The 47516-nt window shown below is 68.3% G+C and carries 37 protein-coding genes, 1 tRNA gene and 2 pseudogenes; 25 read left to right on the top strand and 15 right to left on the bottom strand.

The features are described from left to right. The first annotated feature begins 129 nt into the window (after positions 1 to 129). Both KDL01_RS10195 and KDL01_RS10190 read left to right on the top strand, forming a co-directional pair. Positions 130 to 203: transfer RNA gene (locus KDL01_RS10195), tRNA-Ala, on the top strand. 429 nt (positions 204 to 632) lie between these two features. Then, positions 633 to 1760, top strand: a complete 1128-nt coding sequence (locus KDL01_RS10190) for a hypothetical protein (RefSeq protein ID WP_212528152.1) — start codon at positions 633 to 635, stop codon at positions 1758 to 1760. Positions 1761 to 2229: 469 nt separating this feature from the next. On the opposite strand, the gene KDL01_RS10185 is transcribed toward KDL01_RS10190, so the two are convergent. Both KDL01_RS10185 and KDL01_RS10180 read right to left on the bottom strand, forming a co-directional pair. Then, positions 2230 to 3135, bottom strand: a complete 906-nt coding sequence (locus KDL01_RS10185) for a hypothetical protein (protein ID WP_212528151.1) — start codon at positions 3133 to 3135, stop codon at positions 2230 to 2232. Positions 3136 to 3393: 258 nt separating this feature from the next. Next, positions 3394 to 3681 carry a hypothetical protein gene (locus KDL01_RS10180; protein WP_212528150.1) on the bottom strand — a complete coding sequence of 96 codons (288 nt, stop codon included), beginning with the start codon at positions 3679 to 3681 and terminating at the stop codon, positions 3394 to 3396. Positions 3682 to 3937: 256 nt separating this feature from the next. Between KDL01_RS10180 and KDL01_RS10175 the strand changes: the two genes are divergently transcribed. Next, a complete protein-coding gene (locus KDL01_RS10175) occupies positions 3938 to 4570 on the top strand; it encodes a hypothetical protein (RefSeq protein ID WP_212528149.1) in 633 nt (210 codons plus the stop codon). Positions 4571 to 4716: 146 nt separating this feature from the next. Here the strand turns inward: KDL01_RS10175 and KDL01_RS10170 are convergent, their stop codons facing one another. Then, positions 4717 to 5490, bottom strand: a complete 774-nt coding sequence (locus tag KDL01_RS10170) for an SMI1/KNR4 family protein (protein WP_212528148.1) — start codon at positions 5488 to 5490, stop codon at positions 4717 to 4719. Positions 5491 to 5717: 227 nt separating this feature from the next. Here KDL01_RS10170 and KDL01_RS10165 point away from each other — a divergent pair, with 227 nt between their 5' ends. Continuing rightward, positions 5718 to 6509, top strand: coding sequence for an IS110 family transposase (locus KDL01_RS10165; protein ID WP_212528147.1), 792 nt, complete (start codon positions 5718 to 5720; stop codon positions 6507 to 6509). Positions 6510 to 6704: 195 nt separating this feature from the next. Here KDL01_RS10165 and KDL01_RS10160 read toward each other — a convergent pair whose 3' ends face one another. Both KDL01_RS10160 and KDL01_RS10155 read right to left on the bottom strand, forming a co-directional pair. Then, entirely contained in the window at positions 6705 to 7775 is a 1071-nt protein-coding gene (locus KDL01_RS10160) for a hypothetical protein (protein ID WP_212528146.1), read from the bottom strand. A 143-nt stretch (positions 7776 to 7918) separates the two neighbouring features. Continuing rightward, positions 7919 to 8356 carry a hypothetical protein gene (locus tag KDL01_RS10155; RefSeq protein ID WP_212528145.1) on the bottom strand — a complete coding sequence of 146 codons (438 nt, stop codon included), beginning with the start codon at positions 8354 to 8356 and terminating at the stop codon, positions 7919 to 7921. A 1479-nt stretch (positions 8357 to 9835) separates the two neighbouring features. Between KDL01_RS10155 and KDL01_RS10150 the strand changes: the two genes are divergently transcribed. From KDL01_RS10150 to KDL01_RS44490, 13 genes and pseudogenes are all read left to right on the top strand, one after another. Beyond that, positions 9836 to 10993, top strand: coding sequence for a hypothetical protein (locus tag KDL01_RS10150; RefSeq protein ID WP_212528144.1), 1158 nt, complete (start codon positions 9836 to 9838; stop codon positions 10991 to 10993). Between the two features lie 354 nt (positions 10994 to 11347). Then, positions 11348 to 12985: a ParB/RepB/Spo0J family partition protein gene (locus KDL01_RS10145; RefSeq protein WP_212528143.1), complete on the top strand. Its 1638-nt coding sequence runs from the start codon at positions 11348 to 11350 to the stop codon at positions 12983 to 12985. A gap of 189 nt (positions 12986 to 13174) precedes the next feature. Next, positions 13175 to 13543: a hypothetical protein gene (locus tag KDL01_RS10140; protein ID WP_212528142.1), complete on the top strand. Its 369-nt coding sequence runs from the start codon at positions 13175 to 13177 to the stop codon at positions 13541 to 13543. Positions 13544 to 13651: 108 nt separating this feature from the next. Beyond that, the gene (locus KDL01_RS10135) at positions 13652 to 14179 is read left to right on the top strand and encodes a hypothetical protein (RefSeq protein ID WP_212528141.1); all 528 of its coding nucleotides are present in this window, start codon (positions 13652 to 13654) and stop codon (positions 14177 to 14179) included. Between the two features lie 109 nt (positions 14180 to 14288). Then, positions 14289 to 14831: a hypothetical protein gene (locus KDL01_RS10130; RefSeq protein ID WP_212528140.1), complete on the top strand. Its 543-nt coding sequence runs from the start codon at positions 14289 to 14291 to the stop codon at positions 14829 to 14831. 270 nt (positions 14832 to 15101) lie between these two features. After that, positions 15102 to 15554, top strand: a complete 453-nt coding sequence (locus KDL01_RS10125) for a hypothetical protein (RefSeq protein ID WP_212528139.1) — start codon at positions 15102 to 15104, stop codon at positions 15552 to 15554. Between the two features lie 514 nt (positions 15555 to 16068). Next, complete coding sequence (ssb, locus tag KDL01_RS10120) at positions 16069 to 16482, top strand: single-stranded DNA-binding protein (RefSeq protein WP_212528138.1); 414 nt, start codon at positions 16069 to 16071, stop codon at positions 16480 to 16482. A 120-nt stretch (positions 16483 to 16602) separates the two neighbouring features. Further along, the gene (locus KDL01_RS10115) at positions 16603 to 17298 is read left to right on the top strand and encodes a hypothetical protein (protein WP_212528137.1); all 696 of its coding nucleotides are present in this window, start codon (positions 16603 to 16605) and stop codon (positions 17296 to 17298) included. Further along, positions 17295 to 18197, top strand: a complete 903-nt coding sequence (locus tag KDL01_RS10110) for a DUF2637 domain-containing protein (protein ID WP_212528136.1) — start codon at positions 17295 to 17297, stop codon at positions 18195 to 18197. Before KDL01_RS10115 ends, KDL01_RS10110 begins: the two co-directional genes overlap by 4 nt. 386 nt (positions 18198 to 18583) lie before the next feature. Next, positions 18584 to 18946: pseudogene (locus tag KDL01_RS45875) on the top strand (NADAR family protein); the annotation flags it as partial. Positions 18947 to 19049: 103 nt separating this feature from the next. Next, positions 19050 to 19193 carry an NADAR domain-containing protein gene (locus tag KDL01_RS45870; RefSeq protein ID WP_368861540.1) on the top strand — a complete coding sequence of 48 codons (144 nt, stop codon included), beginning with the start codon at positions 19050 to 19052 and terminating at the stop codon, positions 19191 to 19193. A gap of 380 nt (positions 19194 to 19573) precedes the next feature. Next, positions 19574 to 19945, top strand: a complete 372-nt coding sequence (locus KDL01_RS10100) for a hypothetical protein (RefSeq protein WP_212528135.1) — start codon at positions 19574 to 19576, stop codon at positions 19943 to 19945. A gap of 415 nt (positions 19946 to 20360) precedes the next feature. Continuing rightward, positions 20361 to 20495, top strand: coding sequence for a hypothetical protein (locus KDL01_RS44490; protein WP_281415330.1), 135 nt, complete (start codon positions 20361 to 20363; stop codon positions 20493 to 20495). 154 nt (positions 20496 to 20649) lie between these two features. Here KDL01_RS44490 and KDL01_RS46760 read toward each other — a convergent pair. Continuing rightward, positions 20650 to 20955, bottom strand: a pseudogene (locus KDL01_RS46760) (transposase); the annotation flags it as partial. 420 nt (positions 20956 to 21375) lie between these two features. On the opposite strand from KDL01_RS46760, the gene KDL01_RS10090 reads away from it, so the two are divergent. Beyond that, the gene (locus KDL01_RS10090) at positions 21376 to 21978 is read left to right on the top strand and encodes a hypothetical protein (protein WP_212528134.1); all 603 of its coding nucleotides are present in this window, start codon (positions 21376 to 21378) and stop codon (positions 21976 to 21978) included. 63 nt (positions 21979 to 22041) lie between these two features. Here the strand turns inward: KDL01_RS10090 and KDL01_RS10085 are convergent, their stop codons facing one another. The 7 genes from KDL01_RS10085 to KDL01_RS10055 form a co-directional block, all read right to left on the bottom strand. Continuing rightward, the gene (locus tag KDL01_RS10085; protein WP_212528133.1) at positions 22042 to 22599 is read right to left on the bottom strand and encodes a hypothetical protein; all 558 of its coding nucleotides are present in this window, start codon (positions 22597 to 22599) and stop codon (positions 22042 to 22044) included. Positions 22600 to 23850: 1251 nt separating this feature from the next. Further along, the gene (locus KDL01_RS10080; RefSeq protein ID WP_212528132.1) at positions 23851 to 25656 is read right to left on the bottom strand and encodes a hypothetical protein; all 1806 of its coding nucleotides are present in this window, start codon (positions 25654 to 25656) and stop codon (positions 23851 to 23853) included. 106 nt (positions 25657 to 25762) lie between these two features. After that, complete coding sequence (locus KDL01_RS10075) at positions 25763 to 26488, bottom strand: hypothetical protein (RefSeq protein WP_212528131.1); 726 nt, start codon at positions 26486 to 26488, stop codon at positions 25763 to 25765. Between the two features lie 42 nt (positions 26489 to 26530). Beyond that, positions 26531 to 27127 carry a hypothetical protein gene (locus KDL01_RS10070; RefSeq protein WP_212528130.1) on the bottom strand — a complete coding sequence of 199 codons (597 nt, stop codon included), beginning with the start codon at positions 27125 to 27127 and terminating at the stop codon, positions 26531 to 26533. A gap of 615 nt (positions 27128 to 27742) precedes the next feature. Next, positions 27743 to 28786, bottom strand: coding sequence for an IS3 family transposase (locus tag KDL01_RS10065; RefSeq protein WP_307846222.1), 1044 nt, complete (start codon positions 28784 to 28786; stop codon positions 27743 to 27745). 41 nt (positions 28787 to 28827) lie between these two features. Beyond that, positions 28828 to 29169 carry a transposase gene (locus tag KDL01_RS10060; RefSeq protein WP_212528129.1) on the bottom strand — a complete coding sequence of 114 codons (342 nt, stop codon included), beginning with the start codon at positions 29167 to 29169 and terminating at the stop codon, positions 28828 to 28830. Positions 29170 to 29491: 322 nt separating this feature from the next. Continuing rightward, positions 29492 to 29890, bottom strand: a complete 399-nt coding sequence (locus KDL01_RS10055; RefSeq protein WP_212528128.1) for a hypothetical protein — start codon at positions 29888 to 29890, stop codon at positions 29492 to 29494. A gap of 447 nt (positions 29891 to 30337) precedes the next feature. On the opposite strand from KDL01_RS10055, the gene KDL01_RS10050 reads away from it, so the two are divergent. The 7 genes from KDL01_RS10050 (at position 30338) to KDL01_RS10020 (ending at position 42123) form a co-directional block, all read left to right on the top strand. Then, complete coding sequence (locus KDL01_RS10050) at positions 30338 to 30517, top strand: hypothetical protein (protein ID WP_212528127.1); 180 nt, start codon at positions 30338 to 30340, stop codon at positions 30515 to 30517. 400 nt (positions 30518 to 30917) lie between these two features. Beyond that, positions 30918 to 33251, top strand: coding sequence for a hypothetical protein (locus tag KDL01_RS10045; RefSeq protein WP_212528126.1), 2334 nt, complete (start codon positions 30918 to 30920; stop codon positions 33249 to 33251). 257 nt (positions 33252 to 33508) lie between these two features. Further along, complete coding sequence (locus tag KDL01_RS10040) at positions 33509 to 36340, top strand: beta strand repeat-containing protein (protein ID WP_212528125.1); 2832 nt, start codon at positions 33509 to 33511, stop codon at positions 36338 to 36340. A 218-nt stretch (positions 36341 to 36558) separates the two neighbouring features. Continuing rightward, positions 36559 to 38283 carry a hypothetical protein gene (locus tag KDL01_RS10035; RefSeq protein WP_212528124.1) on the top strand — a complete coding sequence of 575 codons (1725 nt, stop codon included), beginning with the start codon at positions 36559 to 36561 and terminating at the stop codon, positions 38281 to 38283. A gap of 225 nt (positions 38284 to 38508) precedes the next feature. Further along, complete coding sequence (locus KDL01_RS10030) at positions 38509 to 38817, top strand: hypothetical protein (protein WP_212528123.1); 309 nt, start codon at positions 38509 to 38511, stop codon at positions 38815 to 38817. A gap of 66 nt (positions 38818 to 38883) precedes the next feature. Continuing rightward, a complete protein-coding gene (locus KDL01_RS10025; RefSeq protein WP_212528122.1) occupies positions 38884 to 41133 on the top strand; it encodes a multicopper oxidase family protein in 2250 nt (749 codons plus the stop codon). 108 nt (positions 41134 to 41241) lie between these two features. Continuing rightward, the gene (locus tag KDL01_RS10020; protein WP_212528121.1) at positions 41242 to 42123 is read left to right on the top strand and encodes a DUF4436 family protein; all 882 of its coding nucleotides are present in this window, start codon (positions 41242 to 41244) and stop codon (positions 42121 to 42123) included. A gap of 77 nt (positions 42124 to 42200) precedes the next feature. On the opposite strand, the gene KDL01_RS10015 is transcribed toward KDL01_RS10020, so the two are convergent. Both KDL01_RS10015 and KDL01_RS10010 read right to left on the bottom strand, forming a co-directional pair. Further along, complete coding sequence (locus tag KDL01_RS10015; RefSeq protein ID WP_212528120.1) at positions 42201 to 44831, bottom strand: PKD domain-containing protein; 2631 nt, start codon at positions 44829 to 44831, stop codon at positions 42201 to 42203. A 49-nt stretch (positions 44832 to 44880) separates the two neighbouring features. Next, positions 44881 to 47445, bottom strand: coding sequence for a hypothetical protein (locus KDL01_RS10010; protein WP_212528119.1), 2565 nt, complete (start codon positions 47443 to 47445; stop codon positions 44881 to 44883). Positions 47446 to 47516: the final 71 nt, after the last annotated feature.

The raw sequence follows: 47516 nt of genomic DNA, 5'->3' as shown, positions 1-47516 counted from the left end.
GCGCAGGCCGGCCTCTCACCCGGCCTGCGCCCCGGCCCGCCCCGCATATCGGTTTCAGCCCACCGCCACGCCTGTGATAATCTCGACCACGTCGCGAAGGCTCGTCCCCGCGACGCCACAACAGAAGAAGGGCCTGTAGCGCAGCCCGGTAGCGCACCTCGTTCGCATCGAGGGGGTCAGGGGTTCGAATCCCCTCAGGTCCACAACGCAAGTGCAGGTCAGAGGCCCTAGCCGATCTTTCGGCTAGGGCCTCTGACTATACACGTGGGCGAGAAGTGGGCAAGCCCCGTTTCGGCTGGGTGCGGATCGGCGCGCATAGCTGCGGGGTTCGGGCCACACCGTCCTGCGGCCGACAAGGTCGAGCGAGGGGTCGTCCGGATCCTCACCGCCACCAGGCGCCGGCGAGCGCGGTCCGCTGGCGCCGCAGGTACGGGGTCGATCTCTTGGCCGTCCTTGCTGTTGTCTCAGCAATCTACGTGCTTACATGCGTCCAACATGTCGCCTACGGCAGATGGACCTGCGCGACCATTGATGCGTCCAAACTCGGTGGCGGCAAGGCTTTCGAACTCGGACACTGGACCGTGGAAAGGGGTGCGAATGCGATGTCTGTAGAACCGTCCAGGTCCCCCTCTATGCGGATCGAAGCGCTGCAACTGTTCGCCCAGATTCCCGGAGCCGGCGGAGGCCACCTGAGGGACGCCGATCCCAGCGATTTCGGCGCGCGGGTCGCCACTGGCCTGACAGAGTCTCTCGGCGATGACCGGCTACTACATGGCCACTGGGTGCAAGACCTCTTCCGCGCCGTCGTCATCAGCCTCGACAGCATCGCCATGATCAAGGATGAGGACACGGGAGAGCTCTATTGCGAGCCCGACCGGCCATTGCGTTTGCCCGACTACCGTGTAGTAACCAAAGACGGCGAACACCTGCTGATCGAGGTGAAGAATGTTGGGCCGAAGGCTACGTTCAAGCCGCAAAAGATCCGTACCGAGATATTCGCCGAGCTTCAGGCGTACGCGCAGGTGACTGGGGCTCGCCTCGTGTTCGCGCACTACTGGTCCATGCTGAGCAAGTGGACTCTCGTCGACGCTAGCCGGTTCGTCCGCCGTGGTCGGCACCTTGAGATCACAGTCGAGGAGGCAGTGTGTGGGAGCGAGTTCGCGCTCCTCGGCGAGCGCCTGATCCTCACCCAGCCCGCAGCCTGCATGCGTATCGTGGCCGTGGTCCCCGGGGAGGAACCGACCGTCGACCCGGACTTCGTGGACTGGCCATACTTCACGCCGGGAGCGGTCGAGTTTCTGATCGACGGCGAGCAAGTCACAGACTCGCAGGAATACGAACTCATCAAAGCCATGATGTTGTACGGAGGGGCGATACTCGGGCCGAGCGATCTTGTCGTGGACGAGGAACAGAGGCCGATCGAGATGGTGTTGCGTATGGCCGAGCCCGGCGGGCACCCCACCGGCTCCTCGCTCGCGCAGATCTATACCAACCGGTATATCCGGGCAACCAAAGACGTTGTCGGTGGCTCTGTACTTCGGATGCGGGGAGAGCCGGACCCGACGCTTACGCGCCTGCTGACTGCGGCTGCGGACAGCAATCGCCCTGGAAGTCGGCTGAAGGTCATGATTGGCATACAGCGGCCGGCAAAGCTCCCCTCCTCCCCAGATGAGCGGCATTCCGATGCGGGCGGCGGCACAAGCGACACAGGCACGCAGCCTGATTCTGGGGATGGTCAGGGAATCCGACCACAGGTCTGAGCCGTTCAGCGACCAGCGCGAACTCCCGCATCAGCGGAGTCAATTGGCCAGCCCGCGGGCGCGCATACGCTGATGCGGTGACGGAATCCAGCAGCGACAACGTGGACCGATTGCAGCACCCGGCGCAGGCGGAGGTCACGACCTACCACGGGCCAGTGAGGGTCCAGACCTATGGGTCTGGTCATTTGGTGACGTTCGCCGGAGACGAGGACCGGACGTGCTCCACGCGGCAGCCACATGGATGGCTGAGCGGCCGTACGCCGTGCTGCTCAGGCTGAACTGGAAGGGCGGTCAGAACCGGTATCGTGACGTGCCCCAGGAGGAAGCCGGCGTGCCGAGCTGGCTGCCAGAAATGACGGTAGATGCGTCGGAGTACTGGCCGGCGAACCTTCGCCCTCCAAGGGCTGAACAGTCGGCACGGGACCACCGACTCCGGGAAAACGAGTGCTCAGGTCAGTGGTCAAGATGGTCAGAGCGCAGGCCGGTATCGGGTGTCGCCCGGGTCAATCAGCTCCTCCGAATCCCATTCCAACATCGAGGTGAAGTCGCTCGGTCCCCACGAGGCCTTGTCCTCGGCCTGCCGAGAGAACCGCGGGTATTCGTCCGCCCTGAGCTTCGGAACGGGCTTGCCATCCATGTACCTGCTCAGGGTGATCATGACGACCTTCGCGTAATTGCGCAGGTCGCTCTCCACGCGACCCCGGAAGTGCTCGTGCTGCAGGTGGTCGGCGTGCTTCTCCTCGAACACCCGCGGGGCATCCGCTACGGTGAGGACTAGCTGCACGAGCATCCGATAACGCGCCACGACCTCCCAGTCATCGAGCACCCTGGCCGTTACGTACGCGGCCTCGCGCAGAGAGCGAATTGCCTCCCGGGCAGCAAGTTGGCGGGCTGTCGCCCACGGATTCGCGAGCGCGGCAGGCCCCTGCGGCACGATGTTCAGCCCCCACAGGACATCGAACTGCACCATCGCCGCGCCGACTCGCTCCAACAGGGCTGCGGCTGCCGCCACCTGGCGTTCATGACGCCGTTGATCCGCCTCGGCATCACGCTCACGCTGGAAGCGTTCCTCCGCCGCAGCAAGCTCGCGCGAGAGCCGCTCGTCAGACTGGGCTGCCTGATCGGCCAGAGTCTTCTTCGCTTCGGCGCGCTGATCTTCCAACTCCTTCTTGGCATCGGCGCGATCAGTTGCCGCCTGCTCGCGGTCGGCGGTGGCCTGCTTCCGGTCCCTGCGAGCAAGGACGAGTGTGGCGATCAATCCCACCACGGCGATGATCGTGGCGCCTGCAGTCGCGTACGCGGTGATGACATCAGGCAGCGGCGTCGGCGCGGCCGGGGCGGTCGCCTGGCCGCTCAAGAGGAGAACCCAGAACACGACGAAAAGCTTATGGGACGGTAGGGTTGAGGATACCCTCCGCTCTCAACTGCTCTTGCCAGCGCGGTTGCCAACTTCGGTACTGCCCAATCGTCTCGTTTCGAGACATCAAGCCAACGGGCGAGCAGGTCATTGACTGCGTTTCCGACCCCCGGAAGTCAAACGAAGAGCACATGGCGACCTGTGTCTTTGTGGAGCCGCCTGTTGCCCGGCGGCGACGACCGTGCACCCAGTAGCGGCGTCAGTTCTGTTGTGCCGCTAAAGTCTGTCCAGTCGATCATGTGGCTTCTGAACAGATTGATCCGGTTGGCCGCACGTTGTATGCAGCAGTTTTCCGGACAGGCGCGCGGCAGTGTGCGAGCACGGCTGGGAATACATCACCTCGTGCGGGCCGAGGTCTAGTGAATGCCCGGCAGTGCCGGTCAGCCACGTCTTCAGCCAGGCGGCGAGGCTGGGCGAGTCGAGAAACCAGCAGTCGATGTAGGCGCCGCCACCGCGTCCGTTCGGCTCGAACAGCACCTGGCCCCGCTCGTCGAGACAGTCCATTGGCGTGCTCATTTGCGCAGGCCCAGTCCAGTATCGGGACTGCTCCGGCTGGCCATACAGCGAAGCGCCCGGGCGCTGATCTCGTGGTCAGTGGCAGGTGCCCGTTGACGAGGTTGCGGCCCTGTCCGAGCAGCGGCAGCAGCCCAGGCCCGTATCCGTCGTCAGCCACCTTGGTGTACAGGCGCGCGCACGTGCTCTGGTCCCCTTCTTCGCAGGAAGGGCTCAGCTGACGGTGGGTACGGATAGGCTCACGGATGTGGAGTCACCTCAAGTCAACGTCCGTGTCGGGTTCGCCAACGCTGACTACGGAAACATCTGTGCCGAGCTCAGACCGTCCGATGACCGCGAGGTCGTGGCTGCCTGGTGGACGCTTGCCGGCCTTCTCGCTGGCCGCTCCGGCTGGCACTTCGATGTCGCTAACTGGGGGCCCCATCGTACCGCTCGATGGGGCCTAGGTTTCTTCGGCGCGGCCCTCCTCAGTATCGAGGTGGACGAAGCGGCGGGGTTCGCCTGCTTCGACTATGAGGAGGACAGCACCTCCAACCACTCCAGCATCTCCGAGGTTGAGCAGTGGCTGGCGGGTCGTGAGGAACGGGCCAAGCAGCCGAACGCCGCTCAGGTTGAGCTGGCCCAGCACAACGGCTGGTGGGGCCTGAAGGCCCATCGCTACACCGTGGTGGTCAGCTGGTCTGACGGCTACTATTCCGCGACCGTCCTAGGCACCATGCTCGATGCCTCCTTCGGTGAGACGCTGCAGCAGGCCGTCAATCGCGCTGGCGAGATGCTGTGCGGCATGTATGGCGCGCCGACTGAGCTCGCCTCGGAGCTGTACCTGGTGGCAGAACTTGAGCGCAGCGCCACGGACCATCTCCGCGAGAGCGGCAAATGACCTATGGCAAACGATTGAGAGTAGCCGGAACTTCACCGCGCACTCTCCGGGGCTCCGTCTACAATCGTGTCAACGGCGCGGCCTGCCTAGTACGGCAGTCGGACTTCGCAGGCTGACGTGGTGCGAGTTGTTCGCGCGGCGCGGGGTTACCTGCGCCAGAGAAAATCGTCTGGCGCGCCGAGGTTGAGCCATGTCGTCAGCCAGTCCGCGAGCGTGAGGTCAAGGCTGTGCAGCTTTGGATCCTTGCCCGGATCCCAGCCCCACAGCGGGGCCGAAGGGTCCTTGAGGTCGATCAACGTCCAGAGGGAGCAGCCCTCGTCCAGAATCCACAGCATGCCCGACGGCATCGGATAGTAGAACTCATGATCCGGCGGGAGCTGCACGTTGAACTCCCGGAAGACATCGACGATGTCAGCGAAGTCCCCGCTCGATCCACGCCCGCCCGGTACACCCAGGACTCCGGTGCGAGGGCCGAACCCGCCGTTGGCTACCTCCGTGTAGAGCCGGCGTAGCAAGGCGGGCAACGCGTGTCCGATCGCCGCTTCCGCGGCCTCGACCATTCCGGCTGTCGCGGGCGGCTCCTTGAACCTGCCCTCGGCGGCCAGCGCGGAAAGCTTCTGGGCCAGCTCATCTTCGTCACGGCCGCCATCATCGAAGGCGCACGGGCGCTCTGTCCAGCCTCGATGCAGCTGGACGTGGCCACCACGCTTGCACGGCGGCTGACTTCGTCGGGTGAAACGCGCGGTCATGGTCGCGAGGGCGAGGCGTCGGCGGTAGTGGTACCAGCGGGCTCGGGCTTGGTGGCGTCGGCGCCATTCTGACCAGGCCAGATGGAATTCAATATCCTGGTTGATCGGTGTTCGCTGAGCGCTGGTCGCGGTGAGCAGGCTCTGGATCTCGGGAACGGTCAGCGCGGTCATGCCGCCCTACCTTATTGAGTGGATCCCGTGAGTTCGCGACTCTGGGATTGCGCGGGTGGGGTAGGGATGGCTTTCATGCTGGCTGCCCTCGATGGCTCCGATTGCTGATCCCCCTGCCCCGCCACTTCTTCCGGACCGCTGATTAGGCTCTGCGATCCATCGCTTGGTAAGGCGATGACGGGCGGGGGAAGGTGCGCGGCCGACCGTCGTGGGAAGGGAAGGGCACTGTGGCCGCTTACGCAGGATTCGACATCGCCAAGGAGTTCCACTGGCTGGCCGTGATCGACGAGCGCGGCCGCCTGCTCACCGGTCACCGTGTCGAGAACGACCCCGAGGCCATCGAGCAGGCCGTCAGCGAACTCAAGGCCATCGAGCAGGCGCACGGCCGGGTCACCGTGGGCCTCGACATCCTTGGTGGGATCGCCGGGTTGCTGACCGCGATGCTGCTGGCCGAGGGCCTGCGCTGCGTGCACGTGCCGGGTCTGGCGGTCAAGCGGGCCCGGCGTGGGACGCGTGGTGGGGAGAACAAATCCGACCCGCGCGACTCCAAGGTGATCGCCGAGCAGGTCATGTTCCGTGAGGACCTGCGTGAGGTCGCGCTGCCCGAGGACGCGGCCGTGGAAATGCGCGTTCTGGTCAGCTGCCGCACAACGCTGGTCAAGGAGGCCATGGCCCGCATCGCGCGGCTGCGCGAGCTGCTCCTGGGCGTGCACCCCGGACTGGAACGGGTCACCGATCCGACCCGAGTCTCGAGTCTTGTACTGCTCGCGCATTACGTGACCCCGGCCGAGATCCGACGGGCCGGACGACGAAGGCGCGCACCTGATCGCGCACCGCGTCCTCGTCCCACATCGCGCCCGAGAGCAGATGCTGGAACCGGTAGGGGCGGTCGTACCCGACCGCCTGCGCCAGTGCCCAGCAGTTCCCGGACACCCCCGGCATCAACAGCGCACGCATGTACGCCATCGCGTTCGAGCGCAGGTCACACCGGGAGAAGACGGGCGCGAGCAGCGAGGTGAGCTCCGCCAAGCGCGCCTCGAACCCTCCCGCTATAGTGGCCGAGCAGGCCGTTCCTTGATCAGATTGCGTCACGCCATGATGATCACGGAGCGGCCCGCACTCGTTCCGACCCCCGTGCGCTACGCGCTGAGCCGAGAATCCCTGCAGCTCAACAACACTGACTCTACGTCAGCCCGCGAAGTCCGACTGCCGTACTAGCTGCCGAGTAGTCCGACCCATATGTCGCGCGGACCGTCGAGCACCTTCGCCGACTGAAATCGGCGGGCCATGTCCGGGGATACCCGCATCTCGCCCTCGGACATCGGCACCGTGTCACTGAACCCGTTGAATCCGGACAGGTCGCGTTTCTTCGGGTAGAGCTGTTTCCACAGCCCTTCGGGCGGCGGCAGCAGTGCCGGGTCGGCCCGCCTCGCTGTCCACACCTGCGCGAAGATCTCCATCGCCTCGACAGTGAGGGTGTTGAGGCGGGCAAGGACCCCAGCCATAGTGTTGCCCGCGTGCTCGCGCAGCATCATGGAATCGATTCCTAGGCCGAGGGCGAGGTCCTCGATCTCCGTCAGCTGCGGGTTGCGCGTGAGCAGCAGCACGTACTCCGGCTCTGCACCTGGGCGTTGCTTCACCCGGTAGAAGTACCGCACCTGCATGCGGCGGCCTCGATGGACCAGCAGGTTGCGCATGCCGATCGTCCAGCGCAGCCAACCGTCCGGCCCGGCTGCCGCGCTGTGCTGGATGCGTTCCACTGCTTTGTCCTGGACAGTGCGTCCGGGGCTTGTTGGAGCCTGGAGCAGCTTGGCCTCGCCGCCGGCGGCCTTCCCGATCACGTTCCAGTCAGCGGTCACCAGGTCCGTGCTGAGGCCGAGGGTGCCTATGGCCACGGCTGCGAGGTTGTCGAGTACGCTGCCGCACGCCTGGAAGAACCCGTCGAGCGAGGTCTCGATGCGTACCGCGCGCTGCTCGTCCATTTCGCTGCGCTCGTGCGGTGCCTGCTCGCGGCCGGTGGCGAGGGCCGCGCGCATCCATCGCGCCTCGGCGAACCAGGCTTCGTTGAAAGTCTTCTCATGCCAGGCGGCACGGGTCAGGCATTGGCTGACCTGCTCGCAGACGGAGATCAGATAGTCGCCGGCGAGGATAGACCTGGCCTGGTCGAGGTGGCCGTGCCACCAACCGAAGCCTCCGCGAATCGGGTCGAGGTCGGAGAACAGTTCCTGGTAGAGGCGGACCGTCCCGGCCACTCCGTCGGCGCAGCGTGCGCGGTAATCAGGCATGCGTCGATTGTGCTGATAAGCGGGCGGCTGCGCCTGCGAATTCTCGCACCTGGTCATCGGGCTCTCTGATTTGGCCGTTCCGAGGCTACGTGCACTCGGCAACGCCACCCTCGCCGCGCTCATCATCTGGCTGGGCTCGTGAGCTATCCCCGCCAGTAGTAGACGCGATCCCGACGGGCGCTAGCAGCGCTTCTGCACAGCGCCGAGACGCGTTCGAGCACCGCGACCGCGGCCTCCGACGAGATCGCGTAGGAACCCTCGCTGCGGATCTCCTCGTCGACCCACACAGTGGCCAGTTCACGAAGCCCGCTTGGCTCCTCCACGGCAAGAGCATCGAGCAGGCGAACAGACAGAACGTAGACCGCGTAACCGTCGTTCGCCGGCAACTCCACCACCTGCGGCTGGCCGAGGTCCTTGAGTTCCCTGGTAGTGACGCCTGCCAGCCAGCTCTCCCACGTAAGGACGGCCGAGTCAGGATGGAAGTCGGCATTCCAGAACGCCACCGACTCGACGCCGGGACCCGGCCCCCGCCGCCACGCTGCCTCCTCCTCGCTCGAGGCCACGAAGAACGCGATATTCACAGGGCAATCATCGCGGTGAGCCCACGGCGAGTAAAGATCGGCAGTACAGGCTCTAGCCTAGCCGGAAGGCACTCGGTCGCGTGTCGGGATCTTGCTAGACCAGTCACGCACGTACCGTGCCTCAATGGATGTGTGGACACTTATTTTCTCGGCTGCGGCTGCTGTCGGCGCCGCTTGGGCCGTTGCCTGGGCATGGACCGACAGGCCCCAACACGGATGGCATATCTCCAAGGAGGAGATTGGCGAGGAACCAGAGCACCGTCTGATCTGTGAGAGACGGAAACTGCGGCTCTCCATTCGTGCCGCAGGAACGGCCGTGGTACACAACGTGCACGTCAGAGTCGCGGGAGATCTGCACCACGAGTCGGACCGGCTCTTCCGCGGATCAATGAGTGCTGGTTCCGAACCAATCTGTGTAGATGTATGGGCGCGGAAGCACGCAGATTCGGTAACGTATGTCGAGATCATCTGGATTCGGTTGCGCCCACATCGTGAATATGGAATGCGCGTTAATGTCGCCTCGATGGCCTGGGAAGAGTGGCGATGGAGTTGGGCTAGTTTGACACTCCGCCGCAGGCCAGACTGCAGCGGGTGGACGGTCAGGCCTGTGCGGGCAGAGGGCGAGTGGGTACCTCTTCGAAACCAGCCGCGCGCCTCTATTCCCGCGAGTCCCAAGTCACCCGCTGGCGTGTCCAACCGACTACGCCGCGCCGGATCGAGCGGCCTCACCACAGTACGGCGATTGGCCGTCCGGGCTCTGCTCGCATGCCGATCCCGCAGCCATGGCGACGCGCATGATGGATGACGTCGGGATCCGTGTGACGATAGGTGAGGTGCTTGAGGTCTTCGGCGGGCCGCAGTGCTCGTCCGTGGATCCACGCCCGAAACGCTCACCCGCGAGACGTGGGACGCGTTCGTAAGCGGCGTTGACCGGCGCCTTCGTATTCATCGTGCCCGACGCTGCGGGTGTCACCGAGTTTTGATGTGCTAGCAATGCCTAACCTATCCATAAATCTCAATTGCCGTATGCATGGGCAGTGGAAGCGACGTAGAGCGGCGTGGTGAAACCTAGCTCGCCAAGCTCAGCTGGGCTCGCCCTCCAACTGCCGACTCTCCGGGGCAGGCCGGCCGCGTCAAGGGCGCAGGCTGCGCCCGCGTCGCGGTGGCGTTCATCGGCTGGCCGGCGGAGGTGCGCGACCGGCCTTCGGCCGGCCCTTGACTCGCCCGACCTCTGGGCCCCGGACCCATGGCAGCTGTTGGAGGGCCGCGGAGGAGTGGTCGGAGATGTGGTCAATTCGGCATCGCCATTTTGAGACCTAAGCAGGAACGATGAACTACATCACGAACTGATAAATATGGCCGCCGAACTGGCCTTTTGTGTTGCAATGTATTGCTTCTCGTGGTTTAATTAACCCATCGAGAAAGGGCGGCATCCCCGACTCGGCCCCAAGGAAAACCAACCGAGAGCGAGATCTCATCATGGTCAGTTCGTTGCTCACCCCGACCCGCGCGCGCTCGTCCGAGCGGAATCTGCGCAACGCCGACCTTCCGGACTTGGTGGTCCGGCTGGACTCGCAGCAGCGGCGGAAGGTGGACGTGGTCGCCCCCGCCTCGGCTATTCGGGCTCAGGGCGGAATGCTGGTCGTAGAGGAGGCCGAGCGCCGGATCAGCGCCTCGGGCGTGACGTCGGTCGCGGGCGCCTACGAGCCGACTGGTGTGTGCGAGAGCGGCATTGCGGAGAAGCTGGGCGTGCCGCTGGTCTACCTGCGGCGGATGCGCGCCGAGGCCCCGCACCTCTACGACGCGAACGTGAACGAGTGGCTGGGGCGCGACGGACGCAAATTCCTGGTGCGAGCACTGAGCTCCGGGGACGGCGGCGTGGGTCAGGCGCGAGCGTTCCTGTCCAACGGATACAAGATCATCGATAACTTCGACGTCCTCACGGCCGTCCTGGACGGCGTGCGCCAAGCGGGCGTGCACGTTGACATCAAGAGCTGCGACCTGTCCGACCAGCGTATGTACGTGCGTCTGACGGCCCCGGAGATTTGCGGGTACGCCCCCTACCTGCTGCGCAACTACCGCAGCCCGTACAGCGGCCGGACCGGCGCGGAGAATCCGACGGTGTTCGCCGGCCTGGTGATCTCCAACAGCGAGACCGGATGCGGCTCGCTCTCCATGACTCCGCAGCTGACCGTACAGGTCTGCGACAACGGCGTGACCATGACCAAGGACGTCGTGCGCGCCGTGCACCTCGGCGCGAAGCTCGACGAGGGTCGGGTGCAGTGGAGCGAGGACACTCAGCGCAAGACGCTGGCCGTCTACACTGCCCAGGCCCGCGACACCGTCCGGCGCTTCCTGGATCGGGACTATGTCGAGGCGAGCATCCGGGAGATCGAAAAGGTCTCCGGTGCGCCGGTCGCGGACGTGGAGGAGACGATCAAATCCGTGTCCAAGACGCTGCGGTTCACCGAGGAACAGCGCAAGGGAATCTTCGACCACTTCATCAGAGGTGGGGATCTCACGGCCGGGGGCGTGCTGCACGCGGTGACCTCCTACGCCCAGGCCGTGCCGGATCCCGACGACGCGCACGAGCTCGGAGCCCTGGGCATCCGCGCGATGGAGCTTGCAGCCGCCTAAGACGCCGATGGTGGCCGGGCCGCGCGGCCCGGCCACCCGGCGCCAAACCCGGTAAGAGCACCGTGAACCACTGCCTTGACGAGCACGATTACGCGCGCACCCCGCCTTTCGGCTACCCGGACGATCCGCCATGCGAAGACTGCGGCGCTGCTGGAGGAGTGCGCTGCCTCCTGGACTGTCCTACTGGCCTCGGCGAACCGTTCGACCCGCCAGCGCCGCGCCGCGACCGGCGTGGTCCCGAATTCCCTTGATCCCCTGCGTCGCTCGCGGCGCATCCCCTTCTCCCGTGCGGACAGGGCGGCATCCCCGCCCGCACGGCCCCGAAGAACACCAACCAACGAAAGTAGAACACTTATGAGCATCACCCTGCCCGAAAGCGGCCAGGCCGCCCCGAACGCGGCGCTGGTTGTCGAGATCGAGGCAATCGGCCAAGACGTCGAGCCGGAGGCGCAGGTCCCGGTGCCGGTGCTGGTCGAGCCGATTCCGACCATCCCCTTGGCCGCACTGGTGCGCAACCCGGACAATCCGCGCGGTCCGCAGGAGCCGGACGCCGACCTGCTCGCCAGCGTGCACGCGGACGGGTTCAAGGAGCCCTTCCTGATCACGAAGACCGACGACCCGAGCGTCTTCATGATCTTCGACGGGCACCGGCGGATGGACGTGGCCGAGCACTTGAAGCTCAAGGAGGTGCCGTACGCCTTCGATCCGGCGCTGGCGGAGGACCCGGCCGCCCGCCACCTGATCGCCGTGATGACCTCCCGGCACAAGAAGCAGCTGACCGCGCTGGAGACCGCCAGCGCGCTGTTCAGTGCGGCCGAGGCGGGCGTGTCCAGGACGCGCCTTTCCCGTGCCTACGGCGAGAAGGCGGGTTCGGTCGATCAGGTACTCAAGGTCGGCCGGATGCCGGAGACGGCCCGGCGCGCGGCGGAAGCGTCCGCGTACGCGTGGGACATCACGGAGCTGGCCGCGCTGGAGGAGGTCGCCGACGACGAGGAGGCCACGGCCCGCCTGATCGAGGCCGCTGAAGAGGGCAGGTTCGCGTTCCAGGTCGAGCGCGAGCGGATCGAGCGGGCCGAACGCGTGCGGCGCGAGGAGATCCGGGCGGAGCTGGAGGGCGCCGGGATCAACGTGCTGGAGGAGGCTCCAGAGAATGCACGGCGCCTGACCGGGCTACGCGACCCGGAGAAGGAGGGTGCGTCCTTGACGGCCGAGGCGCACGCCGGGTGTCCGGGGCACGTGGCCGTGTTCGAGCCGTACGGCCAGGCACGTACCGGGTTCTGGTGCACGGACCCGGAGGGAAACGGCCACCAGGAGCGGTACAGCCACATCCTGCGCCCGGCCGGCACCAGGACCCAGGATGCCGCCGCGCGCCGCACCGTCGTCCTGGGCAACAAGGACCACAAGGCAGCCGAGGCGGCGCGCCAATCGTGGCTGCGCGGGCTGATCGCGGGCGGAGGGACGGCCCGGAAGGAGGCGTTCGAACGCCTTGCGCGGTTCGCCGCGCTCACCACGCTTACCGCGCCCGACCCGGTCCGCAAGTTCGCCTCGGCCGGTGACCGCCGCGAGCGGATGGCCGACCTGCTCGGCATGGGAGGCGTCAAGCCCGAGCCGTGGCGAGCGGAGCTGTGGGCGCAGGCCGTCATCTCAGCCAATCCCCGGCGCCTGGCGATGCTCCAGTTCGCCGCCGTGGCCGCCGCGTATGAGAAGGCGATGACCAAGGATGTGTGGCGCACGGACCTGCCGCCGTCCGAGTACACCGGCGCCGACCGCAAGCACGCCCGCGTCTGGCTGGGTTTCTGTGCTGAGGCCGGGCACACACTCTCGCCGATCGAACAGGCGATCGTCGCCGACCAGTCCCACGCCCCAGGCGAAGTGCCCACCGCACCGCTCATCGGCCAGGACGACGAGCCGGGCGACCAAGACGAGGAGCCGGATCGAGACGCCGCACCGGCCGAGAGCCTGACGGACCAACCCCGCGACGCACAGCAGTAGTGCTGCGCGCTGAGCGCCGGCGCCCCCCTAGGGTCGCTCTGCGCGGCGCCGGGGGCGTTCCGGGGCGCATCGAGCGCCCCGGAACGCGGCCGATCCTCATTCTCTTCGCCCGCTCGCGTCCGGCTTCGCACCTCCCGCGCAAGGCCGCCTGTCCGGGCCGCCCCTGCGCGCGCTTTCAAGGAGCCTCTGATGTATCAGATTTTTGAGATCGACCCCGCTGGCGCCATCGAGCGAATCTCGCTGCCCGAGCAGGAGCTGACGCTGGGGACGGTGTTTGCGCTGCTCGGCGGACCCTGCCGTGCGGCCACCCGGGGCACTCCGCGCTTGGACCTGCTGCTGTGGATCGATGCGAGAGCCGCGAAGCACGACCGCGAGGCCAACCCGCGTGTCAGCGCGATGCTGGGCGAGGTCTTCCGCGACCCGGGCACCGCCGTACGCGGGCCCCTGCTGGTGACCGGCGGATCCCGGCAGAGCCCGGCCACGCTGGACAAGCAGCGCAGCACGTTCGAGACGCACTGGAACAGCCTCCTGGCCCGGCGCACGTACAGCGGCGGATGACCACGCCCGCTGCTTCGCCCCGCCCGGTGAGAACGCCCCGCACAAACAGCCTGCCGATAATCCTGTGTCCGTCAGCTGACGAGGCCCGATACCAATAAGGAGTCTGTCATGACTCTTTTTCCGCACACCCGGCTGCACCTACCTGACCCCCACCCGAATGTCACAGCCGTGAGCGAGCTGCCCACCGCCCACGGGCTGGTCTGGGTCGCGTCTGTGGAGCTGCAACGCCTGCATGTCGGGACGTTCGAAAATGACGGCAACGGCGCGGCGACGGAGTTCGTGCCCTATGACACCTCGGTCTATGGCGAGCACGAGTTCGAGGCGTTCGCCGCCGCATGCCTGCGCGACGGAGCCCCCGTGAGCGCCGAGCGGGTCATCGAACTGCTGGTCGAGGAGTACGACACCGCGCTGATGGTGCGCGAGGTAAGTGGTCACACCGGCACCTACGTCCGGCAGGTGCGCGGCGGACGCACTGTCGGATACTCCGAGGCCGAAAACCGTCCCGTCACCCGTGCCGGCCGGCTCGAGTTGGCCAGGCAGCTCGCTCCGCGGCCGATCCACGGCCGGGATGCGATCACGTGGGAGATGTGGACCGGCGAGAGGTGGCAGCCGCTACCCATCCCGCTCTACGACTGAGCACGCCAGTGAACCCGGACCCTGATGGTCCCGTATCGCGCGGGCGGCGCGGCATCGCCGCCTGCGCGCCCCGACAAACCTCAACCGCGAAGAGAAGAGAACGATAGCCATGCCCGAATCCACCGGCCACTCTGGCCCGTCCGAGCCGACCAGGGGCCAGCGCGCGATACTTGAAGGGTTGCGTCTGGCGTGCCTGGCTCTGCTCATGCCGGACGAGCCGCCGCGCGAGCTGACCCCGGGCGCGCAGATCGCCTGGTACACCGGTGTGCTGTGCGCTGCCGTTGACACCCTGGCCGCGCGCCCCGACCTCTACGCACCCGCGGAGCCCTACAGCTCACCGGCCGTCACCGGCTACGGGCACGCCCTGAGCGCCCTGCTGCACGCCCGGCCGCGTACCGGCATCGCGTTCCGGCTCAACACCTACTGCAACATCGTGCACCCAGCCGGCCTGGACATCTCCGTCGACCCGGCGACCTCCGCGATCCACGAGGCGATGAAGGCCGCCGCAGTGATGCTGCACGCCACCGAGAGTGTCAATGGGCGCATGCTGGCCGGTGAATTGGCGGGCGCCTGCCGGTCGCTGAGCTCCGCGGTGCTGTACGCGACCGAGGCGATCCGCGCGGCACGGGGCGAGGGCGGCACCCTGCTCTAGGGGCCCGCAGTAAAAAGGGGCGATGGCCGACAGATCCGCCCGTGGAGCGGCGCCTTTGGCATAAGGCACTGTCGGCCATCTGGCCCCGCGCCGTCCCCAAAGGCGCCCAACCGGCGCACTCATCACGGCCCGGAACGTAGCTCGAGTCTATCCGGCCGCGGCCTGCGGCCACGGCCATGTGGGCACGTCAGCGTGGAAGCGCGGACCGTGTGAAAAGATCGGCCGCGAGATCTCCCTTCCGTCCACCCCGCCCTGTCTCGAGGAGCCACCGTGCCGCCCAGCGAGGCCCGCCGCACGGTGACCCGGGCCGAACTGGTCGCGGAGCACGCTGTGCCGCTGAGCACTCTGAAGTGGCTCTATCGATCTCGGGACACCACCGGGCACCCGGAGGCGGCCAACCCCGGAGGCAAACCGCTGGCCTGGTACGAAGACGAATGGGTCCCCTGGTACGCGCAGTACCAGCGCGCCCCGGGCCAGGGCCGACCGGCGGGAACGCCCAGCCGACACGCGAAAGCCCACCCGTACGCGGGTGACGAGCGGCTCACCGCCGTACTCGGCTGGCTCGGCGAGGGACGCGAGCTGAGCGCACGCACCGTCCAGGGCGAACTGGCCGCGCTCGGGCACCAGGTCAGTCCCTCTGTGGCCGCCCGCATCCTGACGGTCGCCAAGTCCGTCGCGGCCGCACAGCACCCCGTCGCGGACGCCGGCCCCGCCGCGACCTGACCCCGGCCGGACCGCCGTCTGTCGAAGCCCGCTCGGCCGAACCGCCCCGGGGCGGCGTATCCCACTGGCACGCCGATCGCACCGCCGCGCGCTGGTCGGAAGCCCACCGGACCCGGTTTCGTAGCCCCTGCAGAGCGGCACCGAGCGTCAAGTCCCGACTCGGCCACGCCCTGATGCGGCGGCTCGACCAGGCAATGCCCGTGCGTCGCAACCCAACCCGGCGAACCGATCGCATCCGCTGAATCCAGACGGATTCCGCAGGCCGTGCCGCACACCGGTGCCTTCGCGTACTGATCCGGCCGAGGTGCGCCGAGGCGGCCGGTCGTTGATTCCTCCCCCAGCGGAGTCCACGGCCCGGCCCGCCGCAAGGGCCGAGCCGCTGCGCGGTCGCGCTGCGCGCGAGCCCCTGCCCCGGGCCGGATCCGTGAACTGATCCGTGGCCCGTCACCACGACCAGGCCGGCCGCCCCGGCCACGCCCCGCCCGGGGCGAGATCCGCAGAAAGGCTCCCAGCCATGAGCATCACCACCGCCATCACCGTCATCGGCAACCTCACCGACGACCCGCAAGTCCGCTTCACCCAGTCCGGCACCTCCGTCGCATCCGTGACCATCGCCTCGACCGAACGGGTCTACGACCGCTCCAGCGGCGAGTGGAAGGACGGGGAGACCACCTTCATCCGCGGCACCGTCTGGAAGAACAACGGCGCCGAGAACCTGACCGACTCCCTTGAGAAGGGCAGCCGCGTCATCGCCCACGGCAAGCTCAAGCAGCGCAGCTACAAGGACCGCGACGGCATCGACCGCACCGTGATCGAAATGGAGATCGACGAACTCGGCGCCTCCCTCAAGTACGCCACCGCCAAGACGACCAAGATCCGCCGCAGCGCACAGGCTGCGAACGAGACCTGGCAGACCGCCGGAGTCTGAGCACCCGCAGCGCCGGACACCCGGCGCCCACTGCTCCACCCCCATCCCTGGCCGGGCGGGCGGCATCCCGCCCGGCCAGATCCCCAAAGGCACCTGACCGGCACAGAAAGCAGCACCGCCATGAGACTTCCCGTCCTGCGCCGCATCGTCGGCACCCACGCCCCCGCCGAAGCCGTCATCCACTACGAGGTGCTCGACGCCGAGAGCGGCGCCCTGCTGAGCTGGGGGTCGACTACCAGCCTGGACACCGTCGTCGAACACGCCACGAACGCCCGCGGCGATCTCGCCGGCCGTCGGACCCATGTCCGCAGGCTGACAGCACCGAGCCGGGCGAGCGCCGCGGCGTGGCCCGAGCCGACCGGCACCGCCGACCTCACCCACGTGAATCGGGTGCGGTCCGCCCTGACCGACCTACGCCACGCCGTCGAAGACGCCTATGCGGCCGGGGTCGACTCCGACCTGCTCAGGCACGCGGCCGACCCGGACCTCACCGCGATCCGTGACCTACTGACCGGCACGGGCCTTTTCGACCTGCCGACCTGGAAGCTGGGCTACCCGGGCAACCTCGACCGCGCAGCTTGGGCCGCCCGGTCGCTGGCCGTCTTCGGTCACGGCACCGGGCAGCTTCGCGACGGCGAGCGCGCCGACGCCGAACTCGTCGCCGAGATGTCCGGCGACCTGGTGTGTGACCTGATGCACCTGCTCGACCATGTAGGGGTCGACGCGTACGCGACGATCCAGCGCGGCATCGGCCACCACGACCACGAAGCCGCCGAGGAAGCAGACAACGCGAATGCCCTGGAGCACGCCGCGTGAGCGTGCAGCCCACCAGCCCGTCAGCCTCGCCCAACGCGAGGCTGACCCGCTGGACCGTCACCGCGATCACCCTGCTCATCGCCGCACTCGCATTCGCGTTCTGCTTCGGCAACGCCCACGACCTGTGCATCAGCCTCGGCCTCGACGGGTGGATAGCCTGGCTGATCGGGCCCTCGGTCGACCTGAGCGTCATCGGGCTGCTGGTCGCGGTCCGCTACCTGGCCTCCGCCGGCTACTCCGGCGCCGACCTGGCCAAGCCCCGGTGCCTGCTGGGCCTGTGCGGGCTGCTCACCTTGGCGCTCAACACCGCCGACGCCCTGACACACGGCCAGTTCGGAACGGCAGCCGTCAACGCCATCGGCCCGATCCTGCTCATCTGCTGGTCAGACGTCGGTCCATGGCTCCTGGCCGAACTCGCCGCCGTCGCCCACCGCGACCACGAATCCCGACGCATCGACACCGGGCAGCTTTCACATGCTGGAGGTACTGCCGAAGACGGGCCGACGCCTCAGGACGACCTTCCCGACATCGCCACGCCCGCCGCGGTGGCGGGCCTGGCCGGACCGGAGGCCAGCCAGGCCGACCTCGACCTGGCCAGCGGTGCTGTGCACTGCGAACCGGCCGACCCTGCGCAGGTCGAAGCCGACCTGTGGCACCTCGCGCTCAGCGCGGACGCCGAGCACCGGGCTTCTACTGGCCGACCGATCTCCCGAGACGCCCTACGTGGCGCACTGCACATCGGCCGCGACCGCGCCAGCGATCTCAACCGTCGCCTACGCGAACACGCGGCCTCCGCCGCCAGGTTTGCGGAACCAACGGAGTCGGCCGGTAAAGCCGCACCGGCCGATGACTCGTCCAGCCCGGACGCAATCCCAGTGCCGGCTTCGAACAGCGCATGATTCCCCCAGTGCGGGCCACCAGCGAAACACTGGCGGCCCGCACGGCAACGTCGATACAGGCCGGAAAGCGCAGAAGCCGCCGCGACCCGGCCAACGGGCCTTTCAGCGGCCACGGGTGGTGGAGACCCGCCCACGGACCCTGCGATGCCAACGCGATAGCACGCGTACCGATCGCAAGGAAACGCGGCCGAAAGCGGCTCAGCTCATGGGCGTCCGCTCAGGCCCCCGGCCGCTCTGCCGACCCGCCTCTACCAGGGCGCTCGCCCCGGTCAAGGTCGTCGTCCTCGGCTCCGCCTGCGGGCGCTCCACCTTGACCTTGGCTCACCTGGCCCTGGTCGTGGCCGGTGCGTCAGAGGCACTTCCGGTCAACCCGAGAGGGAAAGCACATGGCAGACCACTTCGCACACGATCCGACCCGCGCCGCTGAACCGGCGCGACCGCGACCGCACGAGGCGCGCGACCGCCGTCAACTGGCTGCCGCCGTTGCGGCCGGCGAAACGCCGCGGTGGCTGATGTTCTGGGGGAACCGCCCCACCCTCGAGACGGCTCCGGGTGCCACGTATCTGAGCCAGTGGTGCTCTTCGCCGTTCAAGGCCGACGGCAACACGTACCGCACTGCAGAGCACTACATGATGGCCGGAAAGGCCCGGCTGTTAGACAATCGAGAGCTTGAACAGCGCATTCTGGCCGTCGGCCGTCCCTCACTGGCCAAGATGCTGGGCAGAGAGGTCCGTGGCTTCGACGAGGCGACGTGGTCCGCGCATCGCTTCAAACTCGTCGTAGAGGGCAACCTGGCCAAGTTCTGCCAGATCCTACCTTCGCGAATATCTGACCTCGACGGGCGAACACGTCTTGGTCGAGGCCAGCCCGTACGACCGGATCTGGGGAATCGGCCTGCCAGCGCGCGATCCGCGCGCCACCGGCCCGGCCGGCTGGCCGGGCCTGAATCTCCTGGGCTTCGCACTTATGCAGGTCCGCAGCATACTCGTAGCCTGATACGCGACGGCCCGGGGCGGCACGCCATGCCGACCCTGGCTCCTCCCGCCGCTCAGCCCCAGGGCGTGCGGTCGCTGCGGTCCTTCAGCGGAGCACGGGCCGCCGGACCCGCCGCAAGGGCCGAGCCGCTGCGCGGGCGAGCTGCGCTCGCGCCCGTGCTCCGGGCCAGACAGCTCGTGCCAGGCCGCGGCCCGCCAGCGGGCCGCGCGGCCAGGACACCGCATCACCCAGGAGCAGCACAATGACCGGCACTAGTCCGCAGACCCCTGATCAAAACGCGCGCGAGCCATCTTCCGGCGGGAGTGCGTTCATTCAGTACCATCGCCCCTTACCGCACGGCGTGGCACACCGTCCCCGCTGGGCGTTACCTCCTCCTGCATGTGCTCGGATGCGATCGCATCGCGCGGGAGGAACGGTTCTTCAGTACCGATCCGGCCTACGAGTTCACCGGGTTCACCATCGAGCACACCAGCAGTCTTGAGCTGTACGCCGATCACTTTCACGAGTCGCTGCCGTGCCGGTGTCTGCCCAGCCTGGACTACTTTGCCCCGCTGCCCGACGGCACGCACTGGCATCCGCCGAAGGCTTTCGACACTGCGCGCCACGCGCTCGTCCAGGAGGTTGACGGGCAGTGGGAGCCGGTGGCCTGGTGCCGGCGCGAGTACCAGGCCGAGGAACTCCTTCGTCAGCGGCTCGGCGCGCGGATCGCGCCCGTGCATCGAGATTTCCCCCATCCGGCCCGCTGCCGGTGAACGGCTTCGCGCTGGCCGTTTGCGTGGCCAGCGCCATATCCATGCCCGACGCCTACGCGCCGTCAGTCGTCGCCGGGCGACCCGGTTCATCCCGGTGCTGGCGTAGCCCGCTCTGCCGCGGTCAGCGATCCGCCTGCTGTGCGCCCGTGGAGACTTGCCGAAAGCATGTCGACTCTCGGGCTTACGGTTTCGAGCATTCGGCATAAGCGCGGACCGCAACTCGGTCACTTCACGGACGGCATCGGGGTGGGGAATCAGCCTGGCACGGTCCGCGCAACCGCGTAAAATAATTGATTCGTTGATATTATTTTTTGCATCGCTGCAATGCGCTGCCATGCTCGCCCGACGGTGGATGGTCCGGATTTCCTGCCGAGTCGTTAGAATCCTCCCCAACAACGACAGAGAGGAGGTTTGAATGGGTACTGACGTACAGGCGCGCGAGCCAGGCCGCAACAGTGTCGAGATCCGAATGCCGGCCTGGCTCGCCCTCACCGCGTGGATCTGGCTCACGCTGCTCGCAACAGCGGTCCTGATCCGCCGCTCCGCATAATCGCGGGCATAAGCGGCTTGAGCAAATGGGCGGCAGTTCTGGCCGGTCACCGGGCTGCCGCCTTTCGCTCCGATGACGACCATTTTAGCACTAAGCGCTGCACTATTGCACTAAGGCTTGCGTTGTAGCAATGAGCCTGGTTCCCTAGGACAGATCATTGATTTAATTTGCTGGCTTCCATACGGCGCGCGTGCCGTACCGCCGTACTCGGGACCTCAGCCAGCAGCACGTCCACAGCTTGCGCATGTTCGACGAACACTGTGAGCCACTCGGTTTCCGCCCCTCTACGTGGTTGCCGACACGACCCTTCGCGTGGCCATGTCGGTGGCGGCGAGTGCGGCGAGGACGTCGCCGCCTCCGCGATCAACCCGTCCATCAGCCGCTGGAAGACACCCTGCCTCGCCCACACCCGGAACCGCCCGGCCACCGTCGACCACGGCCCATAGCGTTCGGGCAGGTCGCGCCACGGGCTTGCCCGTGCGAAACCGCCACATCACCCCGTTGAACTGCGCCCGCCGCATACCCGAGACCGGGCCGCGTTCGCCGACCGGCACGAACGGCTCTAGCAGCTCCCACTTCGCATTCGTGACATCTCCACGCGCCATATCGGAGTTCTACTATGCCGCAGCACACCGCCGGGCCAGGCAACGAACCCAGCCCGGCAGTGATCACAACATCACACAGGCCCAAGCAGGTCCGGCCGAGTCCAATGGAGCAAAACACTTCCCGAGTGTGACCAAGCTCGTGAACGGGTTGGCCGCGGCCGGCACGCCCGGGCGGAGTTCGTACGCCTCCGTCCGTCGGTCTGCCCGTAACGGCGGTTTCCGGTCAGGTTTCCCGGTCGGATAGCCTGCCGAGGCTGCTCGCCACCGGGAGGGACGTGACCGTGTTCAACAACGCTCGAGGCGAGTTGGCGTCTCGCGCCATTCACGAGGCGGGCCACGCTGCGGCCTTCATCGCGCTCGGCTGGGAACTCGACTACGTCACGCTCAGTTTCGACGGTTCGGGCCGGGGGCGCACCGTGCCGGTCGATCCATACCTGGGGACGATCGGTCAGCGGCGTCTCGTGGCCGCTGCCGGTGTTATCGCCGGTCTGCAGCAAAACGGTTGGCGGGTGACCAATCGGGGAGCGATCGACATCTTCTGTGGGTCGGCTGACAACAGGTTCGAGGTATGCGGCCTCAGGTCGGGTTCGATGAACAGGATCGATCGTGGCTCCCTGGTCGGGCGGCCCGATGAGGACCTCTACGCGTTCGCCGTCGAAGGCGCCGAAGAGCCGGTCGCGCCGGAGGACGCAGCGTCCATTTGGAACGCATGTGGGGCGTTCGTGGCCTCTGTACTGTCGGCTGTCGTCGCGATTGCGTACGGGTTACTCGAAAGCCGGGAGATCACGCTCGCCGGGAGCGCTGCCACCGGCTTGTACACGGCCGCCATGCGCGGTCGGCCGCCCGCGCTCCTTCCGGCATGGGCCACGGTCTTGTAAGGATCGAGGGAGGACACCCGCAGGCCAAGAACCTCTTCGATCATGCATGCCGGTCGATCAGCGCTAAGGCCGGGTGCGCAGGGCCTCCCACGGGAAGAGCCGGTGGAATTCGGCGTAGTGCCAACCGCCCATCGCGATCGGAGCGCCGCGATCAAACCAGCGTAGGACCTCGCCGAAGCCGGGCGAGATGCCCCTTTCGTGGACGACGGCGTTGCGCAGCAGGCGCAGATCGCCGAGCAACGGCACCTTGATGTCTCTTGGCTCGCAGCCGTGAGCTGCCGCGAGCCTCGGCCTCAACTCTTCGTCCCACTTGGCGAAGAACATCACGATCCACTGATGACCGAGCCGATCGTCCACCGGCCCGTTCAGCTCGATCTGCCTCAACAGTTTGGAGACACGCCAGTTGGCGTAGGTCGCGGAGTCGGGCAGGTTGGGATCGCTGATGCCGAGGTAGAACATCGGGTCGGGGTTCTCCGCGCTCGGTGTGACGTGCGTGGCCACGAACTGCGTCAGCTGTCTGAGGCCGGCCTGCGCGAACCCGACTGTCGCGGTTGCGTCGTTGAGCGCTTCGGACAACTCGGCGATGACGGAATCGACGCCCTCTGATGTGGTGGAAGCCATGACGCGATGCTCTCAGGCGGGGCCGGATGCCTCAACGGCTGCCCGGAGGAAGCCACCTGACAGCAGCAATCGGTACCCACGCCATCGCGCAAACGACGCCACTTCACCAGTTGGGCTTCCGTAGCAGTAGGCACGGGTTGTGCCGGCCGTGGGGCGAACGTCGCTGCTCACCGGGTGGTCAGGTGCAGGACCTCTCCCATCTCCTGTGACGGCGGCGCTGCCGGGGCACCGCGTCCGTTGCAGCCCGTTCGCTCCACCTCACTCACTTCTGCCGCTCCCGGATGCCGCTGCCGGAGGAGAACTGATGGTGCATCATGGTGGCCTCGCGCCGCTGCCGGAGGAGTCCACACGACGGCTCGGAAAAAACCTTGGCCGATTCATCGCACGGATCCGGCGCGGCCGAACACTACTGGGTGAGGGCCGCGCGCGACGCGCTGCGAGATTCCCGCCAGGGCCGAGTAGCCCGGGGGGTCACGCACCGTCTCACCTGCGCAGCCGCGGGCTGGAGCGCCCCGTTTCCGTGCGCCTCGCACCAGGTCGGGGTCTCGGTGCGCCCACGTCCACCACCTGTACCTCTGAGAGGAGGAGTCCAGGAATGAATCAAGGTTCCATCAATGCCCACTGCGCGTTGCGCACGATCGGCCGCCCATCCCCGGAGGCTCGCACGTCCCGCCGGCTCTCCACCGCGCCCGAGCGCGGGCCCACCGCCTCGTGCGGGCGCCCGCCGTACGGCGGGAATCGCGAGACCGCCCGGGCGCCGCCTGCCACCGATCGGCACACCACGGTCCCACGCGGACCTGCGCCATATCAGGTCACGCATACCTCCGCGCGCGGCGTGACGGTGCGGGCAGATGAGCATGATCCAGCCACCCCCGCCGAGCCACCCGCACGTTCGCGGACGATCGCTTCGAGCTGCTGGCCAAGATGGAGGGGCCGGTGTTCGCGCGCCAGCTCGCCTACCTGAGCGGCGACCGCTTCCTGGCCGACAAGGCCGTCAGCGAGGCGTTCCTAGAGATCGCCGAGCCAATTCCCCCAGACACACCCCGCCGGCCCCGGCCCGCGCCAGCGCGAGAATCAACTCGCCCGGTACCGGCTGCCCAGCAGCAGGCGCGACTGCTCCCGCAGACGAATCGAGGCCTCAATAAGAGCACTAATTCACGAATCTTGAATCAGTGGTCAAGGCCGGACCGCGGGCCACCGGCCGGGGCGATCCGCCGGTCGGCAGGCGGTGCGGGGGCGGCCTGGCGGCGTCTAGATCTGCTCGGGGGCGTGCTCGGCTTTGAGGCCGAGTACGAACGACTTGTACCGCCAGTGCTGCGCGACGCGGAAGGCGTGGCCGACCACCGTCGCGATCGTGGGCATCGGCAGCGCCGGATCCTGTTTCGCGGCGAGGATCTTCGCTTCCAGGACGGGCCAGAGCACCCTGGCGAGGTCGACCTTGCTCGGCTTCCTGTCCTCCGTCCCCTGGCCCCACTGGCTCCAGACCCGTTTCACATCCAGCTTGCGCGCGCGCTCGGCCTCGATGCTCTCGATCAGCTGCGCGCGGCTAAGGCCGCCGACCGTGTGGTGGATCTGGATCAGCCCGTCTGCTATCTCTTCGTTGCTGAAGTGCTCGAACTCGTAGCACGCCTCGGACCAGCGGTGGATCTCGACCAGCACCTCGAGTTCGGCGTCCTCGATCGCCTCGCCGGCTCCTTGGATCTTCAGCACGTCCTTGATCTCGGCCAGGATCTGCGCGCGCGTCTGCTCGACCTTGCTGTCCTGGTAGAACTTGCCCTCCGGGTCGACCGCGAGCATGAAGCAGGTGGGCGGTTTGATCAGCCACCAGAACTTCCCGCCCGGGTCCTTGCGGCTCACCAGGGGCGCGGCGATGTGCCCGCCGATCTTGACCGGGTCGTGGTCGACGCCGCCGAGCTTGTGCATGCGCACCAGTTCCGGGGCGTCCGGGTAGCCCAGCGCCTTCCACACCAGCGGCATGTGCTCGGCCTCGGTTTCGCCTTCGACGGCGAGCACTACGCGCGGCTGCGGGGCAAGGCCCAGGTCCATCAGGTCCGCGCTGAGGGTCTGGCCGCGGTGGCTGACGCGGTCCTCGAGCACGTGCCCGGAGTGCGGGGGAAGGGAGACCAGCGGCTCGGCGAGGCCGCGCTCGGCCATCTCCTCGTAGAAGCGCAGCAGGATCTCCGCGGCGATGCGCGCGTCGAAGGCGGCCAGGGCCGGGCCTTTGAGCGCCTCCCACTTTTCCCGCGGGGCCCGGCGCACCAGCGCGCGCCAGTGCCCCTCCAGCGGATCGAGGCGATCGGCCCGGTAGAGCAGCCACTGCGCGTCCTCGAGGGCGTGTGCCGCGCTGTAGCCGATCTGCTCGGCGATCGCGGCGGGGTCGAAGCCGTCGCGAAACTCCTCCCAGTGCACCGGATCGACGTGCACCGGCGCGAGCCACTCCCGGTCCAGGTTCGGCAGGTAGCGCGCCTCGAACGCGCACACGGCGGCCGCGACGCGCCGGTAGCGGTTCATCAGGCGGCGCAGCTGCGCGTCTGGGCGCGGCGGGCGGGCCGGGACCCGGACGTTGAGCGCGCGCGAAGTGGTCAGGCGGTGGCGGCTGGCGAGCCATGCCTCGAGGTCCGCTAGGGCGAGGAACTGGTGCTGGGCGTAGAGCAGGCCGTTCCACCACGGCCGCGCTCCCGTGCTGCGCCGCGGGTCGAACCTGATCCTGTTCCTGACCGTGCCCTGGCCCAGGTCGAGCAGGCGCCCGCTGTTGCGCGCGGCGCGCAGCTCCTGCAGTTGCCAGCCGCCGCGCCACGGCTCGGCCTCGCCGAGATCGACCCCGGGGCTCGTCGGGCGGGTGCCGACGTAGAGGAAGGGGACCAGCAGACGGTGCCGGTAGAGGTCCTTGAGCGCCGACGCGTCCAGCCGGTAGCCGCGCCGCGCAGCCTGCGAGAGGAACTCCTCGGTGTTCAGCGGCTGCAGCTGGGTGAACGCCAGCGGCATCGAGGCGAGCGTCAGCGTCGAGATGGGCGAGGGCTCCGGCGGCGGAGTGAAGGGCGCGGGCGTGTCGGGCATGGAGCGATGCTAGGCCCGGCGGGGCCCGGTACGGCAAGCAGGATCCCGCGCCTGTACGTGGATCAAGGCCCTACCTCCGTCCCCGGTCGCAGCAGGCCCGCGCTCCTTACACGGGCCCGTCGCCCCGCCCCGCTCTCGACTCCTCGCGCAGCGACGCGGCGAACTCACGCCAGGCATAGTCGGGGCCGAACCACAGTTGCCCGTCCTGGAGCTCCTCGACCTGACCGAGCAGAACATCGAGCGCGGCGCACGCCGTGCCCGCCCGCTCGAGCAGCTGGGGTACATCGACGTACACCGGTGCCTGGCGCGCGGCAGCCAGCACGGACCCCTGGCCCGGGGTCTTCACCCGCACCTCGCTGTAGCGCAGCCACTGGCCGTCCGGGTCCACGGCGGCGAACATCTCGCACACCGCCTCGACCTCGCCCTGCACCTCGAAGCCGAACAGCGCGGCCATCCTCGTCAGGTGCCGGGCCAGCACGTCGAGCCGGTGCGTGGCGGCCAGGTCCTTGTTCATCTTGGCCAGATCCACCGGCGGATCCTGTCCCTCGCGCAGCTCGAATTCCAGGCTTCGCGCCAGTGTGCCCACTACCCGCTTGAGCCCGAGCTCGAGGGCGTGCCGGAGGAGGTAGAGCACGACCAGGATCATCGAGTCGTCCAGATCCTGCTCGCCCCAGAGTTCGGCCAGCAACGCCGCGCCCGCGGCGAACGCGAAGGCGAGCTCCCCGTCCTCCTCGCCGTGCACCCCGACCGCGCCCGGCCGCGCGCCGATCACCGCGAACCGCGGCGACCACTCGGCCGGCGCGCCACTGGAGAATACCCCTGCTGCATCCATCCGCCCATCATCCCTCCCGGTTGGCGGCTTCGTGAAAGGGTTTCAGGTAAGCGGCGCGCCCGCCCGTCCGGCCCGCTTGCCGGGCTCGTCGGTGCCGAGCTCCGCACGCATGGCCTCGAGCAGTGCGTTGCGCGCCGCGGAGGTCTCGTCCTGCCATCGCCCCTCGCCGGCGCGCTGCATCAGATCATTGAGACCTATCATGTAGGTGTCGGCGGCGGTCCTGGTCTGCTCGTCCGCGACGATCGAGAGTTTCAGGTAGGCGCTGGTCAGCGGCGAGACGAGGTGCCGTGTCGCCTCCCGGTAGGACGGCGCCGGCGGCGTGGCGTTCCCGCGAGACCGCCGGCGCCACGCGCGCCCGGCGCTGACGTTCGGGCGGGCGGCCGCGTACAGGTCGTTGGCCCCCTGCCACGCGTCGTCGGCCGCTTCGAGGAACCGGTGGAACGCAGCGGCCTTCTGCTCGCGCGCTGCGCCGGCCGAGGCCCGGTCGAGCTCGAGGGCCTTGAGATCGACCTGGGTGCGCGCCTGGCGCCGCGACACCAGCAAGTTGGCCCACGTGGTCACGATGATCGTGCCGAGGGTAACGGCGAGCGTGCCCCACCACGGGGTGCCCGAGGACCCGTTCGCCGCGGCTTGATACACGTGATCATAAGATGTGCCGCAGCGTTCCCGCGCATCTCGGGCCGCTCCCGCGCCGCTCGTGCGCTGCGCCGTCCGGGCGTGTCCAAGGATGCGGGGCAAGGCGCCGCGTTGTACACAGCAGCACCGTAACCGTCTCCAACTGTGCGGCGTGGCGCCGCGTCGCACGGGAACCGGCCCCGTTGCCCGTTGCCTTGGTCCTACTGGTGATACGCATCACCCGCCTCATCGTCGTGTCCCACCGCTGCCGCTACAAAAGCGCGTATCAAGATTTGCTGCTCCGCCGCTCGTTCGCCCCTCACCTGTTCCAGTGGCGCCGCGCCACCGCTCCTGCGTTCAGTCCATGGCCGACAAGCCTGCCTCGACCCACGGCTGCGGCCCAGGCGGTGCCGCCCTACGGGAATCACACCCGGCCGACGCCGCCGCAAGGGCCGAGCCGCTACGCGGGCGAGCTGCGCTCGCACCCTTGCCCCGGGCCGGACCGCGCGCGATTGACCAGAGTCCGTCACCACCCAGCGGGCCGCGAGCAGCAGTCCCAGACAGAGACGGACCACGCCCGTGAAATACACGCACCACTGGGCCTGCCAGTCCGACGCCGACGGGTTCCAGTGAGCTTCCCTAGAGTTTTCCGTGTGATCTAGCCCGTTGATCTGCTGTTTCTCGTTGTGACAGGGTTCGCCCGGATGGGCGTACCCGTTTGGCGGCGGGTGTGGGCCGTTGTCCCGGTAGCTGGGCGGTCTCCGGGCCATTCGGCATCGGAGCCTTCACGCGCTTGGCGCGGCGGTGGCGGCGCTTTGCCGCATCCATCGCCAGTCGCTCGAGGTCGGCCGCGGTCAACTCACCGGCGTCGTGGGCGGCTTCGAACTCGTCCGGGGAGCGGTAACCGAGATTGCGCTGGATTCTGCGCGGGTTGTAGAACCCGTCGAGGTACTCGAACAGGGCCTGGTTCGCCTCGGCCCGGGTGGCGAACTCCCGCCGGCGCACGCACTCGGTCTTGAGCGTCGACCACATGTTCTCGGCCAGGGCGTTGTCGTACGAGTCCCCGACCGTGCCCATGGACGCGGTGATCCCGGCGCGCACCAGCCGCGTCGTCAGCTTGATCGAAGTGTATTGCGACCCGTGATCCGCGTGGTGCACGAGGCTGCCGTCGGCAGGCGGGCGCCGGGCGCGCAGCGCGTACTCGAGCACCGCGCACACCAGGTCCGCATCCGCGGTATCGCTCGTCTCCCACGCGATGACCTTGCGGGAGAACGCATCGCGAATCGAAGCGAGCCACAACGGCCCCTCGCCGGTGGCGATCACGGTCAAGTCGGTGACCCACAGCCGGTTCGGCGCGGCCGCGGTGAACTGCCGGTTGACCGCGTCCACGGGCCGGGGATCGTCCGGGTTCGGGATCGTGGTGCACACCTTGCGCGCCGGGCTGACCCCGGTGATGCCGTTCTCGCGCATCAGCCGTTCCACCCGCTTGCGCGAGACCGTCTCGCCCTCGCGCCGCAGCACCGCGTGTACCCGCGGCGAGCCGTACACTCCGCCGGAATCGGCGTGGACCTCGCGGATGCGGGCGAGCAGCTCGGCATCGCGCAGCTCACGCGCGCACGGGGCCACAGCCCGCCGGCGCCAGTCGCCGAAGGTGGACGGGGCTATCGCCAACTCCCGGAGCACGGGCTCGACCCCGAACGCGGCCTGGTTCTCCTCGACGAACCTCAGCAGCGCCGGCCGGTCTGGTCGAGCTGGACCGCGAAATACGCGCTCGCCGCCCGCAGGATCTCATTCGCCCGCCGCAGCTCCATCACCTCCTTGCGCAAGCCTGCGAGCTCGGCCTCCACCTCCGCCGGCAACTCCGGCACCGCTGTTGCCACCGCGCGCGATCGGCCCCGGCCCGAGCGCCGGGCGTCCTCGTCCTTGCGGATCCAGTTGCGCAGCGCCTCCGGGTGTACACCGAGCTGACGGGCCATCTGCCGGACCACCGGCTTCTCCTCCGCCGCCCGGTACATCGCCACCGCCCGCTCCTGCAACTCGGGCGGATATTTTCTCTGAGCAGCCATCAGACCGACTCCCTTCACGTGATCCATCACGCCACGGGTTCGATCACTCGGCAACTCGGGGGAAGCTCACCTACCAGGTGTCCTACGCCGGTGACGCGCACCTGACCGCATCCAGCGCGAGCATCAGCGTTCAGTTCGATTAGGACTGGATGCCCGAGGAAACGCTGTCAAACCGCGTCGGGCAAACGCGGCGATGGGGCATGTCAGGGCTGTCCACATCGATAGACGTGGACAGCCCTTCGCCATGTGGGCGACTCGTTGGGCGACTGGCGTCCGGGCTCCGTCGGGAACGGCCCGTGAGGCCTTGCGGGCTTGGCGTCGGTCACGCGTTGTAGCAGACAACCTCGACGGGGCTCGTCGTGTCAGAGGTGACTTTCGACGTCGTCGTGCAGGCCGTACCGTGCTCATAGGGGGCGAGGCCGGTGATGGTGTAGGTGCCCGGCGGGAGGGTGAGGGTGAAGGACCCGCCGATCGCCCGGGTTGATGCGACGACGGTGGTGCCGCGGGTAGCGGTGATTGTGCCGTCCAGCGCAATGGGGGGAGGGTTGGGCGCCGTCGACGCGCCTCCCACCGCGGTGAACGTCCCCTTGAGCGTGCCGTTGGCGGGTGGTGCCTGAGTGCACGCGCTGACGATCAACATTGTCAGTGCCAAGGCCGAGACCAGCTGAATCCGGTGGTAGTTGCGAAACGGTGGCATGTCGTCCTCCGGGCGATGCGTCACTGAGTGGAACTTTGACGGCGCGCGGGGGGAGGGGGTTCCCCGGTGACCCCAGGATGCAAGCAGTGTCCTGCGAGCGCTTCAGGGGCCGACAAAAGCCAGAGCGTATGTAGAGCGGCGCCGGCCGATTACAGGGGCCCCCACCAACCCTGCGGAACACGTCGGCGCCGTGGCGGATCACGGGGCGGATTGACCCACGCCACCGCTTATGTCAATATGCGAGTGTGCTGAAGTGGGTGGATGCGCATCCGATTCGGGCCTTGGTATTGGTTCACGCCGTCCTGGCCGTTGCCGCGATCGTCGGGATATACGAGGTACCCGTGTCCGATTCCGGCTTTCCGGGGGTCGTGGCGATGATGCTGGGCGTGGCGATTTGGTCGGCCTTGACCGTTCGCAGGCATCGGCGGAACGCTCGTTGACCGCGACCCGCGCACATGTCAGCATGTGAGGATGCTGAAATGGATCGACGTGCACCCGCGCAGAGCCCTGGCGTGGATCACGTTTCTCGACATCGTGGTCGGGATCACCGCATGTCATGAGGTGCCGGAGGGGCGCCTCTCGATCTCGATGCTGATGATCGTCCTGCCGTCTGCCGCGCTGTCGGCTATACGCCGTAGGCAGCAGCGATAAGCCATCGCCGAACGCGCGAGCGGGACCGACGGCGCACGGGGGCGCTGGGCACGCCGGTCGGGGCGGATCGGGGTCATGGTTGTAGCGGTATTGATACTCGCGTGGGTTACCGTCGCTCTGGGCAGCGAGGGTCTGCTCTGAGGGCGGGGGAGGCACGATGCATCATCGGCGTCACGCGGTGGCGGTTGCGGCGTCTGTGGCTGTGGCCATGGGGTCTGCTGTGGCGGTGGGCCATGCGGACGGTGCGAATGTGCTCTATGTGGACAACGCGCCCGGGAGTAACTGCTCTGCCGCCGGGCCGGGGACTGCGGCGGCGCCGTTCTGCACGATTCAGGGGGCGGCGGACGCGGCTGTGCCGGGGGATACCGTGGAGATCGCGGCTGGAGGGTATGCCGGGAGCGTGGACATCACGTCCGTCGGCACGGCCGCGGCGCCCATCGTCTTTCAGGCGCAGGGCCCGGTCACGCTCGGGAACGGTGTGTTGAGCCTGGACGGCGCCGCGTATGTGACGATCGAGGGGCCTCGGAGCACGGGCTCGAACAGCTATCTCACCCATCAGTTCTCCATCGACTCGATCACGGTGAGCTCCTCTTCCCACATCGCGCTCGACGGCCTGCGTGCCATCGCGCCGAGCGCTACGGCGACGGCGGTGCACGTGACCTCTGGATCGTCGGACGTGACGGTCAGTCGGGACACGATCATCGGGGCGGGTACGGGAGTGCTCGTCGACTCGGGCGGGTCTGGCATCGATGTCAGCGAGGACGGGTTCAGCTCGTTGGCGACCGGTGTCTCGGTGACGGGTACGCCAGGGACCGACATCGTCTCGAACACTCTTGTCGACCTGCCGCACACCGGTACGGCGATCAGCGTCGCCGGCGGGTCTACCGGGACGTCGATCGAGAACAACATCGTCGCAAACCCGAGCTCGGCCGGGACCACGGACGGGACGTCGATATCCGTCGATTCCTCCTCGACGGCCGGCACGGCGCTGGACTACAACGTGGTCTACCCGACGCCCATCGGTGGGGTGGTGGACCAGACCCCGTACTCGTGGGCCGGTGCCTCCTACACCACTGCCGCGGCGTTGCTGGCGGCGACGGGGCAGGGCGCGCACGACCTGAACGCCGATCCCCAGTTGAACGCTGCCACGGTGGCGTCGATATCCCCCACTGCACCGGAAGTGAACTCGGCGAACGCCTCGGCGCCCGGGATGCTCGACACGGACTACTTTGGTGAAGCCTGCACGGGAGACGGGCTGGCGGCCGTGACCGGGACCGGTTCGCCCGCGTTCTGCGCGCGGGGTGCGATCCAGCCGGTCTTCACGACCACGGTCACTCCGGCCGCCACCTCGGTCGATGCGCTGGGCGTCACCCTCCACAGCTCGATCATGCAGACGGCCGGCGTAGGCGCGTCCACGTACACGGTTGCGAACGCGACGGCCGCGGCAGTCCGGTACGCGGTCGACTGGGGTGACGGTCAGACCGGCTCGTACGGCCCGACGGACGTGCCCAGTCACACCTACGCTTCGGCCGGCACGTACACGATCACTGACACCGCGGCCCTGACCACCGGCGCCACGGGTTCCGCCACGACCGCCTTCACCGCCTCGGGCTCCGACTACACGCCCTATGGCCCGGTGCGTGTGCTCGACACCCGGAGCGGGCTCGGAGCGGCGAAGGCGAAGCTTGGAACCGGCATGTACTTCTCGCTCAAGGTGGCGGGCGTCGGTGCGATCCCGTCAGGTGTCACCGCGGTCGCGATCAACCTCACCGCGACCGACACCACCGTGAACGGCTACCTGAGCGCCGACGGCACCTCGGTCTCGAACGTGAACTACCGGTCCGGGCAGACCGTCGCCAACAACGCGATCGTCCCGGTCAGCTCGGGCGGATACATCAACATCTACAACGTCGGTCCCGAAGGCGGCTCCGCGGATGTGATCGGCGACGTGACCGGGTACTTCACCAACACCGCCGCCTCGCAGTACGCGCCGGTGCCGCTCGAGCGGATCCTCGACACCCGCAAGGGCACCGGGGCGCCGAAGGCGCAGGTCGCCGGGGGCTCGGGGGTGCCGGTCGCCATCGCGGGCATCGACTCGATCCCGTCGAACGCGACCGCCGTCGCCGTGCACGTCACCGCCGTGGACGGCACCGGCAACGGCTGGGTCGCGGCCGAACCCGACGGCGCGGGCACTCCGACCACCTCGATCCTCAACTACCTCAAGAGCCAGACCGTCTCCAACACGGTCATCGTCCCGGTCGGCCCCGACGGCAAGATCGAACTCTTCAACGGCGGTACCAAGACGCCGGTCGATCTCATCGCCGACGTCTCCGGATACTTCTCCGCCACGGCGCCGGACGCCTACATTCCGGTGACGCCGTACCGCGCTGTGGACACCCGCGAGACGGCCGGCCCCGCCGGCGGTGAGACCGTGCAGTTCCCGCTCGGCAACGACGACATCCCCGGTGCCCCGTCGGCCGCGATTGCCTCCGGCGCGACGATGGTCACGAACATCACCGTGACCGACACCCAGGGGAACGGCTACCTCACAGTCTTCCCGGCCGGCACGACGCAGCCCACGGTCTCGAACCTCAACTACCTCACCGGTCAGACGGTCGCGAACATGGGTGTTCTGAACACCACGCGCGATACCGCGGAGATCTACGTCTACAACGGCTCCGCCGCCCACACGGATGTGATCTTCGACGTGTTCGGGTACTTCGCCGGCAGCTGAATCCGACCTCGGAACGATGGAGGGCGGCCTGCCGCAGGGCCGGCCGCCCCGACCTGGTGATCCTCCCCGCGGGCAAGAACGGCGTGGTCCTCCTCAACGAGCTCGGCAGAGCCGGCGGCGCCTACGTTCCGCTGGAGCGCGGTCTGTGTCCCAGCCGTGACGTGATTTCATGTACTGATACTCCCGTGGAACTAAGATCGGGCGTGGCCGCCGCATCGTCGGCGGCCACGCAGTTTTCTCCGGGGAGAGGTACACGAATGCCTTCACATCAGCGCCGGGTGGCTTTCGCCACCGCGGCGCTCGTCTGTGCGGGATCGGCCTTCGGGCCGGTCGTGGCGCAGGCGGACTCGACGGGCAGCTTCTACGTCAACAACGCGGCCGCCGCGGACTGTTCGGACTCGACGACGGACAGCGCCACGACGCCGTACTGCACCATCCAGGCCGCGGTCACCGCGGCGACCGCGCCGGGCGACACCGTGACGGTGAGTCCGGGCACGTACGCTCCGTTCACCGTGACCGCTTCGGGCACGGCGGCGGCTCCGATCACGGTCGAGGCCACGACCGGAACCGGCATCGCGCTGGTGGCGCCCTACGCGGCCATCACGGCGACGTCATCGAGCGCGGTGACCTTGGACGGCGCGTCCCACGTCTCCATCCAGGGCTTCCGCATCACGGAGCAGTCGAACAACAACGCCGTCGCGGTGACCGGATCGACGGACGACACGGTGGACAGCACCTACGTCACGATGACCGGCGACCAGAGCGCGCCCATCGTCGCGATCGGCTCCGGCTCCTCGTCGATCACGCTGAGCCGGGACTACCTGTCCGGCACGACCACGGGAGGCGCCGTCTCGGTCCAGGGCGGCTCCGACGACGTCATCACGACGGACTACATGGTGGACCAGATCGGCTCGGGAGTCGTCCTGAACGGGACGACCTCTTCTGACGTGACGAGCAATACGTTCCGCAGCTCCTGTGGCACCGCCATCGGTCTGACGAACGGATCGACCTCCGGCTCGGTCGAGAACAACGTCGCCCAGGTTCTGTCCACGCAGCCCACGCTCTGCGGTGCGACCAACGCCGACGAGGTGTCTCTGTCGGTAGACGCCGCGTCCGCGAGCGGCACGAGCGCCGACTACAACGACATGGCGCTCAACGGCTCGAGGACCGAGGTGTACTCGTGGGCCGGCACCTTCTACAGCAAGTCCGCCGCCCTCGACGCGGCGACCGGTCAGGGGTCGCACGACTCGAACTTGAGCACGGCTACGGCGTCGATCGACTCGGCGAACTCCGACGCACCGGGCGAACTGTCCACCGATATCCTCGACCGCCCGCGCAACGATGATCCCGACGTGGCGAACACCGGGACGGGCACCTTCGGCTACTACGACCGCGGTGACGAGGAGACCGTCGAGTCGATCTCCAATGCCCCGGCGGCGAACTGGCCGGAGCAGGCGCCGGTCGGCGGTGTCGGTACCTACGCGGTGACGGCCTCGGACGGTTGGGGCAACGCGTTCACGTGCACCTACGATTTCGGCGACGGAAGCGCGCCGGTCACGGTGACGCCGGACGCCTCAGGCATGTGCAGCGCCCAGCACGCTTTCTCGGCCACCGGCTCCTACACCGGCTCCGTGCGCATCGACTCCGTCAACGGAATGCTCGCCGAGACGGCCTTCACCGTGAAGGTCGTGGCCGACACGCCCCTCACGCCGAACGTCACGGTCGCTGCCCAAGGCGCGGAGGGCGTGCAGGTCGACGCCGAGACGAGCACGGACGGCTGGACCATCTCCAAGTGCTCCGTCGACTTCGGTGACGGCACCGCGCCCTCGGTCGCGAACGTGACCGGCTGCCTGTTCGACCACACCTACGCGCAGCCGGGGACGTACACGGTCACCACGACGCTGACGGATTCCGACGGTAATCAGCGCACGGCGACCGACACCTTCAGCACCGCGGCCACCGAGTTCACCCCGGTCACCCCCACGCGGATCCTCGACACCCGCAGCGGGACGGGCGTGGCCGCGGCCGGCGCCGTCGCTCCGGAGGGACAGGTGCGGCTGAAGATCGCCGGCGTGGACGGCCTTCCGTCGACGGGGGTTACCGCCGTCGCGCTGAACGTGACGGCCACCGAGGCGACCAAGTCCGGGGTGATCACCGCCTGCCCGGACGGCTCGGCGCTGCCGGGTGTCTCGAACGTCGACTTCCACGCGGACCAGAACGTCGCCAACACGGTGATCGTGGCGGTCGGGGCGGACGGATACGTCGATCTGGCCAACGTCAGCACCGGAAAGACCCATGTCATCGCCGACCTCGAGGGCTACTACTCGGCGACCGGCGACTCCGGCTACCACTCGATCTCGCCGACACGGGTGCTCGACACCCGTAAGACGGCGGTCGTCCCGGCCGGCAGCACGGTCAAGGTGAAGCTGAGCTCGTATGCCGGGATCTCGGCGGCGATGTTCAACGTGACCGTGGTGGACGCCACCGGAAACGGCTTCGTCACGGCCGCGCCCGACGGCGGTGCCACGCCGGCCACGTCGAACGTGAACTACCTGGCCGGGCAGACGGTGCCGAACGAGGTCGTGGTGTCGGTGGGTGCGGACGGATACGTCGACTTCACCAACAGCGGCAAGGGGCAGGCGGACCTGGTGGTCGACCTCGACGGTTACTTCACCACCGGGTCGGGCGACTACTTCGTCCCGATCGATCCCGAGCGCAGTGTGGACTCGCGCAATTCGCTCGACTTCATCGGCGCACTGGGCGCGGACGAGACCATCCCGGCGGAGATCGCCGGCGTCTGCCCGCCGCTCGACTGTGCCACCAAGGGCATCGAGATCCCGATGGGGGCGAGCGCGGTCGCGGCCAACCTGACCGTCGTGTCTCCGACGGCGAACGGCTTCATCACGGTGTTCCCCGCCGACGGGTCCACCGCGCCGACCGCCTCGGTGCTCAACTTCCTCGCCGGGCAGCAGACGCAGAACGCGATCACCGTCGGGCTCGGGTCCACGAACGGCGAGTTCGACGTGGACAACGCGAGCAAGGGACTCACCCAGGTGGTCGTGGACGTCTTCGGCTACTACGGGAGCTGATCCGTCCGATCCGAACGATCCGAACGATCCGCGGCGCACGGTCGGCCAGGGCACAAGCCCTGGCCGACCGTGCGTCCGGCCCGTGGGCGCGTCCCGCCACGGCACGTGCTGTGGCAGGATCGTGACATGAGAGGCACATGAGGGCCAGGTCGGCTCAATACAATCGCCTGATATAACGTCCGCGTTCGGGAGCGCGGATTCTTCAGGGGAGAGAAACAATGAGAAGCTGCAAGCTGGTGCTTTCGCTGGCCGTGATCGGCTCGATCGGCATGGCCTTGGTGCCCACGTTCGCCGAGGCCGCGACCTCGACGCAGGCCGCGGCCGCGACCGCTTCCAACTGGTCGTCGTTCGTCAAGGCACACCACTTCAACTTCAGCAGCCCCGCGTCGCAGTCGGTGTATCACCGCACCACGGCCGCCCACGGAGCGAGCGCGACTCCGAATCCGGGCATGCAGCTGCTCATCTACGGCGGGCAGACCGGTTCGCACAGCGTCCAGCTCCTGCTGCTGCCCGAGGGTTTCAGCACCGGCACCGCGACGATCACGGTGACCTGGGGTGACGGCACGACCAGCACCTCGACGGTCAATGCCGCCGACCTCGACACCGCCGGCCTGCCGACGCTCGACCACACGTACGCCGCGCTCGGCGTATACAACGTCTCGGCCGTGATCGACGACGGCGCCGGCGACTCGGCGACGAACACCACCGTCGTGGCCACCGGTTCGCAGTTCACGCCCTACGGTCCGACCCGGATCCTGGACACGCGCAACGGCACGGGGATCTCCGGCCCGATCGCCGCGGGCAAGTTCGGCCACCTCAAGGTCGTCGGTGCCGGCCCGGTCGGGGACACCATCCCGGCGGGAGTCACCGCCGTCGTGCTCAACGTGACCGTGACCGAGGGCACTGCCAACGGTTTCCTGTCGGTCCTGCCCAACGAGGACTTGTCCGGCAACCTCTCCAGCGGCATCATCACCTCGAACCTCAACTTCCGCGCGAACCAGAACGTCGCGAATCTCGTCATCGCGGCGGTCGGCAAGGACGGTGTCGTCGACTTCCTCAACGGCGCGTCGAAGGGCACGGTGAACGTGATCGCGGATGTCGCGGGCTACTACACCGCGTCGACGCAGAGCGCTTACGTGCCGTTGACCCCGACGCGCATGTTGGACACGCGCTACGGAACGGGCGTCGCCAAGGGGCAGATCCAGGCGAACTCGGCCGTCACGCTGAACGTCGCGAACGGCAAGACCATCCCGGCGGACGCGACGGCGGTCGCGATGAACCTGACCGCGGTCGGCGCGAAGAACAACGGCCTGATCACGGCTTACCCGACGGGTGGGTCGGTGCCGACGGTCTCCAGCCTCAACTACCCGGCCGGCTCGACGACGAACAACATGACCATCGTGCCGATCGGCACGGGTGGCGACATCACCTTCGCGAACTCCGGCCGCGGCGCGGTCGACCTGATCGGGGACGTGACCGGCTACTACACGAAGGACGCGGTGACCGGGGCGAGCTCCTACGTTCCGTTCGCCTGGCCTGAGCGGTACCTGGACACCCGGGGCTCGGGCAATTCGGAGCTGGCGCTGCTGGGCCTGAACTTCGGCACGATCAAGACGGGCGTCCAGACGCCGTTCCCGGTGACCCCGGCCTCGCAGCCGACCACCGCGGCCGTGTTCAACGCGACCATCGTCTCGCCGACCGGCAACGGCTTCCTGTCGCTCTACCCGTACAACCCGGGCCAGGCCCCGTCCACCGGCTCGTCGAACATCAACTACCTGGCCGGCCAGACCGTCCCGAACCTGGCGATCGTCTCGACCGGCACGGTGGCCGACTCCAAGTGGAGTACGCAGCTGGGCGAGGACTCCCTCGACTCGGGGATCTACCTCAGCGGCCACGGTCAGGCCAACCTGATCCTCGACGAACTCGGCGTCTACGCGCAGTGACAAGTACCCGGTAACGACCGGAGAAGATCCCTGCACGACCACGTGAACTGCGGAGACGTGTTCGAATAAGTACCAGAAGCTCCACGTGACGAGGGCCGGTGACCAGTCGACGGTTACCGGCCCTCCAGCGTTCGACGCGGCAGGGATCGCAGCTCGGCGGCAGGGGCGGCGCGGTGGCCGGAAACCACTGTACGAGGGCTGAGTGGGCATGGGACGCTCGCGCGTGTGAACCTCACCGTCATCCGGGCTCCGCTCCACAAACGCATCATGACGGTCGGCGCCGTCACCCTGGAAGCGGCCAGCGCCGTCGGAAAGGTCACGGCCGGTCATGCGAACGCCGGCGGCATCGTCGCGGCCGGCCTGTTCACGGCCCTCGCCGCATCCGTGGGCGTCCGTCTGTCCATGGTCGCGATCTCGCCGGCTGGGCCGGGCTGCGCTGACCGGCGCACGCCACGCCACGAGGCGGCGGTTCCCGCGACTTCGCGGAGCAGGCCCTATGCTACTCACGGTGAAGTAAGCATACTCAAGGGTTGACGTCGGTATGGGCCCTGCTTCGACCTGGTCGGCGGGCTGTGCCGCACCTTCCCGGGAAGGCCCGCCTTGTCGGATGAAACCACCGATCACCCGTCTGCCGCGCCGGATCTGAGCCGTCGGCGGCTGCTTGTCGCGGGCGGCCTCGGCTTCGCGACCGCCACCACGCTCGACACGCTGGTCAGCCCGTCACCGGCGGCGGCGTCGGTGCTTCGGCCGCAGACCCCGCTGCCTGGCGCGAACATCCCCAAGTATGTCGAGAGCCTCCCGACCTTCAGCGGGAAGCGCGTCCGTGCGTCCTCGATGACGACCGCGTTCGTCGAGTTCGCGCAGCACGTGCTCCCGCCCTCGATGTATCCGAGCGCGTATGCGGAAGGCACCTGGGTGTGGGGATACCAGGTGGCGGGGCGGCCCGCGAGCTGGCCGGGCTACACCGTCGAGGCATGGTCGGGGCGACCCACCACTGTCCGCTACGTCAACAAGCTGCCGGGGGTCGACGGCGGTTCCCGGGTCGCACCGCTGCTCACGGTCGACCAGACGATCCACTGGGCCGACCCGCTGAACCGGATGGACTCCACCCGGCCCTATCGCGGTCCGTTCCCGGCCGTCGCTCACCTGCACGGCGGCGAGGTGCACTCCGGCGCCGACGGGGGACCGCAGGGCTGGTTCACCGCGGACGGCCGGCGCGGACCCGGGTACGAGTCCTTCGGCCCGGGCGCGCCGAACGAGGCCGTCTATCGGTATCCGAACGCGCAGCCGTCCTGCACGCTCTGGTTCCACGATCACGCCCTCGGCATCACCCGGCTCAACGTGTACGCCGGCCTCGCCGCCTTCTACCTCGTACGGGACCGGTACGACACCGGCCGGCCGGACAACCCCCTGCGACTTCCGGCCGACCCGTACGAGATCGAGATCGCGATCCAGGACCGGCAGTTCGACACGGACGGCCAGTTGCTCTTCCCCGACAGCGCGGCCTCCGGAGGCCTGGTCGGCGGGCCGCCCAATCAGGCGGCGCATCCGTACTGGATTCCGGCGTTCCAGGGTGACGCGATGGTCGTGAACGGCCGTACCTGGCCGGTGCTCGCCGTCGAACCGCGCCGTTACCGCTTCCGCGTCCTGAACGGATGCAACGGCAGGTACCTGTCGATGAACCTCACCGAGGCGCACAACGCGGATCTGAGCTGCGCGCCGTCGGCGGCCGCGTTCTGGCAGATCGGCACCGACGGCGGACTGCTCGACCGGCCGGCGGAGCTGAACACGCCGGGTCGGCCGGAGGCGAAACGGCTCGACCTCGCGCCCGCCGAACGCGCCGATCTGATCATCGACTTCTCAGGGCTCGACGGCTGCTCGCTGATCCTGACCAACAACGCGGTCCACTCGTTCCCGACCGGAACGCTCCCGGACCCGGCGTTGGACGGGCAGATCATGCGTATCGACGTGTGTCTCCCGCTTTCCGGCCGGGACGCCACGTACGACCCGGCCACGGGTGAGCCGCTGCGTGGCGGCCCGGGGCGGCCGGCGCCGATCGCCCGGCTCGCCGACCCGGACCGCGGCGAGGTGAGCCCGGGAGTCCGGGTCGACGCCAAGCGCCAGCTCATGCTCAGCGAGCAGGACACGCGGGCCTGCGCCATTCCGCCCGAGGTCGGCGGAACGCTCATCGCCTTGGTCAACAACAGCTCTTTCACCGGCCTGCGCTCCGGGACCGAAACCCCGGTCTCCGGCTCGCGGCCCGACGCGTACGGCCAGGGCCTGTGGCTGACCGAGCGCCCGCGCGTCGGCTCCACCGAGGTCTGGGAGATCCTCAACGCCTCGATGTTCGCGCATCCGATGCACATCCATCTGATCCAGTTCCAGCTGGTCGGCCGACAGAAGGTGGACGCCGAGGCCTACCTCGCCGCGTGGGGCGCGCAGTTCCCCGGCGGCACCTTCGAGGGGCAGAAGTGCGACGGCACCCTGGGCGAGGTCCGCTACGAGCCGGGCGTGATCATCCCCGGGTACGGATCGCCGCGTGACTACCTCACGCCGAACCACGACGCGGCGCTCGGCGGCAACCCGGCCTTCGGCCCCTACCTGCAGGGGCCGGTCATGCCGCCGGAGCCGAACGAGGCGGGCTGGAAGGACACGGTCAACGCCCAGCCGGGACAGGTGACCAGGGTGATCGCCCGCTGGGCGCCCACCGAGACGCCGGTGGGCGGCGTCGTGCCGGGAGAGAACCTGTTCCCCTTCGACCCCACCCGAGGACCGGGCTACGTCTGGCACTGCCACATCATCGACCACGAGGACAACGAGATGATGCGCCCGTACGCGCCGACGCGCTGACCTCCCGGACCTCCCGCGCGGCCCCTGCGCGGCTCCTGCGCGGACACGACCTAGCCCGTTCGACGGTGGTCGGGTGCGCCAGGGGCGGCGCCGGACCAGACTGGAGCGGTGCGAGGCAGGTTCGTGCTGGTCAGGCGGGTGGCTGCGGTGCTGCTCGTGCCGCTGCTGTGCGCCGCCGGAATCCTGCTGTATCTGAACGGGCGGGCGGTGGAGCACCAGGCGACGGTGGTGGGGGACACGGCCGCGCCGGATCGGATCGAGCTGTATGTGACGGCGCAACAGGTCAGTGCGGCGCAGCGGCGGGTGCAGCTGCGGGTCGAGGTGGTGCCCACGGGGAGCTTCCTCGAGGACAGCGGGGTGAACGCGCCGGCGAAGCAGATCACCCTGTACTCCACCTCGCCCACGCACTCCGAGGTCCAGTTCCCGGCGGGCCGATCCGCGACTGCGCAGGATCTGGACATGAGCCTGTACGGCGGGACGATCTCCGACTACCCGTTCGACGGCTACGACACCGAACTCGCGTTCGCGGCCGTCGTGGACGGGGTTCAGGTGCCGGTCTCGATGACGTTCAGCGACATCGACCCGTTCTTCCGCTTCAGCGCGGTCAGCTCACGCACGACGAACCATGTGGTCTACCAGGTGGAGCATCTCACGCGGGCTCAGGGGACGAAGATCATGGCGGTGTTCATGATGATCGTCATGTGGGCGCTGGCGCTGTCGGTGCTCACGGGCGCCTGGATCCTCGTCTCACGCCGGCGCGGCCTGGTGTGGCCGGCGCTCGGCTGGATGGCCGCGACGCTGTTCGCGCTGGCGGCGCTGCGCAACGTCGCGCCGGGGGCGCCGCCGATCGGATGCCTGCTGGACTACGCGGCGTTCTTCTGGGCCGAGCTGCTCACGGCGGTGGGGGTGGTCTCGACGGTGTTGTGGGGCACGCTGGCCGAGCGCAGGCGGGAGCCGTTGCACGAGGTGGAGAAGCAGGAGCGGAAGTAGGCGGAGAAACGCGCGAGGGCCGCGGGAGTGATCCCGCGGCCCTCGTCGTTCGGATCAGCCGTTCGCCGATCTGCCGGTCACGAGGCCGAGAAGTACCCGGAGACGTCCAGCAGGATCTGGCTCGTGCCCGGGCTCTGGTTGTAGATCTTGAGCCCTTCCTCGTTCCCCATCATGGTCGAGTTGGCCACGGTGGCGCCCGCGGTGAAGTTGAGCGTGGAGACGCCCGGCGCGTTGTCGGAGTACCCGGGGTAGACCTCGAGGTCGCCGTTGGCCGTCGGCGAGACGACGGTCGCCGTCGCGGCCCAGCCGTCGACGTTGGTCGGGGTCGTCGTCGGCACGCCGGCCAGACCCGTGAGCGTGTTGCTGATGGTGCCGAAGGCCTTGACCGCGCCCTTCGGCGCGCCCTTGCCGCTGCGCGTGTCGATCACCCGGACCGGGCTGATCGGCACGTAACCCGACTGGGCCTCGGTGTCGTAGTCGCCCAGGATGTCCGCGATCAGGTCGATCGTGCCGGTGCCGGCGTTGTAGAAGTCGATCGTCCCGTCGGAACCGGTCTGCGCGAACACCTCGTTGGCGATCGCCTGGCCGGTGCGGAAGTTGATGTTCGAGGTGCCCGGGCGGGTGGCGCCGTCCGGGTAGACCGTCAGGAAGCCGTTGCTCTTCTCGTCGACGACGGTCACGTTGAACACGGCCGTCTCGTTCGGGCCGAAGAACTGCTCGGCGTTGTCCGGGGTGAGCTTGAGCGTGCCGCCGGCCGGGACCGGGACCGCCTTGCCGTTGGTGCCGGTGCCGACTCCGTGCCGGGTGTCGAGCAGGCGGGTCGGGCCGCCGAAGACGCCGGCGCCGTAGCCCGCGCCGGGACCGTAGTAGCCCACCACGTCGGCGATCAGGTCGGTGGCGCCGCCGGTCATGCCGTTGTAGAGGTCGATCTTGCCGTCGGTGCCGACCGGGGCGATGACCTGCGTGGCGAGGTTCTCACCCTTGGTGTAGTTCATGTTCGAGGTGGTCGGACGGGTGCTCCCGTCGGCGTAGGCCTCGACGTAGCCGTTGCCGGTCGGCCCGGCCACGGTGAGGTTCAAGGCGACGGCCTTGACGCCGGTGGCCGGGATCGAGTCGACGCCCTCGACCTTCAGCGCGACTCCGGCGTTCATCTTGACCGGGGCGACGACGCCGCCGGTGCCGGTGCCCTTGCGGGTGTCCAGGATGCGCGCCTGGGTCACCGGGTGGAAGACGCTGCTGTTGAGGATCCAGACCTTCTCGGTCGTGGTCGTGGATCCGCGCCCGTCCGCGCCGTAGCCGTCGGTGGCGGTGAGGCTCACCGTGTACTCGCCGGCCTCGGTGTAGGTGTGGCTGATCTTCTCCGGCGTGCTCGTGGTCTGCTTCGCCGTGGCGGAGCCGTCACCGAAGTCGATGCTCCACGAGGTGACCGGGGCCCAGCCGGTGTCCGCTCCGGACTCCGAAGCGGTGATGACGCTGGGGACCGTGCCGCTCTCGGTGTCGAGGCCCACGACCGGCGCCAGCGGGTCCTCGAGCTCGTACGCGCCGCGGTCGTAGTACGTCGGCGTGCCCGCCCCGGTGTTCGCCACCTGCGTGTCGTCCGCGCGGGTGTTGCCGAGCAGGTCCGTGCTCAGCTCGCCGGGCGCGCTCGCGTCCGCCGAGTCGATGGCCGGGGAGGCGCCGTAGGGCACCGTGTAGGCCTGGGGGTCGTCGTTGATGTCGTGCGCGCCCTGGCTGACCGCGTTGTCGAGGTCGGAGGCCTGCTGGTAGGTCGTGCCGGCCCAGTCGTAGGGGTTCTCGTAGACGTAGACGATGTTGTAGTCGAGCTTCGTCCCGGTCGTCGCCGCGCTGTCCACGTTGATGCCGGCCGCGGTCGCGGTCGTCTTCGCGCAGTTGCCTGAGGTGTCGTCCGACAGGCTCTGCACGATGTTGTTCTCGATCGTGCTGCCGGTGGAGGCTCCGGTCAGGGCGACACCCTCGTCGCATATGTCTTCGATGGTGTTGCTGGTGACGGCGTTGCCGGTGGAGCCGTCCACCACGACGCCCTCGCTGTAGCCGTTGAGCGCGTTCGTGGTGACGAAGTTCCCCGTGCTCCCGGAGTCGACCTGGATCAGGGCCGGGTAGGAGTTCGCGTTGACGGTGTTGCGGCTGACGGTCACGGCCGAGCTGCCGCCGGTCACCTGGATGACCGGCGCGTCGTTGCCCAGGCCCGTGGTCCAGTCGTTGACGAGCAGGCCGTTGACGGTGACGTTCGAGGAGCCGTCGACCTTGGCCGCCAGACCGCTCATCCCGTTCGTCGCGAATCCGGAGACGGTCACGTACGACGTGCCGGAGACCGTGAAGGCGGGGGCGGTCGCGGCGGCCACGACGATCGAGCCCGTGGCGTAGCCGACCTGAGCCTGCTGCGACTGCGCGGATTCGACGACGAGCGGCGAGCCCGCGGAGCCGCCGTGCGTGATGGAGACGTTCTCGTTGTACGTGCCCGGCTCGACCAGCACGGTCTGGCCGGCGCCCGCGACGTTCACCGCGGCCTGCACGGTGCAGTACGGGGCGGCGGCGGTGCCCGCGCCGGCGGCGGAGTCGGAGCAGTTCGCTCCGTTGGCGTTGTTGACGTAGATCGTCGTGGCAGCGGCCGCGTGAGCGGCCGTGGGTGCCAGCGAGCCGACCGACACGAGCAGCGCCGTCGTCACGGCGACGTTGCGCTTGCGCATGCGAGTGCCTCCCTCGGTTCGTGTGGATGTGCTCATGGGATCGGCCACCTCAGCTGAAGTATCCGAACAGGTCCGCGATCAGGTCGACGGAGCCGGTGGAGTTGTTGTGCAGGTTGACCGGGGTGACGCCGTCGGTCGCGACCATCACCAGGTTCGGGACGGTCTGGCCCTTGAGGTAGTTGAGGTTCGAGGCGTTCGGCAGGGTCCCGTTCGGGCCGATCGGGTAGGCGGTGATGACACCGTTCGCCTTCGCGTCCGTGACGGTGACGTTCATGACCACGCCGGTCGCGTTCCACAGGTCGCTGAAGCCGTTCGGGGTGCCGACGTACTGGGCGTTCTTGCCCGCGCCGACCGGGACGCCGGTCGTCGAGCCCTGGCCCAGACCGGACCGGGTGTCGAGGTCGCGGACCGGGTTGAGCGGAACGAAGGCGTCGCCCAGCGAGGAGTAGCAGCCTTCGAGGTCGGCCACCAGCTCGACGGTGCCGGCCGAGGAGTTGTGCAGCTCGACCTTGCCGTCCGAGCCCACCGCGACCACGACCATGTTCGGGAGGTTCTGGCCCTTGTTGTAGTTCAGGTTCGAGGCCGTGGGCACGTTGCCGCCGTCGGGGTAGACGGTGACCACGCCGTTGGCCGTCGGGGCGACCGCGGTGACGTTCATGGCCACGGCCGCGGCGGTGGCCGTCTGGGTGCCGGAGGAGGTGGTCTGGCTGCAGGTCGGCACGCTCAGCGAGATGGTGCCGCCGGCCGGGACCGCGCCGGTGGTGCCGCCGGTGCCGTTGCGGGTGTCGAGGACGCGCTTCGGGGTGTTGGGCACGTAGTAGCTGCCGCCGGTGCCCTGCACGTAGTAGCCGGCGACGTCGGCCAGCAGGTCGGTGCTCGCGTTCGAGCCGTTGTGGAAGTCGACCTTGTCGTCGGATCCGACCTTCACCGTGACCAGGTTCGGCACGTTGCGGCCGGTGGAGAAGTTCAGGTTCGAGGCCTCCGGCAGCGTGCCGCCGTCGGGGTAGGCGGTGATGACGCCGTTGCCGGTCTCGTCGGCCGCGGTCACGTTCATGACCACGGCGGTCACGGTGCCCAGGCCCGCCGGAACGCTGACGCCGCTGGTGACGTCGACCGCGATGGTGGCGCCGGCCCCGATCTTCGCCTGCTTCGCGCCGAGGCCCTTGCGGGTGTCGAGCACCCGGGTCGGGGTCACCGGCACGTACGTGCTGCCGGTCGTGGTGACCGTGGCGGTCTTGGTGACCGTCTGCGTGCCGGCCTTGATGATCGCGGTGACGGTGTACGTGCCCGGACGGGCGTACATGTGCGAGTCCTCGAGGGCGTTGAAGTTCCCCGGCGTCTCGTCGCCGAGGCTCATGCCGACGTCGGCCTTTCCGTCGCCCCAGTCGACCGAGTAGCTGTCGCTCTCGCCCCAGGCCACGCCCTGCAGAGCGATGTTGACGCCGGCCTGCTGTCCGAACGCGCCGGTCTGCACGGTGGTCCCGGTGAAGTCCTCGATCGCGACCGCGCCGCGGTCGGGAGCGGCGCCCGGCCAGGTGTTGCCGTAGAAGTCGGTGCTCAGCTCGTCCGGAGCGCTCGGGTTGCCGTCGGCGACACCGTCGCCGGTGGGCATCTGGAAGGTGGTGGTGTCGATGTACTGCTCGTCCTCGTCGTGCGCGCCCTGGCCGGTGGCCGCCTTCAGCGCGGCCGGGGTCGGGTACGTCTTGCCCGCCCAGCTGTACGGAGCGATGTTGTCCGTCATCTGCGAGAGCTCGTTGTAGTCCACCGTCGTCGACGACGCGGACGCGGAGTCGACGGAGAGGTTCGTGAAGGTGGTCGTGCATCCGCCGAGGCCGGCCACGACGTTGTTCTCGATGCTCGTCCCGGTCGAACCGGTCACCGCGATGCCGGTGTTGCAGGGCACGATGATGGTGTTCGCGGTCAGCACGGTGTTCTTGGCCCCGGAGACCGTGACGTCGCTGCCGGTGGTGGTTTCGCCAGAGGCCACGTTGTCGATCTGGTTCGTGGTCAGCACGACGCCGTTGTCGCCCGAGGCGATCTGGACGACGTTGCCGGAGCCGTACTCGTAGATATCGCTGCGCGAGACCGTGTCGGCGGTGACCGAGCCGCCGAAGACCAGCGCCGGCGCGTTCGTGCCCTGGGTCTGGTCGCCGTCCAGCGTGACGTGCGAACCGTTCACGCGGAGGCCGGTGGAGGCCGAGGTGCCGCTCTGCGCCGCGCCGAGCCCGGTCACCTCGACGTAGCTGCCGTCGATCGTGAGCGAACCGGTCCTGGTGTAGGTGGTTCCGGTGCCCGCGAAGGTGATCGGCGCGGCGGCGGTGCCCGACTTCGTGATCGTCACGGCGCCGTAGGAGGGAGCGTAGTAGCCCGGAGTCCCGGCGATGCTGACGGTGTCGCCGGGCGCGGCGGCGTCGGCCGCGGCCTGGATGCTGCAGTACGGCGCGGCCTGCGTTCCGGTGCCGCTGTCGGTGCAGCTCGATGAGACGTTGTTGACGAAAAGGGTGGCTCCGCTGGAAGTAGCCGGTGTCGCGGCCTGAGCCTGCGGTACGGCGAACGCTCCCACAACGGCAGCCGCGAGTCCGACGGCGCCGAGGCGCGGTCGCATACGCGACATGATTTCCTCCTGAAAAAGGATGATCTGGGAATTACTCAGGAGGCACTCGAGCGACCCCACCCCGGATTCCC

The organism is Actinospica durhamensis, assembly GCF_018139695.1.
Classification (GTDB): Bacteria; Actinomycetota; Actinomycetes; order Streptomycetales; family Catenulisporaceae; genus Actinospica; species Actinospica durhamensis.
This window is presented reverse-complemented; position numbering and strand designations above follow the sequence as displayed.

Coding starts and splice junctions, on each gene's coding strand:
- KDL01_RS10180 (WP_212528150.1), bottom strand. CDS start 3,681: ATGGACTGTCTCGACGAGCGGGGCCAGGTGCTGTTCGAGCCGAACGGA.
- KDL01_RS10050 (WP_212528127.1), top strand. CDS start 30,338: ATGCTGAAATGGATCGACGTGCACCCGCGCAGAGCCCTGGCGTGGATC.
- KDL01_RS10135 (WP_212528141.1), top strand. CDS start 13,652: ATGACTCTTTTTCCGCACACCCGGCTGCACCTACCTGACCCCCACCCG.
- KDL01_RS10060 (WP_212528129.1), bottom strand. CDS start 29,169: ATGGCTGCTCAGAGAAAATATCCGCCCGAGTTGCAGGAGCGGGCGGTG.
- KDL01_RS44490 (WP_281415330.1), top strand. CDS start 20,361: ATGGGTACTGACGTACAGGCGCGCGAGCCAGGCCGCAACAGTGTCGAG.
- KDL01_RS10150 (WP_212528144.1), top strand. CDS start 9,836: ATGGTCAGTTCGTTGCTCACCCCGACCCGCGCGCGCTCGTCCGAGCGG.
- KDL01_RS10140 (WP_212528142.1), top strand. CDS start 13,175: ATGTATCAGATTTTTGAGATCGACCCCGCTGGCGCCATCGAGCGAATC.
- KDL01_RS10190 (WP_212528152.1), top strand. CDS start 633: ATGCGGATCGAAGCGCTGCAACTGTTCGCCCAGATTCCCGGAGCCGGC.
- KDL01_RS10010 (WP_212528119.1), bottom strand. CDS start 47,445: ATGTCGCGTATGCGACCGCGCCTCGGCGCCGTCGGACTCGCGGCTGCC.
- KDL01_RS10015 (WP_212528120.1), bottom strand. CDS start 44,831: ATGCGCAAGCGCAACGTCGCCGTGACGACGGCGCTGCTCGTGTCGGTC.
- KDL01_RS10080 (WP_212528132.1), bottom strand. CDS start 25,656: ATGCCCGACACGCCCGCGCCCTTCACTCCGCCGCCGGAGCCCTCGCCC.
- KDL01_RS10085 (WP_212528133.1), bottom strand. CDS start 22,599: ATGGCTTCCACCACATCAGAGGGCGTCGATTCCGTCATCGCCGAGTTG.
- KDL01_RS10040 (WP_212528125.1), top strand. CDS start 33,509: ATGCCTTCACATCAGCGCCGGGTGGCTTTCGCCACCGCGGCGCTCGTC.
- KDL01_RS10075 (WP_212528131.1), bottom strand. CDS start 26,488: ATGGATGCAGCAGGGGTATTCTCCAGTGGCGCGCCGGCCGAGTGGTCG.
- KDL01_RS10160 (WP_212528146.1), bottom strand. CDS start 7,775: ATGCCTGATTACCGCGCACGCTGCGCCGACGGAGTGGCCGGGACGGTC.
- KDL01_RS10145 (WP_212528143.1), top strand. CDS start 11,348: ATGAGCATCACCCTGCCCGAAAGCGGCCAGGCCGCCCCGAACGCGGCG.
- KDL01_RS10035 (WP_212528124.1), top strand. CDS start 36,559: ATGAGAAGCTGCAAGCTGGTGCTTTCGCTGGCCGTGATCGGCTCGATC.
- KDL01_RS10115 (WP_212528137.1), top strand. CDS start 16,603: ATGAGACTTCCCGTCCTGCGCCGCATCGTCGGCACCCACGCCCCCGCC.
- ssb (WP_212528138.1), top strand. CDS start 16,069: ATGAGCATCACCACCGCCATCACCGTCATCGGCAACCTCACCGACGAC.
- KDL01_RS10170 (WP_212528148.1), bottom strand. CDS start 5,490: ATGACCGCGCTGACCGTTCCCGAGATCCAGAGCCTGCTCACCGCGACC.
- KDL01_RS10130 (WP_212528140.1), top strand. CDS start 14,289: ATGCCCGAATCCACCGGCCACTCTGGCCCGTCCGAGCCGACCAGGGGC.